The organism is Planomonospora corallina (assembly GCF_042650625.1).
GTDB classification, from domain to species: Bacteria; Actinomycetota; Actinomycetes; order Streptosporangiales; family Streptosporangiaceae; genus Planomonospora_B; species Planomonospora_B corallina.
The window spans coordinates 212,217-268,974 of the sequence record NZ_JBHSBM010000012.1 but is presented as its reverse complement, the minus strand read 5'-3'; the positions used below and the strand labels follow the sequence as shown (position 1 = coordinate 268,974).

The 56,758-nt window shown below is 73.1% G+C and carries 52 protein-coding genes and 1 tRNA gene (1 of these 53 running past the window's edge); 33 read left to right on the top strand and 20 right to left on the bottom strand.

Going from position 1 to position 56,758, the window contains the following annotated elements; genetic code table 11:
* The 10 genes from ACFOWE_RS09175 to ACFOWE_RS09130 form a co-directional block, all read left to right on the top strand.
* On the top strand, positions 1-296 hold the 3' portion of the coding sequence (locus ACFOWE_RS09175; protein WP_377286762.1) for a ribose-phosphate diphosphokinase. It extends 682 nt beyond the left edge of the window; 296 of the gene's 978 nt are visible here — the last part of the coding sequence; its start codon lies off the left edge, out of view; it ends in the stop codon at positions 294-296.
* A gap of 234 nt (positions 297-530) precedes the next feature.
* Positions 531-1,154, top strand: coding sequence for a 50S ribosomal protein L25/general stress protein Ctc (locus ACFOWE_RS09170; RefSeq protein WP_377286761.1), 624 nt, complete (start codon positions 531-533; stop codon positions 1,152-1,154).
* A gap of 53 nt (positions 1,155-1,207) precedes the next feature.
* Positions 1,208-1,822, top strand: coding sequence for an aminoacyl-tRNA hydrolase (gene pth / locus ACFOWE_RS09165; RefSeq protein WP_377286760.1), 615 nt, complete (start codon positions 1,208-1,210; stop codon positions 1,820-1,822).
* A 236-nt stretch (positions 1,823-2,058) separates the two neighbouring features.
* The gene (locus tag ACFOWE_RS09160; RefSeq protein ID WP_449301205.1) at positions 2,059-3,504 is read left to right on the top strand and encodes a sugar transferase; all 1,446 of its coding nucleotides are present in this window, start codon (positions 2,059-2,061) and stop codon (positions 3,502-3,504) included.
* Complete coding sequence (locus tag ACFOWE_RS09155) at positions 3,504-4,268, top strand: 3'(2'),5'-bisphosphate nucleotidase CysQ (protein ID WP_377286759.1); 765 nt, start codon at positions 3,504-3,506, stop codon at positions 4,266-4,268. Before ACFOWE_RS09160 ends, ACFOWE_RS09155 begins: the two co-directional genes overlap by 1 nt.
* Before the next feature lie 34 nt (positions 4,269-4,302).
* Positions 4,303-5,217: a sulfate adenylyltransferase subunit CysD gene (gene cysD / locus ACFOWE_RS09150; protein WP_377286758.1), complete on the top strand. Its 915-nt coding sequence runs from the start codon at positions 4,303-4,305 to the stop codon at positions 5,215-5,217.
* Positions 5,218-5,314: 97 nt separating this feature from the next.
* Positions 5,315-6,577, top strand: a complete 1,263-nt coding sequence (gene cysN, locus ACFOWE_RS09145) for a sulfate adenylyltransferase subunit CysN (protein WP_377286757.1) — start codon at positions 5,315-5,317, stop codon at positions 6,575-6,577.
* 114 nt (positions 6,578-6,691) lie between these two features.
* A complete protein-coding gene (locus ACFOWE_RS09140) occupies positions 6,692-7,654 on the top strand; it encodes a sulfotransferase (RefSeq protein ID WP_377286756.1) in 963 nt (320 codons plus the stop codon).
* Complete coding sequence (locus ACFOWE_RS09135; RefSeq protein WP_377286755.1) at positions 7,651-8,589, top strand: glycosyltransferase family 2 protein; 939 nt, start codon at positions 7,651-7,653, stop codon at positions 8,587-8,589. Before ACFOWE_RS09140 ends, ACFOWE_RS09135 begins: the two co-directional genes overlap by 4 nt.
* Positions 8,590-8,639: 50 nt before the next feature.
* Positions 8,640-9,497 (top strand): WecB/TagA/CpsF family glycosyltransferase, encoded by an 858-nt coding sequence (locus tag ACFOWE_RS09130; RefSeq protein WP_377286754.1) that lies wholly within the window; start codon positions 8,640-8,642, stop codon positions 9,495-9,497.
* Positions 9,498-9,659: 162 nt separating this feature from the next.
* On the opposite strand, the gene ACFOWE_RS09125 is transcribed toward ACFOWE_RS09130, so the two are convergent.
* The 6 genes from ACFOWE_RS09125 to ACFOWE_RS09100 are packed head-to-tail and all read right to left on the bottom strand — an operon-like array spanning position 9,660 to position 16,610.
* Entirely contained in the window at positions 9,660-10,562 is a 903-nt protein-coding gene (locus ACFOWE_RS09125) for a sulfotransferase (protein ID WP_377286753.1), read from the bottom strand.
* Positions 10,559-12,154 (bottom strand): lipopolysaccharide biosynthesis protein, encoded by a 1,596-nt coding sequence (locus ACFOWE_RS09120; protein ID WP_377286752.1) that lies wholly within the window; start codon positions 12,152-12,154, stop codon positions 10,559-10,561. Before ACFOWE_RS09120 ends, ACFOWE_RS09125 begins: the two co-directional genes overlap by 4 nt.
* Positions 12,142-13,044 (bottom strand): sulfotransferase family protein, encoded by a 903-nt coding sequence (locus tag ACFOWE_RS09115; RefSeq protein ID WP_377286751.1) that lies wholly within the window; start codon positions 13,042-13,044, stop codon positions 12,142-12,144. Before ACFOWE_RS09115 ends, ACFOWE_RS09120 begins: the two co-directional genes overlap by 13 nt.
* On the bottom strand, positions 13,041-13,985 hold the full coding sequence (locus ACFOWE_RS09110; protein ID WP_377286750.1) for a hypothetical protein: 945 nt from the start codon (positions 13,983-13,985) through the stop codon (positions 13,041-13,043). The genes ACFOWE_RS09115 and ACFOWE_RS09110 overlap by 4 nt, the downstream gene beginning before the upstream one ends.
* 13 nt (positions 13,986-13,998) lie before the next feature.
* Positions 13,999-15,342: an O-antigen ligase family protein gene (locus ACFOWE_RS09105; RefSeq protein WP_377286749.1), complete on the bottom strand. Its 1,344-nt coding sequence runs from the start codon at positions 15,340-15,342 to the stop codon at positions 13,999-14,001.
* On the bottom strand, positions 15,339-16,610 hold the full coding sequence (locus ACFOWE_RS09100) for a YveK family protein (RefSeq protein ID WP_377286748.1): 1,272 nt from the start codon (positions 16,608-16,610) through the stop codon (positions 15,339-15,341). The genes ACFOWE_RS09105 and ACFOWE_RS09100 overlap by 4 nt, the downstream gene beginning before the upstream one ends.
* 327 nt (positions 16,611-16,937) lie before the next feature.
* Here ACFOWE_RS09100 and ACFOWE_RS09095 point away from each other — a divergent pair, with 327 nt between their 5' ends.
* Positions 16,938-18,014 carry a glycoside hydrolase family 26 protein gene (locus ACFOWE_RS09095; protein WP_377286747.1) on the top strand — a complete coding sequence of 359 codons (1,077 nt, stop codon included), beginning with the start codon at positions 16,938-16,940 and terminating at the stop codon, positions 18,012-18,014.
* Here ACFOWE_RS09095 and ACFOWE_RS09090 read toward each other — a convergent pair.
* From ACFOWE_RS09090 to ACFOWE_RS09080, 3 genes are all read right to left on the bottom strand, one after another.
* A complete protein-coding gene (locus tag ACFOWE_RS09090) occupies positions 17,898-18,851 on the bottom strand; it encodes a sulfite exporter TauE/SafE family protein (protein WP_377286746.1) in 954 nt (317 codons plus the stop codon). The genes ACFOWE_RS09095 and ACFOWE_RS09090 overlap by 117 nt on opposite strands.
* 60 nt (positions 18,852-18,911) lie before the next feature.
* Complete coding sequence (gene cysC, locus ACFOWE_RS09085; protein WP_377286745.1) at positions 18,912-20,162, bottom strand: adenylyl-sulfate kinase; 1,251 nt, start codon at positions 20,160-20,162, stop codon at positions 18,912-18,914.
* Between the two features lie 78 nt (positions 20,163-20,240).
* Positions 20,241-20,957: a class I SAM-dependent methyltransferase gene (locus tag ACFOWE_RS09080; RefSeq protein WP_377286744.1), complete on the bottom strand. Its 717-nt coding sequence runs from the start codon at positions 20,955-20,957 to the stop codon at positions 20,241-20,243.
* Between the two features lie 155 nt (positions 20,958-21,112).
* Here ACFOWE_RS09080 and mfd point away from each other — a divergent pair, with 155 nt between their 5' ends.
* From mfd to ACFOWE_RS09010, 14 genes are all read left to right on the top strand, one after another.
* On the top strand, positions 21,113-24,685 hold the full coding sequence (gene mfd, locus ACFOWE_RS09075; RefSeq protein WP_377286743.1) for a transcription-repair coupling factor: 3,573 nt from the start codon (positions 21,113-21,115) through the stop codon (positions 24,683-24,685).
* A gap of 28 nt (positions 24,686-24,713) precedes the next feature.
* Positions 24,714-25,310 carry a SurA N-terminal domain-containing protein gene (locus ACFOWE_RS09070; protein ID WP_377286742.1) on the top strand — a complete coding sequence of 199 codons (597 nt, stop codon included), beginning with the start codon at positions 24,714-24,716 and terminating at the stop codon, positions 25,308-25,310.
* Positions 25,311-25,323: 13 nt separating this feature from the next.
* Positions 25,324-26,274 carry a MazG family protein gene (locus ACFOWE_RS09065; RefSeq protein WP_377286741.1) on the top strand — a complete coding sequence of 317 codons (951 nt, stop codon included), beginning with the start codon at positions 25,324-25,326 and terminating at the stop codon, positions 26,272-26,274.
* Between the two features lie 132 nt (positions 26,275-26,406).
* Complete coding sequence (gene eno / locus ACFOWE_RS09060; RefSeq protein WP_377286740.1) at positions 26,407-27,684, top strand: phosphopyruvate hydratase; 1,278 nt, start codon at positions 26,407-26,409, stop codon at positions 27,682-27,684.
* A 164-nt stretch (positions 27,685-27,848) separates the two neighbouring features.
* The gene (locus tag ACFOWE_RS09055) at positions 27,849-28,295 is read left to right on the top strand and encodes an FtsB family cell division protein (RefSeq protein ID WP_377286739.1); all 447 of its coding nucleotides are present in this window, start codon (positions 27,849-27,851) and stop codon (positions 28,293-28,295) included.
* A 199-nt stretch (positions 28,296-28,494) separates the two neighbouring features.
* Entirely contained in the window at positions 28,495-29,040 is a 546-nt protein-coding gene (locus ACFOWE_RS09050) for a DUF501 domain-containing protein (RefSeq protein ID WP_377286738.1), read from the top strand.
* On the top strand, positions 29,037-29,996 hold the full coding sequence (locus ACFOWE_RS09045; RefSeq protein WP_377286737.1) for a Ppx/GppA phosphatase family protein: 960 nt from the start codon (positions 29,037-29,039) through the stop codon (positions 29,994-29,996). Before ACFOWE_RS09050 ends, ACFOWE_RS09045 begins: the two co-directional genes overlap by 4 nt.
* Before the next feature lie 168 nt (positions 29,997-30,164).
* On the top strand, positions 30,165-31,355 hold the full coding sequence (locus tag ACFOWE_RS09040; protein ID WP_377286736.1) for a hypothetical protein: 1,191 nt from the start codon (positions 30,165-30,167) through the stop codon (positions 31,353-31,355).
* A 168-nt stretch (positions 31,356-31,523) separates the two neighbouring features.
* Positions 31,524-32,321, top strand: coding sequence for a uracil-DNA glycosylase (locus ACFOWE_RS09035; protein WP_377286735.1), 798 nt, complete (start codon positions 31,524-31,526; stop codon positions 32,319-32,321).
* Positions 32,322-32,490: 169 nt separating this feature from the next.
* A complete protein-coding gene (locus ACFOWE_RS09030) occupies positions 32,491-33,807 on the top strand; it encodes an NAD(P)/FAD-dependent oxidoreductase (protein ID WP_377286734.1) in 1,317 nt (438 codons plus the stop codon).
* A gap of 198 nt (positions 33,808-34,005) precedes the next feature.
* A tRNA-Leu gene (locus ACFOWE_RS09025) sits at positions 34,006-34,078 on the top strand.
* A gap of 197 nt (positions 34,079-34,275) precedes the next feature.
* A complete protein-coding gene (locus tag ACFOWE_RS09020; RefSeq protein ID WP_377286732.1) occupies positions 34,276-35,067 on the top strand; it encodes a Bax inhibitor-1/YccA family protein in 792 nt (263 codons plus the stop codon).
* Between the two features lie 182 nt (positions 35,068-35,249).
* Complete coding sequence (locus ACFOWE_RS09015) at positions 35,250-35,486, top strand: DUF4287 domain-containing protein (RefSeq protein WP_377286731.1); 237 nt, start codon at positions 35,250-35,252, stop codon at positions 35,484-35,486.
* 73 nt (positions 35,487-35,559) lie between these two features.
* A complete protein-coding gene (locus ACFOWE_RS09010) occupies positions 35,560-35,970 on the top strand; it encodes a PPOX class F420-dependent oxidoreductase (protein ID WP_377286730.1) in 411 nt (136 codons plus the stop codon).
* Between the two features lie 30 nt (positions 35,971-36,000).
* Here the strand turns inward: ACFOWE_RS09010 and ACFOWE_RS09005 are convergent, their stop codons facing one another.
* The 3 genes from ACFOWE_RS09005 to ACFOWE_RS08995 all read right to left on the bottom strand — a co-directional run bounded on the left by ACFOWE_RS09005 (position 36,001) and on the right by ACFOWE_RS08995 (position 39,842).
* Positions 36,001-37,221: an acetyl-CoA C-acetyltransferase gene (locus ACFOWE_RS09005; protein WP_377286729.1), complete on the bottom strand. Its 1,221-nt coding sequence runs from the start codon at positions 37,219-37,221 to the stop codon at positions 36,001-36,003.
* Between the two features lie 244 nt (positions 37,222-37,465).
* Complete coding sequence (locus ACFOWE_RS09000; protein WP_377286727.1) at positions 37,466-38,782, bottom strand: outer membrane protein assembly factor BamB family protein; 1,317 nt, start codon at positions 38,780-38,782, stop codon at positions 37,466-37,468.
* An 85-nt stretch (positions 38,783-38,867) separates the two neighbouring features.
* Entirely contained in the window at positions 38,868-39,842 is a 975-nt protein-coding gene (locus tag ACFOWE_RS08995; RefSeq protein ID WP_377286726.1) for an SGNH/GDSL hydrolase family protein, read from the bottom strand.
* Positions 39,843-40,109: 267 nt separating this feature from the next.
* On the opposite strand from ACFOWE_RS08995, the gene ACFOWE_RS08990 reads away from it, so the two are divergent.
* On the top strand, positions 40,110-41,477 hold the full coding sequence (locus ACFOWE_RS08990; protein WP_377286725.1) for a cystathionine beta-synthase: 1,368 nt from the start codon (positions 40,110-40,112) through the stop codon (positions 41,475-41,477).
* On the opposite strand, the gene ACFOWE_RS08985 is transcribed toward ACFOWE_RS08990, so the two are convergent.
* Positions 41,470-42,615 carry a sensor histidine kinase gene (locus tag ACFOWE_RS08985; protein ID WP_377286723.1) on the bottom strand — a complete coding sequence of 382 codons (1,146 nt, stop codon included), beginning with the start codon at positions 42,613-42,615 and terminating at the stop codon, positions 41,470-41,472. The genes ACFOWE_RS08990 and ACFOWE_RS08985 overlap by 8 nt on opposite strands.
* 138 nt (positions 42,616-42,753) lie before the next feature.
* On the opposite strand from ACFOWE_RS08985, the gene ACFOWE_RS08980 reads away from it, so the two are divergent.
* Together ACFOWE_RS08980 and ACFOWE_RS08975 are read left to right on the top strand one after the other, a co-directional pair.
* On the top strand, positions 42,754-43,053 hold the full coding sequence (locus ACFOWE_RS08980; RefSeq protein WP_377286722.1) for a hypothetical protein: 300 nt from the start codon (positions 42,754-42,756) through the stop codon (positions 43,051-43,053).
* 49 nt (positions 43,054-43,102) lie between these two features.
* Positions 43,103-44,242, top strand: a complete 1,140-nt coding sequence (locus tag ACFOWE_RS08975; protein WP_377286721.1) for a cystathionine gamma-synthase — start codon at positions 43,103-43,105, stop codon at positions 44,240-44,242.
* A 76-nt stretch (positions 44,243-44,318) separates the two neighbouring features.
* Here the strand turns inward: ACFOWE_RS08975 and ACFOWE_RS08970 are convergent, their stop codons facing one another.
* Both ACFOWE_RS08970 and ACFOWE_RS08965 read right to left on the bottom strand, forming a co-directional pair.
* Positions 44,319-44,741, bottom strand: a complete 423-nt coding sequence (locus ACFOWE_RS08970; protein ID WP_377286720.1) for a hypothetical protein — start codon at positions 44,739-44,741, stop codon at positions 44,319-44,321.
* 10 nt (positions 44,742-44,751) lie between these two features.
* Entirely contained in the window at positions 44,752-45,306 is a 555-nt protein-coding gene (locus tag ACFOWE_RS08965) for a hypothetical protein (protein ID WP_377286719.1), read from the bottom strand.
* 156 nt (positions 45,307-45,462) lie between these two features.
* On the opposite strand from ACFOWE_RS08965, the gene ACFOWE_RS08960 reads away from it, so the two are divergent.
* Positions 45,463-45,885, top strand: coding sequence for a DUF6292 family protein (locus ACFOWE_RS08960; RefSeq protein ID WP_377286718.1), 423 nt, complete (start codon positions 45,463-45,465; stop codon positions 45,883-45,885).
* 42 nt (positions 45,886-45,927) lie between these two features.
* On the opposite strand, the gene ACFOWE_RS08955 is transcribed toward ACFOWE_RS08960, so the two are convergent.
* The gene (locus ACFOWE_RS08955) at positions 45,928-47,913 is read right to left on the bottom strand and encodes a vWA domain-containing protein (protein WP_377286717.1); all 1,986 of its coding nucleotides are present in this window, start codon (positions 47,911-47,913) and stop codon (positions 45,928-45,930) included.
* Between the two features lie 17 nt (positions 47,914-47,930).
* Complete coding sequence (locus ACFOWE_RS08950) at positions 47,931-49,328, bottom strand: sigma 54-interacting transcriptional regulator (protein WP_377286716.1); 1,398 nt, start codon at positions 49,326-49,328, stop codon at positions 47,931-47,933.
* Between the two features lie 198 nt (positions 49,329-49,526).
* Between ACFOWE_RS08950 and ACFOWE_RS08945 the strand changes: the two genes are divergently transcribed.
* Complete coding sequence (locus tag ACFOWE_RS08945; protein ID WP_377286715.1) at positions 49,527-50,699, top strand: FIST signal transduction protein; 1,173 nt, start codon at positions 49,527-49,529, stop codon at positions 50,697-50,699.
* A gap of 126 nt (positions 50,700-50,825) precedes the next feature.
* On the top strand, positions 50,826-51,851 hold the full coding sequence (locus tag ACFOWE_RS08940; RefSeq protein ID WP_377286713.1) for an ROK family protein: 1,026 nt from the start codon (positions 50,826-50,828) through the stop codon (positions 51,849-51,851).
* Positions 51,852-51,975: 124 nt separating this feature from the next.
* On the opposite strand, the gene ACFOWE_RS08935 is transcribed toward ACFOWE_RS08940, so the two are convergent.
* The gene (locus tag ACFOWE_RS08935; protein ID WP_377286711.1) at positions 51,976-52,866 is read right to left on the bottom strand and encodes a LysR family transcriptional regulator; all 891 of its coding nucleotides are present in this window, start codon (positions 52,864-52,866) and stop codon (positions 51,976-51,978) included.
* A gap of 70 nt (positions 52,867-52,936) precedes the next feature.
* Between ACFOWE_RS08935 and ACFOWE_RS08930 the strand changes: the two genes are divergently transcribed.
* Both ACFOWE_RS08930 and ACFOWE_RS08925 read left to right on the top strand, forming a co-directional pair.
* Positions 52,937-53,842 carry an NAD-dependent epimerase/dehydratase family protein gene (locus tag ACFOWE_RS08930; protein ID WP_377286709.1) on the top strand — a complete coding sequence of 302 codons (906 nt, stop codon included), beginning with the start codon at positions 52,937-52,939 and terminating at the stop codon, positions 53,840-53,842.
* A 1-nt stretch (position 53,843) separates the two neighbouring features.
* The gene (locus tag ACFOWE_RS08925; RefSeq protein WP_377286708.1) at positions 53,844-54,728 is read left to right on the top strand and encodes an aldo/keto reductase; all 885 of its coding nucleotides are present in this window, start codon (positions 53,844-53,846) and stop codon (positions 54,726-54,728) included.
* A 39-nt stretch (positions 54,729-54,767) separates the two neighbouring features.
* On the opposite strand, the gene ACFOWE_RS08920 is transcribed toward ACFOWE_RS08925, so the two are convergent.
* Complete coding sequence (locus ACFOWE_RS08920) at positions 54,768-55,943, bottom strand: ABC transporter permease (protein WP_377286706.1); 1,176 nt, start codon at positions 55,941-55,943, stop codon at positions 54,768-54,770.
* Position 55,944: 1 nt separating this feature from the next.
* Entirely contained in the window at positions 55,945-56,607 is a 663-nt protein-coding gene (locus ACFOWE_RS08915) for an ABC transporter ATP-binding protein (protein ID WP_377286705.1), read from the bottom strand.
* Positions 56,608-56,758 lie beyond the last annotated feature (151 nt).

Below are 56,758 nucleotides of genomic sequence, written 5' to 3'. Positions count from 1 at the left end.
TCGACGACATGATCGACACCGCGGGCACGATCTGCAAGGCCGCCGACGCGCTCTACGAGCAGGGCGCCACCGACGTGGTGGTGGCCGCGACCCACGCGGTCTTCTCCGACCCGGCGGTGGACCGGCTGAAGAACTCCCGTATCTCCGAGGTGATCGTCACGAACACGCTGCCGATCCCGGAGGAGAAGAGGTTCGACAACCTGACGGTCCTGTCGATCGCGCCGCTGATCGCGCGGGCGATCACCGAGGTGTTCAGCGACGGCTCGGTGACGAGCATGTTCGAGGGCGACAGCTAGGCCGTTCCACCCGGGAGGGGGCCGCCGTACGGCGCCGCGCCGCTGCGGCGCGGTGCCCGTGGCGGGGCCGTGCGGGGGCGGGGTCCTGCGTGGTGCCGTGGCGGGGCCGTGCGGGGACGGAGTCCTGCGCGGAGCCGGTAGGCTGCTTGGGTTGCGTGCGCTCGTAACGCCTTCCGCTAGGGCGGGTGAGGGGGAGCGCGCTTTTTCCGTCATCGAGATCCCTAGGAGATCGCCGTGTCCGAAGTAGTCATCCAGGCCGAGCCGCGCACCGCTCTCGGCAAGGGCGCCGCCCGCAAGATCCGCCGCGAGCACAAGGTGCCCGTCGTCCTCTACGGGCACGGCACGGAGCCGCAGCACCTGACGCTGCCGGGCCACGAGCTGCTGCTGGCCCTGCGCACGCCGAACGTGCTGATCCGTCTCGAGGGCGCGGTCAACGAGCTGGCGCTGCCGAAGGGCGTGCAGCGGGACCCGATCAAGGGCTTCCTGGAGCACGTCGACCTGCTGCTGGTCAAGCGCGGCGAGAAGGTCACCGTGGACATCCCGGTCACCGTCACCGGTGAGGTCGCCGACGGCATCCTGGACCAGCAGCTGGTCTCGGTCTCCGTCGAGGCCGAGGCGACCCACATCCCCGAGGGCGTCGAGGTGAGCGTCGAGGGCCTGGAGATCGGTGCGCAGATCACCGCCGGTGAGCTGAAGCTGCCCAAGGGCACCACGCTGGTCGCCGACCCGGAGTCCCTGGTCCTGGTCGTCTCCGCCGCGCAGGCCGAGCCGGCCGCGGAGGAGGGCGAGGCCGCCGAGGGTGAGGCGGCCGCCGAGGGCGAGACCGCCGAGGCCGCCGAGGCCGAGTCCGCCGAGTAGTTCTCTGCTACACCTGTCAGGGCAGTCCGGGACCGGGCTGCCCTGACGCGCATATGGAAGGGGTGCCGGCCGTGGACCGCTGGCTGGTGGTCGGTCTGGGGAATCCCGGGCCGGAGTATGCCGGGAACCGGCACAACGCGGGCTTCATGGTGCTGGACGAGCTGGCCGCGCGGGCGGGGGGGCGTTTCAAGGCGCACCGGTCGCGGGCGGAGGTGCTGGAGGGCCGGGTGGCGGGGGTCTCCGCGGTCCTGGCCAAGCCGCTGTCGTTCATGAACCTGTCGGGCGGGCCGGTGAAGGCGCTGGCGGACTTCTACAAGGTGGATCCGGCGCGGGTGGTGGTGGTCCATGACGAGCTGGACGTCCCGTACGGCGCGCTCCGGGCGAAGCTGGGCGGGGGCGACAACGGCCACAACGGGCTGAAGTCGATCACCAGGTCCCTGGGGACGCCCGACTACCTGCGGGTGCGGTTCGGCATCGGCCGGCCGCCGGGCCGGATGGACGTCGCCTCGTACGTGCTGCGGGACTTCGCCACCGCGGAGCGGAAGGAGCTGGCGTTCCTGGTGGACCGGGCGGCCGACGTGGTGGAGTCGCTGGTGCGGGCGGGGCTGGAGGCGACGCAGAACGCCTTCCACCCGCTTGATCTGAAGCTCTCGGGCCCGCCGCGCTGACCGTCCGCGCGGTCCCGGGGGCCGTCCGGGCCGGCGGTGGGCCCTGCCGGGGCGTCCCGGGGCCGTCCGGGCGCGTGGCCGTGGCCCTTGTGCGGTCCGGGCCCTCCGGGGCGCGTGGCCGTGGCCCGTGCGGCGCGGCGGGGTAAGCGTTCTCTCAATTCAACCCTCCGTTCTTTCTGCCCGTCGATACCATTCCATGACTGTCGGTATACGAATGGTTACGCGGAGGGGTGTGCGTGCGTGACGTGACCGCTCTCCAGGTGGTGTCGGGGTCCGTGCCGGCGGCTCGTTCCCGGGAGCCGGGATGGGTGCGCGGTCACCGGGCGCGGGCCGTCGTCGCCGACTTCGGGTGCGCGTCCCTGTCGGGGGCCGTGGCGTTCTTCGTCCGGTTCGGTGAGGTCACGCCGTACGTGGTGCCGTACGTGGTGCTGAGCGCGGCGCTGCCGCTGGTGTGGGTCTGCGCGGTGGCGCTGAACCGGGCGTACGAGGCGCGGTTGATCGGGCTGGGGCCGGAGGAGTTCCAGCGGGTGCTGCAGTGCGGGTTCATGGTGACCGCGGCGCTGGCGGTGGGCGCGTACGCGACCAAGACGGATGTCGCGCGGGGTTACGTGGTGCTGGCGGTCCCGCTCTGCACGGTGCTGACGCTGCTGGCCCGGTACGGCCTGCGCCGGTCCCTGCATCTGAGGCGGGCGCGGGGCGGGTGCATGCGGCGGGTGGTCGCGGTGGGGCACCGGGCGGGGGTGGCCGAGCTGGTGGAGCGGCTGCGCCGGGAGCGCTACCACGGCATGGAGGTCGTGGGGGCGTGCGTGCCGCGCGGCGGCGGGGCCGAGGTGGCGGGGGTCCCGGTCCTGGGCGGGCTGTGCGATGTGCCGCTGGTGGTGGGCCGCGCCGAGGCGGACACGGTGGCGGTGCTGGCCTGCCCGGAGATGGACGGGGCGGCGCTGCGCCGGCTGGCCTGGCGGCTGGAGAGGACGCGCACGGACCTGGTGGTCGCCCCGGCGCTGATGGACGTGGCGGGGCCGCGGACGTCGATCCGGCCGGTGGCGGGCCTGCCGCTGCTGCACGTGGACCATCCGGAGCTGGTGGGGGTGCGCCGGGTGCTGAAGAGCCTCTCCGACCGGGTGGGGGCGGGTCTGCTGCTGGTGGTGCTGCTGCCGCTGCTGCTGGCGCTGGCGCTGGCCGTGCGGATGTCGGGGCCGGGGCCGGTGCTGTTCCGGCAGACGCGGGTGGGCCGGGGCGGCGCGGAGTTCACGATCTACAAGTTCCGGACGATGGTGAGCGACGCGGAGCGGCGGAAGATCGCGCTGGTGAGCGATGACGGCGGGGTGCTGTTCAAGATCCGGCATGATCCGCGGGTGACGCCGCTGGGAGCGTGGCTGCGCCGGCACTCGCTGGACGAGCTGCCGCAGCTGATCAATGTGGTGCGGGGGGACATGTCGCTGGTGGGTCCCCGGCCTCCGCTTCCGGAGGAGGTGGCCAGGTATGGTGACGACGTCCGGCGCCGGTTGGTGGTGCGGCCGGGGATGACCGGCCTGTGGCAGGTGAGCGGGCGGTCGGACCTGAGCTGGGAGGAATCGGTCAGACTGGACCTACGTTACGTGGAGAACTGGTCCCTCATGCTGGACCTGCAGATCCTCTGGAAAACTTGGTCGGCTGTCGCGCGAGGGGCTGGAGCGTACTGATGACGATTCGCGACGATCATGTCCTGGCCGGAGACCTGGCGGCGGAGGCCGGCGAGCGGCTGCTGGTGCTCCGCAAGGAGGAGGGCTTCGGCGACCCGGCGGCGCTGCGGGCGAAGGGCGACGCGGGTTCGCACCGGTTCCTGATGGGGGCGCTGGAGCGGTTGCGCCCGAGTGACAGTGTGCTGTCGGAGGAGGCGACCCAGCAGGAGCGGCTGGCCTCCCGCCGGTCGACGGCCGACCGGGTCTGGATCGTGGATCCGCTGGACGGCACCCGCGAGTTCGCGGAGGAGGGCCGGGCGGACTGGGCGGTGCACGTGGCGCTCTGGGAGCGGGGCGCGCTGGTGGCGGGTGCGGTGGCGCTGCCGGCCCAGGGGCGGACGCTCTCCACGGCGGAGCCGCCGGTGCTGCCGGGGCCGCGGGAGGGCAGGCCGCGGATCGCGGTGAGCCGGACCCGGCCGCCGGAGTTCGTGCAGCGGCTCGCCTATCTCGTCGGCGCGGACCTGGTGCCGATCGGTTCGGCGGGCGCGAAGATCTGCGCGGTGCTCACCGGCGAGGTGGAGGCGTACGTGCACGCCGGCGGGCAGTACGAGTGGGATTCGGCGGCGCCGGTGGCGGTCGCGCTGGCCGCGGGGGCGCATGCGAGCCGGATCGACGGCTCCGAGCTGACCTACAACCAGGACGACCCCTCGCTACCGGATATTCTGGTATCCCTACCAGGACTGGCGCCAACGCTGCTCGCCGGAATCCGGGATCTGCACCGTTAAGGGCATGCCCCCAAATCCCCGATGGGAGAGTCAGATGCTTCAGCGCGACTACACCACGTCGCAGCTTGATGTCCTCGAGGCGGAGGCCATCCACATCATGCGTGAGGTGGCGGCGGAGTTCGAGCGCCCGTGTCTGCTCTTCTCCGGAGGCAAGGACTCCATCGTCATGCTCCGCATCGCGGAGAAGGCGTTCTGGCCGGCGCCGATCCCGTTCCCGCTGATGCACGTGGACACCGGCCACAACTTCCCGGAGGTCATCGAGTTCCGCGACCGGCGGGTGGCGGAGCTGGGCGTGCGCCTGGTCGTGGCCTCGGTCCAGGACGCCATCGACGCGGGCCGGGTGGTCGAGGAGACCGGCCGCCGGGCGTCCCGGAACCGGCTGCAGACCGTCCCGCTGCTGGACGCGATCGAGGAGAACGAGTTCGACGCGGTGTTCGGCGGGGCCCGCCGGGACGAGGAGAAGGCCCGCGCCAAGGAGCGGGTGTTCTCCTTCCGCGACGAGTTCGGGCAGTGGGACCCGAAGAACCAGCGGCCCGAGCTGTGGAACCTCTACAACTCCAAGATCCGCAAGGGCGAGCACATCCGGGTCTTCCCGCTGTCCAACTGGACCGAGCTCGACATCTGGGACTACATCCGGCGTGAGGGCATCGAGATCCCGTCGATCTACTTCGCGCACCGGCGCAAGGTGTTCGAGCGCGACGGCATGCTGCTGGCCGACAGCGAGTTCGTCACCCGTGACGAGAACGAGCCGCTGATGGAGATGACGGTGCGTTACCGCACGGTCGGTGACGCCAGCTGCACCGGCGCCGTCGAGTCGACCGCCGCGACCGTCGAGGAGATCATCGCGGAGATCGCCGCGACCCGGATCACCGAGCGGGGCGCCACCCGCGCCGACGACCGGGCCTCCGAGGCCGCGATGGAGGACCGCAAGCGGGAGGGCTACTTCTGATGGCCCCGCGCTCCTCGCAGTCTTCCGTCTCCCGCGCCCGCCCGGCGCGCTCCTCCGTTTCCCGCGCCCGCCGTACGACCCCTGGAGAGCAGCTGTAATGGACATCCTTCGTTTCGCCACGGCGGGAAGCGTCGACGACGGGAAGTCGACGCTGATCGGCCGCCTGCTCTTCGACTCCAAGGCGATCTTCGAGGACCAGCTGGAGGCGGTCGAGCGGACCTCCCGGGACCGCGGCACCGAGTACACCGACCTGTCGCTGCTCACCGACGGCCTGCGGGCCGAGCGGGAGCAGGGCATCACGATCGACGTGGCCTACCGCTACTTCGCCACGCCGCGGCGGAAGTTCATCATCGCCGACACCCCGGGGCACATCCAGTACACCCGGAACATGGTGACCGGCGCCTCCACGGCGGACCTGGCGATCGTGCTGATCGACGCGCGCAAGGGCGTGCTGGAGCAGTCGCGCCGGCACGCGTTCCTGACCACGCTGCTGCGGGTGCCGCACCTGGTGCTGGCCGTGAACAAGATGGACCTGGTCGACTACTCCGAGGAGCGGTTCGAGGAGATCCGCGAGGAGTTCACCGCGTTCGCCTCGAAGCTGAACGCGCCCGACCTGACGTTCATCCCGATCTCGGCGCTGCACGGCGACAACGTGGTCTCCCGGTCGGAGAACATGCCGTGGTACAACGGCTCGTCGCTCCTGCACCACCTGGAGAACGTGCACATCGCCTCCGACCGGAACCTGGTCGACGTGCGCTTCCCCGTGCAGTACGTCATCCGCCCGCAGAGGGCGACCGACCCGGCCTTCCACGACTACCGCGGGTACGCGGGGCAGGTGGCCGGCGGCGTGCTCAAGCCCGGCGACGAGGTCATGCACCTGCCGTCCGGGCTGACCACGCGCATCGCGTCCATCGACACGTTCGACGGGCCGGTGGAGGAGGCGTTCGCGCCGATGTCGGTCACCTTGAGGCTGGAGGACGACATCGACATCTCGCGCGGCGACATGATCTGCCGTCCGAACAACCAGCCGCACGCCGCGCAGGAGGTGGAGGCGATGGTCTGCTGGATGGCCGACGCCACCAAGCTGGCTCCGCGCGCCAAGCTGACCATCAAGCACACCACCCGGACGGCCCGCGCGCTGGTGCGGGACCTGCACTACCGGCTGGACGTCAACACCCTGCACCGTGACGAGACGGCCACCGCGCTCGGCCTGAACGAGATCGGCCGGGTCTCGCTCCGCATCACCCAGCCGCTGTTCGTGGACGAGTACGCGCGCAACCGCCTCACCGGCGGGTTCATCCTGGTGGACGAGGCCACGAACAACACCGTCGGCGCGGGCATGATCGTGGAGGCGCGGTAGCCCGCGGGGCGTGATCTTCCGTAGGTAGATTGTTTGACCTTTCACTGACTGCGAAGTTACTCTCCGCGATATTGTCGGCACGTTCCGTATCCATAACGGTGAGGATTCGTGCCTGTGTCTGATCGTCCGTCGCCCACCCGGGTGGTGTTCCTGGGTGGGCTGGGCCGCAGCGGGACCACGCTGCTGGAGCGCCTGCTCGGTGAGCTTCCCGGCTGCGCCGCGCTCGGCGAGGTGGTCCACCTCTGGACGAGGGGCGTGCTGGCGGACGAGGCATGCGGTTGCGGCGAGCCGTTCCACTCCTGCCCGTTCTGGGGGAAGGTCGGCGAGCGCGCGTTCGGCGGCTGGTCCGCGGAGCGGGCGGAGCGGGTGCTGGCGCTGCGGGCGCGGGTGGATCGCACCCGGCGGATCCCCGCACTGACGAGGCTGCTGGCCGAGGAGCGGGCGGGCGCCGGGGCGTGGCGCTCACCGGCGGTGACGGAGGAGCTGGGCGAGTACGTCACGGCGTACCGGCGGCTCTACGAGGCGGCGGCGGAGGTCGCCGACAGCCCGGTCGTCGTCGACTCCAGCAAACACGCCTCCCTGGCCTTCTGCCTGGCCGCGGCCGGTGTCGACGTGCACGTCGTGCATGTCGTGCGCGATCCTCGCGCGGTCGCGCACTCCTGGCGGCGCAGGGTGACCCGCCCCGAGAACGGCACCGCCATGACCAACTGGTCGCCGGCCCGGACCTCGCTGCACTGGCTGGCGCAGAACCTCGGCCTGGAGCTCCTGGCCCGCGAGGGCGTGCCCGTCACCCGGGTCCGCTACGAGGACCTGCTGGCCGCGCCCGCCCGGACGCTGCGCCGGCTGGCCGCCGTGCTCGGCGTCCAGCCGAGTCTGGACTTCCTGGGCGACGGCGAGGTCAGCCTCTCGGTGGCGCACACCGCCTCGGGCAACCCCATGCGTTTCACGGTCGGCCGTATCGGCCTGTCCCGGGACGACGGCTGGCGCGCCGGCGCCGCGTCCCGGCAGTGGAGCCTGGTCACCGCACTGACCTGGCCCCTCATGATCAGATACGACTATCCCTGGAGGCTCTCGTGAGTCCATCGGTGGGCGTGGTCATCCCCACGCGAGGACACCGGCCCGGCCAGCTGCGCGCGGCCACGTGCGCCGCCCTCGCGCAGGACTACCCGGGCTCCGTCGAGATCGTCATCGTCGCGGACGGGGCCGATCCGTCGCAGGTGGCGGGCCAGGTGGCCGACCTCCCCGCCGGGCGGGCCACGGAGGTCCGCGGGCAGGAGCCCCCGCGCGGGGTCCGGGTGCTGCCCAACCGGCTCACCCCCGGCCTGCCGGGTGCGCGCAACACCGGGATCGCCGCCCTCGGCACGGACCTGGTGGCGTTCTGCGACGACGACGACCAGTGGCTGCCGGGCAAGGTCGCCGCGCAGGTCGCGGCGCTGGAGGCGGAGCCTGGGGCGGAGTTCTCCAGCTGCTCCATCGAGGTGGAGTACGGCTCCCGCCGCGTCCCGCGCCTGGCCGGGACCCACCGGGTGACGCGCCAGCAGCTCGTCCGCTCACGCATGGTGATGGTGCACTCCTCGACGTTCCTGTTCCGGCGCGGCACGCTCTGGGTGGACGAGAGCGCGCCCGCCGGTCAGAACGAGGACTGGGACCTGGCGCTGCGCGCGGCCGCCCGCCGCGCGATCGTGCACGTCGACCGTCCCTACGTGCGGGTGAGGTGGGGCGGGTCGGCGTACGCGACCCGCTGGGCCGACCGCATAGCCGGGCTGGAGTGGATGCTCGCCCGGCACCCTGATCTGGCCGTGGACCCGCGCGGCGCGGCGCGGATCTACGGCCAGCTCGCCTTCCACCACGCGGCCCTGGGCCGCCGGCGGGAGGCGGGACGCTGGGCCTGGCGGGCCTTCACCGCCAGGCACGGCGAACCCCGTGCGCCGATCGCGCTCGCCGTGGCGACGGGGCTGGTGTCCGCGCAGGCCGTGCTGAGCCGCCTGCACCACCGTGGACACGGCATCTGATGCGGGCCTCGGCAGGGCGGACCCCGGTGGTCGCCGACGGATGTCTCGCGATGGCGGCGGGGCCCATGGGATCGGCGGGCCCGGCCGGGCCCGCGCGGCCGGGCCCGAGGCAGCGCCCCCGGCCGGACAAGGCCACCCGCAGGAGGCTGCGCCGCCGGGTGCGGGTGGCGGGCGTCGCGCTCGACCGGATGACCGAGAGCGAGGTGGTCGACCACGTGGTGGCCGCGTTGAAGCGGGGCGAGGGCGGTCACATCGTCACCCCGAACGTGGACATCAGCCGGGCCGTCGCCCGTGACGACACGCTGCGCCGGCTGGTGGAGAGCGCCGACCTCGTGGTGGCCGACGGCATGCCGCTGGTGTGGGCGGCGCGGCTGCTCGGCACCCCGGTCCCCGGCAGGATCACCGGCGCGGACCTGATCTGGTCCCTGTCGGAGGCGGCGGCCTTCTACCGCTACCCGATCTACCTGCTGGGCGGGCCGCCGGGCGCGGCGGAGCAGGCGGCGGTCCGGCTGGTGGACCGCTACCCGGGACTGACCGTCGCCGGGGTGGACGCGCCGCCGTACGGGTTCGAGGACAGCGCCGACGAGTACGGCCGGGTCCGGGAGGCGGTCATGGCCGCCGGCCCGCGACTGGTCTTCGTCGGGCTGGGCTTTCCCAAGCAGGACCGGCTCATCGCGGAGCTCCGGGAGGACATGCCGGGCACCTGGTTCGTCGGCTGCGGCTCGGCGATCTCCTTCGCGGCGGGCGCGGTGCGCCGGGCCCCGGAGTGGATGCAGCGCTCCGGCCTGGAGTGGCTGTTCCGGCTGCTGTGCGAGCCGGGGCGGCTGGCCCGCCGCTATCTGGCCGACGACCTGCCCTTCGCACTCAGGATGCTCAGCCTCTCTCTGCTCAAGAGGCTGTTCTCCTGACCGGGGCGTGTCCGGCCCCTCCTCCCGCCCGCCGGGGGGCCGGACACGCCTCCACCTCCTCGTATGTCCCGCGCGGGCGGGCCCCGGGCAGGCGTGGCCGGGAGCGGCCGCCTCTCCGGAGCGGCCGCCGGAGGGAACGGGCGTGACCGGCGGAAGGCGCGGTCAGGAGTAGGCGAGCTCCATGACCCTGCGGGTCTCCTCCGCGCTGAGGCGTCCCCTCGCCTCCGCCACGGCCCGGCGGGAGTCCATCGGCCGGTAGGCCGTACGGGACAGGCCGTGCCAGGAGAAACCCGCGCCGGATGAGCCGGAGGCCGTGCAGGCCCGGCGGACGCGCCGCTCGGCCCGCGCCGACCAGGTCAGGTCCGCCCAGTCGTACAGGCGCCGGAAGCCCGCCACCGGGTCCGCGGCCAGTTCCTCGTAGCGGACCAGCAGGATCCGCGGGTGGCGGTCCGCGAGGTCGGCGGCGACGGCCGCGGCGGTCCGCCAGAGCGCGACGTTCACGGCGAGCGGGTCCCGCGAGCCCTGCAGCGGGCGCAGCTCCGCCACCCGGGGGTGGTCGCGGACCAGCAGGGGCTGGTCCAGCAGTTCGCCGACGTCCACGGTCCAGCCGAGCCGCTGCCAGCTGCCGGCGAACGCCACCGGGTCGCGGACCAGGATGATCACCCGGCAGTCCAGCCGTTCGGCGAACCAGCCGGCGGACAGCAGCGCGAACGGGTCGTCGAGCAGTGCGCGGCGGCCGGTCAGCCGCCCGTAGGTGAAGGCGGTGCCGTACCTGACCATGCGGGCCAGGTCGTACGGCGCGCGGTTGCGGCGCAGCTCGGCGGTGAACCGGTAGCGGAGCGCGACGGTGTCACGGAAGGCCCGCAGCCATGTCCCGTCGTCGTCGGCGCAGATGTACTGGAAGCGGTGGGTGACGTCGGCGTCGAGCACGCCGGGGGAGCGGCCGGGCCGGGGCAGCGGGTTGAGCGGCTCGTTGACGTAGACGAGCTCGCCGCCGGCGGTGAGCATCCGGCCCGTCCAGCTCGTCCCGCTCCGGGGCAGTCCGGTCACCAGTACGGGGGTCATCCGTCACCTCCGGGTCGGGGAAGACGGGGGCGCAGCCCGCAGGCGGCGAGGGTGCCGCGGCCGAACGGGTGCAGGCCGAGGCGGTGGAGCCGCCAGAGCGGCAGCGCGTTCTTCACGAGCACTCCCGCGGCCCAGCCGAGGGCGGCGCCGAACGCGCCGTGGGCGGGGACCAGCAGCACGTCGAGCAGGACGGTCACCGCGGTGGCGCAGGCCAGGTTCACCAGGCCCGCCCGGGCGTGCCCGGCGGCGGTCAGCACCACGTCGGCCAGGCCGCAGGCGGTGGCGAGCGCCATCGTCACGGCCAGCACGAGGGCGACCGGCACGCCGGAGGCGTAGTCGCCGGTCCCGTCGCTCCCGCCGCCGAACAGGCCGAGCAGCCAGGGGGCCAGCGCGGCGTAGCCGATCCAGAGCGGCCAGGTCAGCAGGACCAGCCAGCAGGTGGTGCCCTGGTAGAGCGCGCGGGCCTCGGACAGGTCGCCCGCGGCCAGCGCGCGGACCAGCCGGGGCTGCACGGCCCGGGCCAGTCCCTGGCCGGCGAGCTGGCCCAGGACCTTGAACCGGGTCGCGGCGGTGTAGACGGCGGCCTCGGCGGGACCGGCGAGCACCGCCACGATCACGACGTCGAGCCGCTGGAACACCGCCTGGAGCGCCGCGGCCGCGGACCTGGGCCAGGTGTGGCGCCACAATTCGCCCATGGCCGGGCCGGGGCGCATGCGCCGCAGCGTCGTCCTCGGCTCGCGGACCGCCGGACCGGGCCGGGGACGGCACCGCGGCCCGGGCGGGCCGGAGGCGCGGGGCAGCCGCCGCCGGAGCCAGAGCCAGGCCACCGGCGGCACCGGCAGGAACGGCAGCGCCCAGGCCGCCGCGAGCAGGGCGGGGTCGGCGGGCAGCGGCGTCAGCAGGACCAGGGCGACCGCGAGCAACTGGCCCACGGGCCGGACGATCCCGTCCAGCAGCACGGTGGGGCGCATGGACCCGGCCCCGCGGGTGGCGGAGACCAGGATGTCGGCGCAGACGACCACGGGCAGTGCCACGGCCAGGACCCGCACCGTGCCGGCCGGTCCCACCGCCCCCGCGACGGCCTCCGCGCAGGCGCAGACGGCGACCGCGACGACGGCCGAGAGCACGGAGGTGGGCAGGAGCGCCGCCCGCAGGTGGTCCCGGGCCCGGCCGAGGCCGTCCGGTCCGGAGCGCGCCAGGACGTGGACGAGCCCGCCCCCGGCGTCCATCCGCAGGATCCCGGCGGTCATCAGGCAGAGCGCGGTCGCCGCGAAGAACGCGCCGGCCGTCTCCTGCCCGGCGTGGCGGCCGACCAGCAGGACCAGGAGGAACTGCGCGGCGGCCCCGGTCGCGGCCCCGGCCAGTCCGGCCAGTCCGTCCCCCGCGACCCCGCCGGGCCGCGGCAGCCGGGACCACGCCGCGGGCCGGGTCCCGCGGGCGGCCCGCCGGATCCCGGCGGGGTCCGGGAGGCCCGCACGGACCTGCCGGGCCGCGGGGGCAGGGGCGGGGGCGGGTGTCTCCTCCGGGGGTGCGGGCCGCGGGGGTGCGGGGGTGGGTGTCTCCTCCGGAGGCGTGCGCCTCAGGAGCGCCACGACGGCTCCGCGCCGAGCCAGGAGGCCAGCAGGGCGTCGGAGTGCTCGAAGCGGGCGCTCAGCTCACGGCGGAGCGAGGACGGCATCGGCGCGGGGCGGGGGCGGGCGTTGTGCCGCTCGAACACCGCCTCGCCCAGCTGCGGCAGGCCGAGGAAGTCCAGTACCCGGTCGTAGACGTCCCGCGGCCGGGTGAAGAACTCCCCGCTGTCCAGCACGAGGATCCGGTCCCGGCCGACCAGCGCCTCCAGCCGGGCGAGCTGCTCGGCGTAGCGTCCCCGCGCCAGGTAGGCGTGGTGGCGGTGGGAGTGGTGGACCGCGTGCGGCGAGGCGGTCAGCGCCTCCTGGGCCCCGGCCAGCCGTTCCTCCTCCAGCTCCACGGCCCGGGCGAAGTCGGGCTCGGTCTCGAAGCCCCGGGCCAGCTCGTGGGCGTGCGCGGAGAAGGCGCGCTCGACCGGGTCGCGGACCAGCACGACGAGTTTCACGCCGGGCAGGTCCGCGGCGATCCGGGAGGCGGCCAGCGGGTGGAACAGGTAGTAGGGCGAGGACTCGAAGGCCTGGGGGCGCCTGCCGTACCGGCGGGCCAGGCGCGAGGCCGTGGCCCGCAGCGGGAAGTGCGCCCGGTACCAGGGCAGGCCGCGGTCGTAGGCCACGTCGAAGTAGTGCACGCCCTTGTGCAGGACGGGTTTGAGCACGAGCGGGTGCGAGGCGAGCGTCCGGTAGAGCGAGGTCGTCCCGGAGCGTTGCGCCCCGGTGATCAGGAAGGACGGCAGGATCCGGCCGCCGGAGGTGATGCGGCCCGTGGTCCGCGACACGGCGTGCACCGAGCGCTTCAGCGTGGTCAGCGTGGTCCGGTTGGCCGGGGCGGCCGGGATGCCGGTCGGAGCGCTCACGTCAGGGCCTCCTGGGAGTCGACGACGGGGGTGAGCCAGGTGCCGGGCGGGCCGAGCGGTTCGCAGCCGTCGGCGGCGTGCCGGTCGGCCAGCGTGATCAGGTAGCGGACCGCGGTCAGCCGCGCCTGGTGGGCCGCCAGGCCGAACGGGGCCAGCAGCGGCAGCGCCTGGGCGACGCACGCGTGGGCGGCGGTCCGGGGTTTCATGCGGCGCAGGGCCCCCTGGAAGAAGTGGTGGAGGGCGTCGAAGCCGGGCGGCACCCCGGTGGCGAACCGCTCCCAGTCCCACACCAGCAGCCGTCCGTCCGGGCCGCGGGCGATGTTCCACGGGGAGAAGTCGCCGTGCCAGGCGAACCGCTCCCCGCCGGCCTGCTCCCCGCCGGCGTGTTCCCCGACGGCGCCGCCCGCGCCGAGCTCGCTGATCTCGCGGATCGCGGCGGTGCGCAGCTCCTCGCCGGGGGCGCCGCGCCGTACCGGGAGGGGGGCCAGGGCCAGGACCGCCAGGCCGCGCCAGGAGCCGTGGTGGAGCACGGTGGGAGCGGCGACGGTCTTCAGCGGCACCCCGGCGAGCATGTCGAGCGTGCGGGCCTCGTGGGCGACGAGCTCCCGGGCCCGGGGGGTGTCGCCGATCTTGACGAAGGCGACCGGCCCGGCGGCGTCGTGGGCCTCCAGGACCGGTTTGCGGTTGGCCCGCCGGGCGGGGCGGACGTGCAGGGTCACCCGGACAGGGGTGCCGAGCACCTCGCTGAGGTAGGTCTCGACGGTGTCCGGCCCGGCGGGGAGCATGACCTTCCGGCCGGGGTGCCACCAGGCGCGCGGGGCGAGCCTGCGGGGCAGCCAGGGGTGGGGCAGCAGGCTGTACGGCCGGGCCCGGCCGGAGCCGGGGAAGAGCAGATCCACGGTCTGCCGGAGATAGCGCAGCCGGATCTCGGTGTCGTTCATGCGGCCCCCCGTGTCATGTCCATGCGGCCCCCGTGCGGTGTTCACGCGGCTCCCCCGAGCCGTGTCCTGCGGTTCGCCGTGCCATGGCGTTCCTCCACAGCAGTGCGAACGAGATCAGATAGAGGCTGAGCGGTGTGACCAGCCCGTCGTAGACGAACATGTAGAGCAGGGTGAGGATCATCACCAGGACGCCGGCCATGCCGATCGGCGAGCGGTCGCTCCAGTGCCGCCGGACGGCTCCGGCGAAGAACGCGACGTAGAGCGCGGCCCCGACGAACCCCTGCGTGATCATCAGGTGCCAGAGCTGTCCGTCGCTGCCCAGCGGGGGATGGCCGCAGGTGGTGCACCAGTCGCTCTTGCCGGTGGTGATGGTCCGGTAGTTCCCCCGGGCGCTGCGGTTGTTGCCGTAGCCGATGAAGGGCGAGGTCGTGGCGGCGGTGATGGTGGACGAGACGGTGAAGGCGCGGATGTCGTTGCTGTGCGGGTTGTCCAGCCGCTGGGCGACCAGCGGCTGGAGCGGGCTCAGCAGGAAGGCCAGTGCTCCGGCGGCGACGGCCGAGCAGACGACCAGGCGGCGCCGGGCGTTCGCCCGCAGGACGAGGTAGGCGACCGCGATGCCCAGGCCGATCCAGAGGCCGCGGTTGAGCGAGTAGACGACGGGGACCGAGGCGAGCGCGAGCACCGGGACCACGGACCAGCGCCGGCGCGGCCCGCCGCAGGCCCACCAGCCGACCACGAACCAGACGAGCAGCACCGAGAAGTTGCTCCCCCAGGCGTTGGCCCACTCGAAGGGGGCCTCGGGACGCGGGGAGGCGTGGCCGAGGACCTTCTGCATCTGGGCGGCGGTGGGGTGGATGAGGTTCTGCACGAAGGAGTTGCCGCTGATCCATCCGGGCAGGAGCCGCTCCACCGGCGAGGTGAACTGCACGTGCGGGGCGAGCACGCCCAGCAGGCCGCCCGCGACGGTCGTCAGGAACAGCACGCCGAGCATGCGGACCAGGGCGAGCTGCGGGAGCTCCCGCTCGGTGAGGTTGCCCAGGTAGAGGACCATGACGGTCAGGGAGACGTAGAGGGCCAGGCGCATCAGATAGCCGATCACCCGGCCCGCGCCGAACTCGCCGTAGGTGTCGGGGGGCATCTCGCCGAGCATGAGCGCGCTGACCAGGTAGCCGGCGAGCAGCAGCAGCCAGAGTCCGAACCCGGCCGGGACCTTGACCGGCCGGCGCCGCCACAGGACGACCGCCATCGCCGGGGCGAGCACGATCACCGACAGCCCGCCGAAGCCCAGCGCCCACCAGACGGGGTAGCCGACGAGGAGCGCGGCGATGGGCCAGCTCGCCGGGGACGGGAGCCTCACGGCGGGAACACCCGCTTGCCGTTCGCCGGGATCCGGGTGAGCGGGGCGGTCTCCGGCGCGTCGTCCGCCGGGGGCTCAGGGTGCGGGGGGACCGGGGTGGTCCGGGCGCCGCCCGCGGAGGGCTCGCGGAGGGCGGGGTACGGCGTGCCGGTCGTCGGCGTCCTGCCGGCGGTGGGGACCGGCGCGCCGTCTGCGCGGCCCGCCGGAGGCCGGGCGCCGTTCCTGCTCCCCCCGCCGGAGGGTTTTCCCGGCGGGCCGCCGGCGCCGTCCCAGGCGGTGGTGAGCGCGCCGAGCACGGGGACGCCGTCACCGCGCAGCAGCCGCACGGCCCGCGCCACGTCCTGGGAGGACGTCCCGGGCAGGGGGACCAGCAGCACCGCGGCCCCCGCGCCCGCCAGGTCGGTGACCTGACGGCCGGTGAGGACGTCGACGCCGGTCAGGCGGGGCAGGTCGCGGGCGTCGCGGAGCCGGGTGTCGAGCCGGTCGCGGAGCCAGGCGAGACCGACCCCCGCGAGCAGGCCGGCCATGAAGCCGCTGCCGAGGTACAGGGGCGGGATGGGGGCGCTGGGCTCGTCGGGGGCGGTCGCCTCGCTGATCACCGAGCCGGGGGTGATCGCGATGGTCTTGTGGGCGTCGTATTTGACGGTGAGGTTGTAGATCTGGCGGCTGAGCACGCTCCGCTTCTGCAGCGCGATGGTGTGCTCGGCGCCGCCCCGCTCCATCCCGGGCAGCTCGGCCAGCACCTTGGCGAGGCTCCCGTTGAGCTGCCTGATCTTGTCCAGGAAGGTCTCCAGCTGGACGGCCAGGGCCTTCTCGGCGGCCTCGCGGCGGTGGGCGAGGTATGCCTGGGCGTACGCGCTGGCCCCGGCGGCGGCGCTGTTGGGGTCGGCCGCGCCGTAGGAGATCTGCAGGACCGAGGTGTTGGGGGGCACGGAGACGTCGACGGGGCCGGGGGTGCTCTTGAGCGCCTCCCGGGCCTTCCTGGCGACCACGGCGGACTGGGCGATCTGCGCCTCGGTGTCGAGGTTGAGCGCCTCGCGCTGCCGGCTGGTCACCTGATTGGTCTGTTCCTGGATGCCGGTCGGGGTCACCAGGACGTAGGCGGAGGCGGTGTAGGACGGCGGGGTGGCCCACAGCAGGGCGCCGCCGCCCCCGGTCCCGGCGACGAGGCAGAGCAGGAGGATCAGCCAGCGGCGGCGGAACAGCGACGCGTAGTCCGCCAGGTCTCCGCCGGCGTGGTGGACGGGGGGGTCCGGCGACAGGGTCATGCGCTTGGGGGTCCCTCTCGGGCTGGGCCTCTCGGGGGGAGGCCGACGCTGGGAACCCTCAGGACTATAGGCCGGAATGCTATTTTCCTGACCGCATACCCAAGATTTTCTTCGGGAATCAGGTGCCAATCACGCCAAGATAACGGTGGTTCATCCGATATTTCCTCGGTGCTGTCCCGGGGAGGCGGCATGGTCCGGCAAAGTCTGTGACGTCGCACGTCTGAGCGGTGGGATGGTTGACACGCGGAAGGTAAAGAAATGCGCGACCGGATCGTCTGTGAGGGACCGTTGTATCGGATAAAAGCCGATTTGAGGCGAACTTTGAGGATGCCCGTGATCGCCGGCGCCGGTACGGCTCTCGTCCTCGGACTGGGCGCGTGCGGTCAGGCCGAGGGGGTCGCCTGGGAGGCCACGAGGCAGAGCGCGATCCGCACCGGCGGGCTGCTGGGCTTCGAGACCTCCCCGCCGTCGGGCTGCGAGGCCAGCGCCAAGCTCATCCCCTCCTGCGGAGCCTGGTGGGGGGTGGCGCCGGAGGTGTTCACCGGCCGGCCGCCCGACCGGGCGCTGGCGCGGGCCGAGAGGCGCATGGGGCGCAGGGCCGGCGTCGTGCACGTCTACCACCGCGAGGACGAGCTGTTCCCCACCCCGCAGGAGCTGGCCCTGGCCCGCGACCCCGCCGGGCGCCGCCTGCTGCTGGTCAACTGGAAGCCCTCCTTCGAGCACACCTGGGCGCAGATCGCCGCCGGGGCCCTGGACCAGCGGATCGACCGGCTGGCCGCGTACATCCGCACGACCTTCCCCGAGCGCTTCTTCCTGACCGTGCACCACGAGCCGGAGAACGACGTGCGCGCGGACCCGGCCTCGGGGATGACCGCCCGCGACTACGCGGCGATGTTCCGCCACGTGGTGGAGCGGCTGCGGGAGCGGGGGGTGCGCAACGCGGTCACCGTCATGACCTACATGGGCGCCCCGAACTGGGCCTCCAAGCCCTGGTTCGAGGAGCTCTACCCGGGCGACGACGTGGTCGACTGGGTCGCGATGGACCCGTACGTCGACAAGAAGGTGCAGACCTTCGACGGGCTGATCAACAAGACCCGCAGGGAGTTCCCCGACTGGCCGGGGTTCTACCGCTGGATGCAGTGGCGCTTCCCGGGCAAGCCCATCATGGTCGCCGAGTGGGGCGTGTTCGAGCGCCCGGAGCAGCCGTGGTTCAAGTCGGCGTTCTACTCCTCGGTCCGCCAGGAGCTGCGGCGCTACCCGCAGATCAAGGCGCTGGTCTACTTCGACTCACCTGCCGCCCCGCGAGGGGACACCCGCTTCGACACCACTCCCGGCGGGCGCCGCGCCTTCCGGGAGCTCGCCCGCGACCCCTACCTGCGCGCCACCGCGGTTCCGCAGAAGTGACCAGCCGGCCGCCCCGGCGGCCGTCGCGCCGCCCAGGATCCACAGGGTGGCGGTGTTGCCCACGCCGAGGAGCTTGAGCGCCGAGGCCAGCAGCACCACGGCGAGCAGCGCCCGGATGACGCCGCCGGGGGCGCGGGAGGAGATCCGCGCGCCGACGTAGACGCCGGGGACCGAGCCGAGCAGCAGCGAGGCGGTGAGGTCGAGCTGGAAGTCGCCGAAGAGCAGGTGGCCGAGGGCGGCGGAGGCGACGAGCGGGACGGCCTGGACCAGGTCGGTGCCGACGAGCTGGTTGGCCCGCAGGGCCGGGTAGAGCGCGAGCAGCGCCACGATGATCAGGGAGCCGGAGCCCACGGAGGAGATGCCGACCACGACGCCTCCGACCATACCGACCAGTAAGGTCGGGATGGGGCGCACGTCGATCTCTTCGACGCCGGCCGAGGCGGGCCCCTCGTGCCGGGTGATCCAGGCCTTGGCGACCAGGCCCGCGACGGCCAGCAGCAGCGCGACGCCCAGGGCGTACTTGACCACCTGCTGGACCTGTTCGCCGTCGCCGAGGGCGCGGGCGACGAGCACCCCGCTGAAGGCGGCCGGCACCGAGCCGGCGCAGAGCCAGCCGACCAGCCGCAGGTTCACGGTGCCCCGGCGCAGGTGCACGACCCCGCCGACCGGCTTCATCACGGCCGAGGCGACCAGGTCGCTGGAGACCGCCGCGAGCGGCGGCACGTTGAAGAAGAGCATCATCATGGGCGTCATGAGCGCGCCGCCGCCCATGCCGGTCAGGCCGACGACGATCGCGACGAAGAAGGACCCCGCGACGAGGGGGAGGTCGATGCTCATCGGGCGTTCAGCGCTCCTCGTCCGCCGCGCGGGCGGTTCGCTTCCGGTCGGACGTCGGTCTCACCGCACCCAGCCCCCCGCCACGAGCGGGTCGAGCACGGCCGCCACGGCCTGCTCCACGGAGAGCCCGGTGGTGTCGATCACCAGGTCGGCGTCGTCGGGCTCCTCGTAGGGGGAGGAGATACCCGTGAACTCGCCGATCAGCCCCGCCCGGGCCTTGGCGTACAGGCCCTTGCGGTCGCGGCGCTCGCACTCGGCCAGCGGGGTGGCCACGTGCACGAGCAGGAAGTCGGCGCCGACGGCCTCGACCATGTCCCGGACCTCGGCGCGGGTGGCCGCGAACGGCGCGATGGGGGCGCAGATCGCCAGCCCGCCGTGCCGGGCCGCCTCGGCGGCGACGAAGCCGATCCGGCGGATGTTGAGGTCGCGGTCGGCGCGGGAGAAGCCCAGCCCCGCCGAGAGCAGGTGGCGGACCACGTCGCCGTCGAGGTAGGTCACCGTGCGGCTGCCGCGCTCCAGGAGCGCGTCCCGCAGGCCCCGGGCGACGGTGGACTTGCCCGAGCCGGACAGGCCGGTGAAGAAGACCACCAGCCCGCGCCGGTGCGGCGGGCCGGGGATCACGACGGGCTCCGGGCCGGCCAGGTGCTCGGTGGCGCCGTAGGCCTCGGCCACCCGCTCGCGCAGCTCCAGGTCGACGGCGTGGTCGGAGCGCGGGGCGAGCGGCACGACGACGACCGTCGCGTCCCCGGCGTCCCCGGCGGCTCCGGCGGCGAGCCGGTCGCGCGCCTTCAGCGCCGCCCGGACCACCGCGGGCCCGGCCTCGCCGAAGGCCAGGGGGAGGAGCAGGACGGTCGCCTCCAGCTCGGCGGCGGTCGCCTCGATCTCGGCCAGGTCGTCGAGGGGGCCGCGCATGGTGACGGCGAGGACCGGCCGGCCGGCCAGCTCCTTGCGGACGTCGGCCGGGGCGCGGCGGAGCCGGGCGAACGGCCCGTGCTCGGGCGTGCCCAGCGCCTCCACCGGCCCGGCCGCCAGGCCGCCGGAGTGCTCGGTGACCGTCAGGACGGCCAGCGGGGCGCCCTCGGGGTCGTGGAGCGTGATCCGGTCGCCGGGCGCGGCCGGGTGGTCGCCGGGAAGGGCCAGCGTGACCGGGGCAGGCCACGGCGTGCCGTCGGAGAGCGTGCCGTGCTCGGCGACCGCGTGCGCGTCGGCCGGGCCCATGAAACCCGTCAGCGGGTGGTAGGCGCCGGCCAGCAGCAGCTCCAGGTCGGCCAGCTCACGGGCGTCGGGGGTCCACTCGAAGGGCGCCGTCATCTGCTCCACATTCCCGATCGACTTAGTCGGATATGGTCACTGTAGCCACTCCGGTTCTCCCACATCAACCGGCCCGGCTCAGAGCAGACGCGTGAAATAGTCCTCCGGCTTTCGGATGATCATGGTGATCTCGTCGTGCGAGGCGGGGATCCGGCCCCGGGAGACGGCCTCGATCACCGTGCACGCGGCGCGGACCAGCGGCCGGTCCGCGGCCGGTCCGCTGGTGCCCAGGAACTCGTCGGTGACCACCAGCCCGCGGGTCAGGCAGTAGGCGTGGATGCCCGCCCGCGAGATGGCCGGGCCGTACACCTTGGGCAGCGGCTCCGGCGCGTCCTCCCCGGCGATCCTGTGCCAGAGCAGCCGCCGGAGCGGCCACGGGGTCAGCCGGGCGCACGTGCCGTAGGCCGAGTCGCGGTCGCGCACGCGCAGCAGGAGCAGCCCGTTCAGGCGGAGCCCGGCGACCAGCCGGTCCAGCACCAGCTCGGGATGCTCCAGGCGCTCCAGCAGGAACGGGGCGTAGACCACGTCGAAGGAGCGGGGCGGCACCGGCACCGCGCGCAGGTCCCCCAGCGCCCACGAGGTGAGGTCCCCCCGGCTCTCGACGCTCGCGCGCGCCGCCGGGTGGTCCTCGTCGATCCCGACGACCCGGCTCTCCATCTCCAGGTGGAGCGGGTCCGGCCAGCCGCATCCGGCGATCAGGACGTCGAGGCGGCGCCCGCGCCGCTCGGTCCACTGCTCCTGGATCCGGCGCTCGATGAGGTCGCCTCGCGTGGCGACCGATCGCATTCCTCTCATATCGCGCAGAGTAATCAACTATGCGCGATTCGTCACGCACCGACCGTTCGTTCCCGCGTGCCGGCCCGGGCCAAGTAGCCTTGACCCCACAGCCCCCGTGTCGAACCCGGCCGGGGGCCGCATCTGTTGCCGTCGTGGGGCTGTGGGCGATTCCGGTGAGTCTTTCAGGACTTCTTGACCTTGTCGTGGCCGAGCCTGCGCTGGCCTCCGCACTGGACGACGCGCGGCTGGGCGTCGGCTCCGGAGCCTCGCTGGTGGGGCCGCCCGCGCTGCGGCCCTTCGCGGTGGCGGCGCTGGCGTGCCGCGGCGCCGCCCGTGACGCCGGGTCCGCCGGGGACGCGACCGGGACGCGGACCGTGCTCGCGGTGACCGCGACCGAGCGCGAGGCCGAGGACCTGGCCGCCGCCGTCTCCAGCCTCCTGGACGAGCACGCGGTCGCCGTCTTCCCCGCCTGGGAGACCCTCCCGCACGAGCGCCTCTCGCCGCGCAGCGACACCGTCGGCAAGCGCCTGGCCGTACTGCGCCGGCTGGCCCACCCCGTGCCGGGCGACCCCGCCGCGGGCCCGCTCAGCGTCGTCGTCGCCCCCGTCCGGGCGGTGCTCCAGCCGATCGTGCGCGGCCTCGGCGACCTGGAGCCGGTACGGCTGCGCGCCGGCGACGAGGCCGACCTCGACGGCGTCGTGCACGCCCTGGTGTCCGCCGGCTACCACCGGGTGGACATGGTGGAGAAGCGCGGCGAGGTGGCGGTCCGGGGCGGTCTGCTGGACGTCTTCCCGCCGACCGAGGAGCACCCGCTCCGCCTGGAGTTCTGGGGCGACGCGGTCGAGGAGGTCCGCTGGTTCAAGGTGGCCGACCAGCGCTCGCTGGAGGTCGCCGAGGGCGGGCTGTTCGCCCCGCCCTGCCGGGAGCTGCTGCTGTCGGACGAGGTCAGGGCCCGGGCCGCGGAACTGGCCGCCGAGCACCCCGAGCTGGCCGAGGTCCTCTCCCAGCTCGCCGAGGGAGTCCCGGTCGAGGGCATGGAGGCGTTCGCGCCCGTGCTGGCCGGGGAGATGGACCTGCTCGTCGACCACCTGCCCGCGCGGGCGGCGGTCCTCGTCTGCGACCCCGAGCGCATCCGCAGCCGCGCCGACGAGCTGGTGCGCACCAGCCAGGAGTTCCTGGAGGCCTCCTGGATCACCGCCGCGGCCGGCGGGCAGGCCCCGATCGATCTGGGGGCGGCGGCCTTCCGCACGCTGGAGGAGGTCCGCGAGCACGCCGGCAAGCTCGGGCAGCCGTGGTGGTCGATCGCGCCCTTCGGCGGCGGAGACGACGAGCTCGACGAGCACCGGGACGGCGCGCTGGTCCTCGACGCCCGGGAGGCGGAGGCCTACCGGGGCGACACCCAGCGGGCGCTGGCCGACATCAAGGGCTGGCTGGAGGCCGGCCGGACCGTCGTGCTGGTCAGCGAGGGCCACGGACCGGCCGAGCGCATGGTCGAGCTGCTCAAGGGCGTGGACCTGCCCGCCCGCCTGGTGCCCGGCATCGACCGGACCCCCGACCCGCGCGTCGTGCACGTCACCACGGGCCTGCTCGAGCACGGCTTCGTCAGCCCCTCGCTGGCCGTGCTGACCCACCTCGACCTGGTGGGCCAGAAGGCCTCCACCAAGGACATGCGGCGCCTGCCCAGCCGCCGCCGCAACATGGTGGACCCGCTCCAGCTCAAGGTCGGCGACCACGTGGTGCACGAGCAGCACGGCGTGGGCCGCTACGTCGAGATGGTGCAGCGGACCGTGCAGGGCGCGACCCGCGAGTACCTCGTCATCGAGTACGCCAAGGGCGACCGCCTCTACGTGCCGACCGACCAGCTCGACGAGGTCACCCGCTACGTCGGCGGCGAGGCGCCCACGCTCAACCGGATGGGCGGCGCCGACTGGGCCAAGGCCAAGACCCGGGCGAAGAAGGCGGTCAAGGAGATCGCCGGGGAGCTCATCCGGCTCTACAGCGCGCGGATGGCCTCGCCGGGGCACGCCTTCGGGCCGGACACGCCCTGGCAGCGGGAGATGGAGGACGCCTTCCCCTACGCCGAGACCGGCGACCAGCTCGAGGCGATCGAGGAGGTCAAGCGCGACATGGAGCGCCCGGTCCCGATGGACCGGCTGATCTGCGGCGACGTCGGCTACGGCAAGACCGAGATCGCGGTGCGGGCGGCGTTCAAGGCCGTGCAGGACGGCAAGCAGGTCGCGGTGCTGGTCCCGACCACGCTCCTGGTCCAGCAGCACCTGTCCACCTTCGCCGAGCGCTTCTCCGGGTTCCCGCTGAACGTGCGGCCGATCTCCCGCTTCCAGACCGACGCCGAGGTCGCCGAGACGCTGCGCGGGCTGGCCGACGGCTCGGTGGACGTGGTGATCGGCACCCACCGGCTGCTCTCCCCGGAGATCAGGTTCAAGGGCCTCGGGCTGATCATCATCGACGAGGAGCAGCGCTTCGGCGTCGAGCACAAGGAGGCCATGAAGCGCATGCGCACGCAGGTCGACGTGCTGGCCATGTCCGCCACGCCGATCCCGCGCACGCTGGAGATGGGCCTGACCGGCATCCGCGAGATGTCGACGATCCTCACCCCGCCGGAGGAGCGCCACCCGATCCTCACCTTCGTCGGCCCCTACGACGAGAAGCAGATCGCCGCCGCGATCCGCCGCGAGCTGATGCGCGACGGCCAGGCCTTCTTCGTCCACAACCGGGTCGCGAGCATCAACAAGGTGGCGGCCCGCCTGCACGAGCTGGTCCCCGAGGCCCGCATCGCCGTCGCGCACGGCCAGATGAACGAGCAGCAGCTCGAGAAGATCATGGTGGGCTTCTGGGAGCGGGAGTTCGACGTGCTCGTCTCCACCACGATCGTCGAGTCCGGCCTCGACGTGCCCAACGCCAACACGCTGATCGTGGACCGGGCCGACAACTACGGCCTGTCCCAGCTGCACCAGCTCCGGGGCCGGGTCGGCCGGGGCCGCGAGCGCGGCTACGCCTACTTCCTCTACCCGCCGGAGAAGCCGCTCACCGAGACCGCCCACGAGCGGCTGGCCACCATCGCCCAGCACACCGAGATGGGCGCCGGCATGTACGTCGCGATGAAGGACCTGGAGATCCGCGGCGCCGGCAACATCCTCGGCGCCGAGCAGTCGGGCTTCATCGCGGGCGTCGGCTTCGACCTGTACGTGCGGATGATGAGCGAGGCCGTGCAGGAGCAGAAGGCCAAGCTGGACGGGGGCGAGGTCGAGGAGCGGCCGGAGGTCAAGGTCGAGCTGCCCGTCAACGCGCACATCCCGCACGACTACGTCACCTCCGAGCGGCTCCGCCTGGAGGCCTACAAGCGCGTCGCGGCCGTCTGCACCGACGACGACATCGCGGCGGTCCGCGACGAGCTCACCGACCGGTACGGCAGGCCGCCGGCGGAGGTGGAGAACCTCCTGGCCGTGGCGCGCTTCCGGATCCGCGCCCGCAAGGCCGGGCTCACCGACGTCACCCTGCAAGGGCAGCACATCCGCTTCGCCCCGGTGCAGCTGCGCGACTCCCAGCAGGTCAGGCTCCAGCGGCTCTACCCGAAGGCGCTGCTGAAGCAGGCGACCGGTACGTTGCTGGTGCCCGTGCCCAAGACCAAGCCGCTCGGCGGGCGGCCGCTGCACGACCTCGAGCTGCTGAAGTGGTGCGGTGATCTGGTCGAGGCGATGTTCCTCGAGAACGTGCCGGTAAAGTGAATCGGCGTTTCGTCGTGAAGGGATCGAAGTGAAGTCGACTCGAGTGCGCGTCATCCTGGCGGCCGTGGCCGCCGGTGTCACGCTGACCGCCTGCTCCCCGTCCCAGGTCGGGACCGCCGCCATCGTGGGCGGCGAGAGGATCAGCTCCAGCGAGCTGAACGCCGGCGTCAAGGAGTTCGAGGAGGCGCTCACCCGGACCGGGATGGGCGGTCAGATCCAGACCCCGGCCCCGCAGGCCGTGCTCGGGGGTCTGATCTCCATCGAGCAGATCAGCCAGCTCGGCGAGCGCAACGGCGTCACGGTCACCGAGACGGAGATCGACGACTTCCTCACCTCGGTCAGGACCGAGCTCGCCAAGCAGGGCCGGCAGCTCACCGACGAGCAGCTCGCGCTCAACAACGGCCTGCCCCCGTCGAAGCTGCGCGACCTGGTCCGCATCAGCATCATCCAGGACAAGATGATGAAGGGCTTCGGCGCCGGCGAGGACGAGGCGTCCCGGCAGGCCGCCTCCCAGAAGTTCGCCCAGGAGACGCAGACCATCAAGGTCGTGCAGAACCCCCGCTACGCCGCTGCGGACCCGCAGGACGACAAGGCCGCCCGCTTCGGCGTGCTCCGGGCCTCCTGACCCGGCCGCCGGCATGGCGCTGATCGTCGTCACCACCTCGCCCCGGGTCGCCCCGGGCCTGCTCGGCCACCGCGCCTGGCAGGTCCTGGCGGCCGGCCCGGTGCGCACCGCCTCGCCGGACCACCCGCACCTGCCGTTCCTGGCCGAGGCCGGGATCGCGGTCGAGGTCGCCGAGCCGGACCCGGCCGCCCTGGTCCGCGAGGCCCGGGAGCGGGACGTGGTCTGGCTGGAGGCCGACGAGGCGCTGATGCGCGCGGTCGGCCACGCGGCGATCGCCCTCGGCGACCCGCCGGTGATCGAGGTCGTGCCCGGCTCGTACGACCTTCCGGGCGCCCGCCTGCTCGACCTCGTCGCGGTGATGGACCGCCTGCGCACCCGTTGCCCGTGGGACGCGGAGCAGACCCACGAGTCGCTGGCGCCGTACCTCCTCGAGGAGGCCTACGAGGTGCTGGAGACCATCGAGGAGGGCGACCGCGGCGCGCTCCGCGAGGAGCTGGGCGACCTGCTCCTCCAGGTGGCCTTCCACGCGCGCGTCGCGCAGGACCGCCCCGCGGAGGAGGGCGGGTTCGACGTCGACGACGTGGCGGCGGGCATCGTGGACAAGCTGGTCCGCCGGCACCCGCACGTGTTCGCCTCCGTCGAGGTGGACGGCGCCGAGCAGGTCAGCGACAACTGGGAGGCCATCAAGGCGGCCGAGCGGGCGGCCAAGAGCGGCGGCGACGCGGGCTCCGCCGTCGACGGCGTGCCGATGGGCCAGCCGGCGCTCTCCCTGGCCGCCCAGCTCCTGCGCCGCGCCGCCCGGGTGGGCGCTCCCACCGTCCTGCCGGAGGACGTGCCCGCCGACGGCCTCGGCGCCCGCCTGTTCGAGCTGGTACGGCAGGCGCACGCCGAGGGGCTCGACCCCGAGGCCGAGCTGCGGGCGGTGGCCCGCGCCTACCGTGATCACATCCGCGCCCGGGCCTGACGGGCGGGACCGGGGGAGGATTCGGAGGGCGGGACACGCCGGGGACGCGGCCACGACGGGGCGGTAGCCGTACCGGGAAGTAAGGGTCGATAGGCTTTTTCCGTAACTGTCTTGAGACCTTAGGAGCGCTTCGTGGCTTCCATCGAGGGCGTGCACGCCCGCGAGATCCTTGACTCCCGGGGTAACCCGACGGTCGAGGTCGACATCCTGCTCGACGACGGCAGCGAGGGCCGGGCCGCGGTGCCGAGCGGGGCCTCCACCGGCCAGTTCGAGGCCGTCGAGCTCCGCGACGGCGAGGGCCGCTACGGCGGCAAGGGCGTGGAGAAGGCCGTCCTCGGGGTGACCGACGAGATCGCCGACGAGATCCTCGGCTTCGACGCCGCCGAGCAGCGGAGCATCGACCAGGTCATGATCGACCTGGACGGCACGCCGAACAAGGGGCGGCTGGGCGCCAACGCGATCCTCGGCGTCTCGCTCGCCGTGGCCAAGGCCGCGGCCGAGAGCGCCGAACTCCCGCTCTTCCGCTATCTCGGCGGCCCGAACGCGCACGTGCTCCCGGTGCCGATGATGAACATCCTCAACGGCGGCGCGCACGCCGACACCAACGTGGACATCCAGGAGTTCATGATCGCGCCGATCGGGGCGGAGACGTTCCGCGAGGCGGTACGCATGGGCACCGAGGTCTACCACGCGCTCAAGTCCGTGCTGAAGGAGAAGGGCTACGCCACCGGCCTGGGCGACGAGGGCGGCTTCGCGCCGAACCTGCCGTCCAACCGCGACGCCCTCGACCTGATCCTCGTCGCGATCGAGAAGGCCGGCTACACGCCGGGCCAGGACGTGGCGCTCGCCCTCGACGTGGCCGCCTCCGAGTTCCACAACGAGGGCGTCTACACGATCGACGGCAAGGGCCTGTCCTCCACGGAGCTGATCTCCTTCTACGAGGACCTGGTCGCGAACTACCCGCTGGTCTCCATCGAGGACCCGCTGGACGAGAGCGACTGGGAGGGCTGGAACGCCATCACCCGCGCCCTCGGCGACAAGGTCCAGCTCGTCGGCGACGACCTGTTCGTGACCAACCCCGAGCGGCTGGCCCGCGGCATCGCCGAGGGCACCGCCAACGCGCTGCTGGTCAAGGTCAACCAGATCGGCACCCTGACCGAGACCCTCGACGCGGTGGACCTGGCCCACCGCAACGGCTACCGCTGCATGATGAGCCACCGCTCCGGCGAGACCGAGGACACCACGATCGCCGACCTCGCCGTGGCCACCAACTGCGGCCAGATCAAGACCGGCGCCCCGGCCCGCTCCGACCGCGTGGCCAAGTACAACCAGCTGCTCCGCATCGAGGAGCTCCTCGACGACGCCGCCCGTTACGCGGGCCGCGCCGCGTTCCCGCGCTTCACGCGGTAGCTTTCGCTGCGTAGGGTTCGCGTCCGCCGGTCCCGGCGGGCGCGGGCCGTACGGCGGAGCCGCGGCGCGCAGTGCCGCCGTCGGCGCGGCGAGGCGCCCGCCGCGTCCCCGTGCGGATCCGCGAGGCGGAGCGCCGTGATGAGCAGGCGAGGCGGAGCATCGTGATGAGCAGAGTGAAGCGGCCGCAGCTGACGGGACGGGCCGCGGTGCTCGCGGTCGTGGTCTGCGCGATCGCGATGAGCCTCGCCTACCCCGTCAGGGAGTACATCGCGCAGCGCCGCAACATCGCCCAGCTCGAGCAGGAGAAGGCCCGGGAGCTGGCCGCGATCAAGGCGCTGGAGGACCGGCGCAGGCAGCTGCAGGATCCCGGTTACATCAAGCGGCAGGCCCGGGAGCGGTTGTTCTACTGCGAACCCGGCCAGAAGTGCTACGTCGTCATGGACGACCGGCCCGGCGGCGGCGCGGAGACGGCCGCGCCGAAGAAGGCCGCCGTGCCGCCGTGGTACCAGACCCTCTGGGAGTCGGTCGAGGCCGCCGACACCGGGAAGGGCCGCAGGGCGAGAACCGGTGAGGAGGCCGGCGCGTCGCGCTCGCCGGGCTCCGCGGGCTGAGGTGCTCGCCGCGGTGACCGGCGCCCCCTCGCTGTGCCGATGGCGACACTGCGTGTCGCGGCGAGGGGGCTGGTAACCGCTGTCTTCCCTCGTCGCGTGCTCGCTCCGCTGCGCGCGCTCCTCAGTCCAGACACCGGCGCCCCCTCGCGGGCAGTGGAGTCGATAGCCTGGGAGCCGTTCTCTGTGGGGGTGTTTCCTGATGGTTGACGACCGCGACGTGGCGGCGGTGGAACAGCAGCTCGGCCGGGCGCCGAGAGGACTGCGGGCGGTGGCGCACCGCTGCCCGTGCGGGCTGCCCGACGTGGTGGAGACCGCTCCGCGGCTGCCGGACGGCTCGCCCTTCCCGACGCTGTTCTATCTGACGTGCCCCAGGGCCAACTCCGCCATCGGCACCTTGGAGAGCACGGGGACGATGAAGGAGATGCGCGCCCGGCTCGCCGAGGACCCGGAGCTGGCTTCGGCCTACCGGGCCGCGCACGAGGACTACGTCGCGCGCCGCGACAAGGCGGCCGCCGAGGAAGGACTGGAGCCGCTGCCGCGGGGCATGCAGAGCAGCGGCGGGATGCCGGACCGGGTCAAGTGCCTGCACGCGCTGGTCGCCCACGAGCTCGCGGCGCCGGGGAGCAATCCCTTCGGTCGCGAGGCGCTCGACGCGCTCGGCGAGTGGTGGGCGGACGGACCGTGCTGCCAGGTGGAGGGGTTCGGCGAGCCCGGCACGACCGTTTCCGAGGAGGACTCACAGTGACCCGCGTCGCCGCGATCGACTGCGGCACCAACTCCGTCCGCCTGCTGGTCGCGGACGTCCACGCCGACTCGCTCCACGAGGTGGAGCGGCGGATGGAGATCGTCCGGCTCGGCCAGGGCGTGGACGAGACGGGCAGGCTCGCCCCGGAGGCGCTGGAGCGCACCTTCGCCGCGATGCGCGCCTACGCCGCCCTGATCGAGGGCCACGGGGCCGCCGCGGTCCGGGTGGTGGCCACCAGCGCGACCCGGGACGCCGCCAACCGGCAGGACTTCGCCGACGGCGTGCGGGAGATCTTCGGGGTCGATCCCGAGGTGGTCACCGGCGCGGAGGAGGCCGAGCTGTCGTTCACCGGGGCCACCGGGGACATGGTCACCCTCTCGCCGGAGACCGGGCTGCCCACGCCCTCGGGCACCCGCCCGCCGTACCTCGTGGTCGACATCGGCGGGGGCTCCACCGAGTTCGTGGTCGGCGCGACGCACGCGGAGGCGGCGCTCTCGGTCGACATCGGCTGCGTACGGCTGACCGAGCGGCACCTGCGCGGTGCGGGCGACCCGCCTCCGGCCGAGGCCGTCGAGGCGATGACCGCGGACATCGACGACGCGCTCGACCGGGTCGCGGAGGAGGTGCCGGTGGAGCGGGCGCTGACCATGGTCGGCCTGGCCGGCTCGGTGACCACGGTCGCCGGAATAGCCCTCGAGCTGGACGAATACGATTCGAACAGAATCCACCACGCGCGAATTCCGGCAAATCGGGCGCACGAAATATCGCACCGTTTGCTTAATATGTCCCATTCTGAACGGGCGGCCATCCCGGTCATGCATCCCGGTCGCGTCGACGTCATCGCGGCCGGTGCGCTCATCCTGGACCGGATCATGCAGCGGTACGGCTTCGCCGAGGTCGTCGTCAGTGAGTGTGACATCCTCGACGGCATCGCCTGGTCGATCAGCAAATCTTGACAACATCCGGACGAAATCTGATTCGTTATCAATTGAGTGATCCATCCGTTTTATGGTTAGGTAAAGAAGCTTTAGCGAGGCTTTGCCGTGGGGCCCGGCACAGCTTGTTGCCGGGGCGGCAACCGTCTCCGAGCGCAACCGCTTCCTAACGAAACGGAGCATCCCCTCATGAAGTCCGGTCTAGCGAGCAAGCTGGCCGCCGTCGGAGCCGGTGCGGCCATGCTGGCGACGATGACGGCGGGACTGCTGGCCACGCCCGCAGCGGCGGCCACCGGTCCTGACCACAAGCACAAGGCGAAGCCCGCCGTCTTCGCGGGCAAGCCCAAGGTCTCCCTCTCGGACTACGACGGAGAGTGCCCGGTCAAGGTCACCTTCTCCGGCACGATCAAGGTGAAGGCGACCGCGGGCAAGACCAAGGTCGCCTACCGCTGGGTGCGCGGCAACGGGTCCAAGAGCGCGGTCAAGACCTTCACCGTGGGCAAGGGCGTCAAGCACGTCACGGTGAAGGAGACGCACAAGATCGGCAACGACACCAAGGGCTGGGAGGCCCTGGAGGTCCTGTCGCCGCGTAAGGCCGTCTCGGAGAAGGCCCACTTCAAGGTCTCCTGTGACGACGACCGCAAGCACGTCTACAAGGACGCCTACACCATCCACAGCACGCGCCGCGTCCAGACCAAGGTCTGGGTGGACGAGGGCAACTGCAAGGCGCTCCTGGTCGGCCGCATCAGCACCTACGGCCACCGCTGGGTGCACTACCGCTGGGTCGTCAACGGCCGCGTCGTCGACTACGGCAAGGTGCACGTGGACGGTTCCACCACGGTCCGTCACCTGATCCGCACCCACGACGACCTGCGTGGCTGGGCGAAGCTGGAGGTCGTGGGCCGCTACGGCAGCTCCGACACGGCCGGGTTCAAGATCTGGTGCAAGGACTGGCACCGGCCGCACAAGCCGGGTCACCCGCACAAGCCCGACCACCAGGTGAAGGCCGACGTCACGCACGTGGGCGCGACCCAGGTCGCCCGCGGGTGCCCGAACGGCGTCGTGAAGGCCTCCGGCACCATCCACTCCGACGGCCCGGGCAAGGTCAGCTACACCTGGGTCGTCAACGGCAAGGTCGCCGGCGGCGGTGACGTGGTGTTCGGTCACGGGGGCGGCAGCAAGAGCGTCCACGGTGAGTGGTCCTCCTACGCCACCAAGGGCGGCACGGTCGTCCTGAAGATCGACGGCGACTCGGCCGCGGACCACTACGCCTCGGTCTGCTCCTCCGTGCAGGACAAGACGGAGGACAAGGCGGCCGACAAGCCGGCTCCCGCCTCCCCCGAGGCTCCCGCCTCCAGCGGGGCCCCGGCAGGCGCCTGAGGCCCTTGGACGACACTCCGGCTGAGGGAGACCTGAGCCGGGGAGGACGGTGAACGAGGCGGTGCCCGCTCCGTGCGGGCACCGCCTTCGTCGTTTCCGCGTGCCGCGGAGCCGGGGGCGAGCCCGCCGGAGGGGCGGGAGACGGCGGGCGGTGGCACGATCGGAGGCATGAGCTTCGTTCCCCCGGGGACCGGCTGGCCGGACGACCCCGCCCGGCCGGACACGCCCGTCGCGCACGACCCCGCCGAGGTGGGAGACCTCGCCGCCACCAGCGGCACCCTCGCCGAGCTGACCGCCCGGCAGTCGGTCTGCCGCGCCTGCCCGCGCCTGGTGGAGTGGCGCGAGGAGGTCGCGGAGGTCAGGCGGCGGGCCTTCGCCGCCCAGACCTACTGGGGCAGGCCCGTCGCGGGCTGGGGAGAGGAGAAACCAGAGGTCCTGATCGTGGGACTGGCCCCGGCCGCGCACGGCGGCAACCGGACCGGCCGGATCTTCACCGGTGACCGGAGCGGCGACTGGCTGTTCGCCTCGCTGCACCGGACCGGGCTGGCCGCGCGGGAGACCAGCGTGCACGCGGGGGACGGGCAGCGGCTCATCGGGGCGCGCATGGCGGCCGCGGTGCGGTGCGCGCCGCCAGGGAACAAGCCCACGCCGCAGGAGCGGGCCGCGTGCTTCCCCTGGCTGGCCCGGGAGGTCGGGCTCGCCGCGGAGAGCCTGCGGGTGCTGGTCGCCCTGGGCGGCTTCGCCTGGCAGGCCGTCTGGCCCGCGCTGCGGGAGGCGGGGTACGCCCTGCCGCGGCCCAGGCCCGCCTTCGGGCACGGCGTCGAGGTCGAGATCTCCCGGGGCGGAAGTTCGGCGCATCTTCTGGGCTGCTATCACCCCAGTCAGCAGAACACCTTCACCGGCCGGGTGACCGCCGAGATGCTCGACCAGGTCTTCACCAGGGCCAACACGTTGCGTGGTCTGTGAGGTCCATCACAAAAGGGAACAAATACCGAATTTTCATCGGTAATGATGGTCAAATCGTTCGTTTTACGTAAATTTGGGTGAAGTTGCCAAGGGGGTCCCTGGCGCTCGCGGAAGGGCGGACGTATGCTTGTGAAAGCTTTCACAAAGCCCCCGACCTAAGGATGCCGAAGTGAACACCAGCTCCAAGCACATCGTGGTCGTCGGTGGTGGCTATGTCGGCCTCTACACCGTGCTGCGGCTGCAGCGCACGCTCCGCCGGGAGCTGCGTGAGGGCAGTGTGCGCATCACCGTCCTGACCCCCGAGTCGCACATGACCTACCAGCCGTTCCTCCCGGAGGCCGCGGCCGGCAACCTCTCCCCCCGCCACGTAGTGGTCCCGCTCCGGCGGGTCCTGCGCAGGGCGACGATCCTGAACGGTAAGGTCACCAAGGTCGACCACGCTTCCCGGAAGGTGTCCTTCGAGCCGAACGTCGGCACCCCCTACGAGATCGGCTACGACATCGTCGTCATGGCCGCGGGCTCGGTCTCCCGCACGCTGCCCGTCCCCGGGCTGGCGGACGCCGCGATCGGCTTCAAGACGGTCGGCGAGGCGATCGCCCTGCGCAACCGGGTGCTCGGCCTGCTCGACCGGGCCGAGACCAACGACGACGAGGCCCTGCGCCGCCGGGCGCTGACGTTCGTCGTCGTCGGGGGAGGCTTCGCGGGCATCGAGGCGCTGGCCGAGCTGGAGGACATGGCGCTCGACGCGGTCCGCTACTACCACAACGTCAAGCGCGAGGACATGCGCTGGGTCCTGGTGGAGGCCACCGACCGGATCCTGCCGGAGGTCGGCCCGGAGATGGGCCGGTGGACCGCCGAGCAGCTCCGCGAGCGCGGCATCGAGGTCAAGATGAACACCCGCCTGGAGTCCTGCGAGGGCGGCCACGTCAAGCTCTCCGACGGCGACGAGTTCGAGGCGGCCACCATCGTCTGGACCGCCGGCGTGAAACCCAGCCCGGTGGTGAACGCGGGCGACCTGCCGCTGGACGAGCGCGGCCGGATCAAGACGACCACGCGGCTGACCGTGGCGGGGACCAAGGGCGCGTTCGCCGCGGGCGACGTGGCCGGGGTGCCCGACATGACCAACCCGGGCCAGTACTGCGCGCCCAACGCCCAGCACGCGGTCCGCCAGGCCAAGGTGCTCGCCGACAACATCACCCGCCACCTGCGCGGCGAGGAACTGGTCGACTACCGGCACAAGTACGTCGGCTCGGTCGCCGGTCTGGGCCTCCACAAGGGCGTCGCCAACGTCTACGGCGTCAAGCTCCGCGGGCTGCCCGCCTGGTTCATGCACCGCACCTACCACCTGTCGCGGGTGCCGACCGTCAACCGCAAGGTCCGGGTGATGGCGGACTGGACCCTGGCGCTGTTCTTCAAGCGCGAGACCGTCTCGCTCGGCGAGATCGAGGCGCCGCGCGAGGAGTTCAAGGCCGCCGCGACGGCCTGAGAGGCCGAGGGCGCACGTGGTCTCCCGTGCCGGTCACGCGCGGGAGGCCGCCGTGCCGGCCGGTCCGCCCTTCCGCAGGCTCACACGGCCCGGTCCCGATCGCCCCGGGGCCGGGCCGTGTGCGGACCGGTGCGGGAAACGGTGCGACAGATGGGGTGAACGGTTACGTCCGGGTGGTCCGTTACGTATGATTGCGGCGCCCCCGTAGCCCAATGGCAGAGGCACACCCCTTAAAAGGGTCGGGATGCGGGTTCGAATCCCGCCGGGGGCACTGCGCCGTCCGCATCCGCGGTGCCGCCGGACCCCGCGAAGAGTGCAGGGAGGGGCGGGAACTTCCCGGAGGCGCTGGTCGTTGAAGAGGACGGCGGTAGCCGTACCGTCACGCGTGCATGATGATATGAGCACGATACGGCTGTGTGACGACCGATCGAATACGCTGATCGCGTAGGTCGCAGCGTGGAGGCAGCGATGGAGAGCAAGAACCCCGTATTCAAGCGGCAGCCCCAGGGCCGGCAGGCCTGGGGCGGGCCGACCCCGACCCCTGAGCAGCTTCAGGGCATGTACGACGCCCCGGCGTACGCGCAGCACGCCCCGCCCGCCTACCGGGCGATGACGATCGACGACGTGGTCGTGCGGGGCTTCATGACCCTCGGCACGCTGGTCGTCTCGGCCGCCGCGGCCTGGGCGCTCAACCTCGGCTGGGGCGCGGCGATGGCCGGCATGCTCGTCGGCCTGGTCCTGGCGCTGATCGTCTCGTTCAAGCAGAGCACCAACCCGGTGCTGATCCTCGGCTACGCGGTCGGCTACGGCGTCGCCGTCGGCGTGCTCAGCCACCTGATGCAGGAGATCTACCCGGGCATCGTCATCCAGGCGGTCCTCGGCACGGCCATGGCCTTCGGCGGCATGCTGACGGTCTACGCGCTGCGCATCGTCCGGGTGACGCCGAAGTTCACCAAGTTCGTCGTGGCCGCGGCCCTGGGCCTGATGGGCGCGCTGCTGGTCAACTGGATCGCGAGCTTCTTCATCGACGGCGGCTTCGGTCTCCGCCAGGCCGGCCCGGTCGGCTACCTGGTCAGCGTCGCGGCGATCCTGCTGGGCTGCTTCTTCCTGCTCCTCGACTTCAACCAGGTCGAGGAGGGCGTGCGGGCCGGTGTCCCGGCGAAGTACTCCTGGCTGATGGCCTTCGGCCTGACGATGACCCTGGTCTGGCTCTACCTGGAGATCCTGCGCCTGCTGAGCTACTTCTACAGCAGCGACTGATCCTCGCACCGTAAAAAACGGTTAAACCCCGCCGGAAATGATCCGGCGGGGTTTTTTCATGACAAAACGGGCATATTGTGTGTAAAACGCAGTCGGAGGTCGACGGCGTGCAAGAGAAGACTCCCCCAGGTCTTGTAATCACGGGTGTCGTGAGGCACTGTCAAGCAAAGGAGGCCTTACCCGTGGAGGAATCCATGCCGCTGAACCACTCGATGGACACGCATCACAAACTGATCGCCAGAGTCCCGGACATCACGGGGCGCGCGCTCCCCGAGTGGTTCAAAGCTCTCGACAACGGCCCGTCCTTCCTTCGCTGCGACGAGCGCGCCAACTGGCTCGCCGCCGAGCACGGGATGACTCACGGCTACGCCGCCGCCATCGTGCACGAGCACGAGCGGCACCGCCGCCACCACCTGTAAACCATCGGTCCCCGCCCGAGGACTCCGCCGCCGACGGTGGTGGAGTCCTCCCATGTGCGGGGATGATGGGTGCATGGATCTTGACAAGGCGCGCGAGTTCATCCGGGACAACCACCGGGCCGTCATGCTGACCAGGCACGCCGACGGCCGGCCACAGATGTCCCCGGTCACCGTGGGACTCGACGTCCGGGGGCGCCCCGTGATCAGCACGCGGGAGACCGCGGCGAAGGTCCGCAACCTCCGCAGGGACCCCCGGGTCGCGCTCTGCGTGATGACGGACGCCTTCTACGGCGAGTGGATCCAGATCGAGGGCACGGCCGAGATCGTCTCGCTGCCGGAGGCGATGGACCTCCTCGTGGCCTACTACCGGGACCTCTCCGGTGAGCACCCCGACTGGGACGACTACCGGGCGGCCATGGAGAGGGACCGGCGGGTGATCGTGAGGATCGACCTCACCCGCGCCGGTCCCGACGTCCACGGCTGACCGCCCCCGCACGGGAGACGGGCGCGGAACCTAGCTGAGACGCTCCAGGACCATGGCCATGCCCTGGCCGCCGCCCACGCACATGGTCTCCAGGCCGATGGACTTGTCGTGGAAGCGGAGGCTGTTGATGAGCGTGGAGGTGATCCGGGCGCCGGTCATGCCGAACGGGTGGCCCACCGCGATGGCGCCGCCGTTCACGTTGAGCCGGTCGATGTCGATGCCCAGTTCCTTGTAGGAGGGGATGACCTGGGCGGCGAAGGCCTCGTTGATCTCCACGAGGTCCACGTCGTCGATGGACATGCCCGCCCGGGCCAGGGCCTGCCTGCTGGCCTCGATCGGGCCCAGGCCCATGATCTCGGGGGACAGGCCGCTCACGCCGGTGGAGACGACCCGGGCGAGCGGGGTGATGCCCAGTTCCGCGGCCTTGGTGTCGCTCATCACGATCACGGCGGCGGCGCCGTCGTTCAGCGGGCAGCAGTTGCCCGCGGTGACGGTGCCGTCGGGACGGAAGACCGGCTTGAGTCCCGAAACCGCCTCGTAGGTGGTGCCGGGGCGCGGGCCGTCGTCCTTGCTGACCACGGTGCCGTCGGGGAGGGTCACCGGGGTGATGTCCTTCTCCCAGAAGCCGTTGGCCAGGGCCTTCTCGGCGAGGTTCTGGGAGCGCACGCCGAACTCGTCCTGCTCCTGGCGCGAGACGCCCTTGAGCGCGGCCACGTTCTCCGCGGTCTGGCCCATCGCGATGTAGATGTCGGGCAGCAGGCCGTCCTCGCGGGGGTCGCGCCAGACCGGGGCGCCGCCCTCGGAGGACTTGACCGTGCGGGCCGTGGCCTCGTCGAACGCCGGGTTCTGCGTGCCGGTCACCCCGTCGGCGCTGCCCTTGACGAGGCGGGAGACGCACTCCACGCCCGCCGAGATGAAGATGTCGCCCTCGCCCGCCTTGATCGCGTGCATGGCCATCCGGGTGGTCTGCAGAGAGGACGAGCAGTAGCGGTTGACGGTGGTGCCGGGCACGCCGTCCAGTCCGAGCAGAGTGGAGACCACCTTGGCGATGTTGTACCCCTGCTCGCCGCCGGGCTGGCCGCAGCCCAGCATCAGGTCGTCGACGGTGTTCGGGTCGAGCTGGGGGACCTTGTCCAGCGCGGCCTTGATGATCTGCGCGGTCAGGTCGTCGGGACGGATGTCCTTGAGCGAACCCTTGAAGGCGCGTCCGATGGGCGAGCGCGCGGTTGCGACGATGACTGCCTCGGGCATGTGGCTCTCCTGTGCTCAGGCGACGCTGCGCGTCGCGGCTCGGGGCCGGCGCGTCCTTCCCCGGAGCGCCCCTCGCGCTCCGGGAGGCCGGACGCGGGCCCCTCGCCGTCTACTAATCGCTCCTTGAGCGGAGGTTACCGCGCGGTAGTCCGGAGGCCATTACCCGGGGTGGCAAGAAACAGAACTTTGTTACGGAATGCCAAGCGGGCCCGCCGTCCGGAGGGACCCGGGCACAGCCATCCGGTTAGCCGTACATGCCGGGGGCGGTGGCGGTGGCGTCCTGTACGGCGTGCAGGCCGCCCTTCTCGTCCCGCCAGACCCGCCAGCCGTTCTGGCTGCCGGTGAACCATCCGGGAGGGGCGCCGGCGTCGGCCGTCCGCTTCCCGGTGGCCAGGTCGAACTCGCACAGCGAGGCCACCGAGTAGAACCCGGGGCTCTGCCCCTTCAGCGCCAGGGGCTTGGGGTCGGTCACGCAGAAGGACCAGCCGCGCTCCTCGTCGATCTCGGCCGGCCGGCCGGTGGCCAGGTCGAAGGCGGTCCCCCGCTTGTCGTGCCGGAGGAAGCCGATCTTGTCCATCCGCGGCGGGAAGGCCAGCCACCAGCCCGCACCCGGGACGTCGGTGGCGGGGATCTGGCCGAGGACCCGGCCGCTCTCCGGGTCCAGCCGGGCGAATCCGCCGTACTGGCCCTGCTGGTCGACCGGGCGGACCACCGGGGCGAACCCCGGGTTGCCGCTGGGGTAGACGCGCACGACCGAGGGGCGGATCCAGTTGATGGAACCGTCGGAGAGCTTCACGGAGAAGAGCCCGAAGGCGGAGACCTTCTTGGTCCGGGGGTTGGTGTAGGGGGCGACGTAGCCGACGAGGTTCTCGGCCGTCGCGCCGAACGACCAGCCGCCGGACATGTTGACGCCCGAGCCGAGCGCCTGCTCGACGGGCTGCTGCCAGACGACCTTCCCGGTGCGCAGGTCGTAGGCCTCCAGGAGGGGGTTGCGGGCCAGGCGCAGGAAGACCACCCGGGAGGCGTTGGACCACTCGACCTCGGCGATGCCGGGCAGCCGCCACAGCACCCTCCCGGTGGCCGGGTCGAGCACGACGACCCGGGCCGTGGCGAGGGCGGTGTTCTCCGCCACGCACACGAACATCCCGCACTTCTGCGGTCCGAAGGTCGAGTGGGCCGGGCGGCTCCACTTCGTGGTGCCGGTCCGCGCGTCCCGGCCGACGATCATCGCCTTCCATCGCCGCCTCGTGGACGGGTCGACGGTGACGGCGACGGTCTGGTTCTTCCCGGTCTCGATGATCGCCGGTGCGGGGACGCCCATCCCGGGCAGCCGGCCGGCCATGGTCGCGGGGGCGGCCCAGAGCTGCTTGCCCGAGTCGAGGTCGAGGGCCACCGTCTCCAGCGTCCCGTCGCCCTTCAGCGACGTCGTCGTGGCCACGCCGCCGGCGATGGCGGTGCGGCTGACCGCGTTCACCGCGGTGTTGTGCCAGGTGGGATAGGACGGAGCGGCCGCTTCGCTGCCGGAGCAGCCGGCCAGGGCCAGGGCTCCGGCGAGGACCATGGCTGATTTCGCGTGAGGCCGGATCACGGACATCCACTCCAAAGGGGGCGAGGCGTGACGGCATCGCTGCGGAGGGTGACCGTGCTCAGGCGTCGTCGGGCAGCGCCCCGGGCCGCCGGCGGAGCAGTGTCACCCACCGCCCGTGGGGACCCGTGGCTCGGCCGGCGACGCGGGTCGCGGACACCTCGGCGCCGGGCTCCTCCGCGGCCTTAGCCGCCGCAAGGTAAACCGACTGACCGCGCACGGGCTGCGGCTCGGGCCACAGCTCCAACGCAGTGCAAACAGACGGTAGCACCGCGTAAGCGACTTGGGCGTAGCCTCGGCGAGATGGATGGTAACGGTCGGGTCCGAACATTTCGTGGGGGTTTGTCTCGAATTCTTCTCCCAGGAGGTCGGCGAAGGCCACCGTCCGGCCACCCGCCTCGATGACCGCGACGGTCTGCGCGGCGGCGAGCTGGCGGCTCCAGCGCCGGGTCACCCAGCGCAGCGGCTGCGGGAGCGGCCGGACCGTGCCGAGGTCCGGGCAGGTGCCCACGACCACCTGGGCCCCCGCCTCGCGCAGCCGCCGCACGGCCTTCTGCAGATGCCGCACGGCCTGCGCCGGGAACGTCTGGGTGGTGATGTCGTTGGCGCCGATGAAGACGACCGCGACCTCCGGCCGGGCCTCGAGCGCCCTGTCCACCTGCTCGGCGAGGTCGACGGAGGCCGCCCCCGACACGCCCGCCACGGTGAGCCGCACCGGGCGCTCGGCGACCGCGGCCAGGCCGCACGCGATCAGCACGCCGGGGGTGTCGGCCGGGTCGGTCATGCCCAGGCCCACGGAGGTGGAGTCGCCCAGCATGGCCATCCGGACCGGCTCGCCGCCGAACGCGCCGTAGACGCCGTCCGAGGGCGGTCCCTCCATGCCGTGCGGGCGGCCGACGATCTTGCGGGCCAGCATGCCCTCGGCGAACAGGATCCCGTAGGTCGCCGCGCCGAGCAGGGTCAGCCCGCCTCCCCCCACGGCCGCGGCGGCCGCGATGCGCCGTGCGGCCCGTGCCGCTCCGGGTGTCCAGCTCACGCACCCTCCTCCTTCGGCCGCGTGAGCGGTGCCGCGGTGCCCACGGCTCGCTCGCTCACGCGCCCTCCCTACCCCGTCCGGCGGGACGCCCCCGGTCCCGCACGGCCGGCGGCGTCCGGTGACTCCGTCGTACCCGTCGTGACACGGTGCGTCGTGACGCGACGGTAGCGTTTGAGGGAGACCGACCGGGTCCCGGCCACCCCCTGGGATCTCGGTACCCGACAGAGCAAGCTGACAAAGCTTCGGCATTTCGAGGTGATCAACGCGATGCGCGTACATGACTCGCTTGTGGAGCTGATGGGCGACACCCCGCTCGTCAGGCTGCACAAGGTGACGGCGGGCCTGCCGGCCCAGGTGCTCGCCAAGGTCGAGTACTTCAACCCCGGCGGCTCGGTGAAGGACCGCATCGCGGTGCGCATGATCGACGCCGCCGAGAAATCGGGCGAGCTGCGGCCCGGCGGCACGATCGTGGAGCCGACCTCGGGCAACACCGGCGTCGGCCTGGCGATCGTGGCTCAGCAGCGCGGCTACAAGTGCCTGTTCGTGGTGCCGGACAAGGTCGCCCAGGACAAGATCGCGGTGCTGCGGGCCTACGGCGCGGAGGTCGTCGTCTGCCCGACCGCCGTCGCACCCGACCACCCCGACTCCTACTACTCGGTCTCCGACCGGCTGGCCCGGGACATCCCCGGCGCCTGGAAGCCCGACCAGTACTCCAACCCCAACAACCCCGACAGCCACTACCACTCCACCGGCCCGGAGATCTGGGAGCAGACCGAGGGACGGATCACCCACTTCGTCGCGGGCGTCGGCACGGGCGGCACCATCAGCGGCACCGGCCGCTACCTCAAGGAGGTCTCCGGCGGCCGGGTGAAGATCATCGGAGCCGACCCCGAGGGGTCCGTCTACTCCGGCGGCACCGGCCGGCCGTACCTGGTGGAGGGCGTGGGCGAGGACATCTGGCCCGCCACCTACGACACCACGATCTGCGACGAGATCATCGCGGTCTCCGACAAGGACTCCTTCGGCATGACCCGCCGCCTGGCCCGGGAGGAGGCCCTGCTGGTGGGCGGCTCCTGCGGCATGGCCGCCGTCGCGGCGCTGCGCGTGGCCGCCACGGCCGGGCCGGACGACGTGGTCGTGGTGCTGCTGCCCGACGGCGGCCGCGGCTACCTGTCGAAGATCTTCAACGACGAGTGGATGGCCGACTACGGCTTCCTCACCACCTCCTCCGAGGAGGGCCTGGTCAGGGACGTGCTGAGCCGCAAGGGCGGCAGCCTGCCGGAGTTCGTGCACACGCACCCGCACGAGTCGGTGGACACCGCCATCTCCATCATGCGGGAGTACGGCGTCTCGCAGCTCCCCGTGATGAAGGAGGAGCCCCCGGTCATGGCCGCCGAGGTGGTCGGCTCGATCGTGGAGCGCGACCTGCTGGACGCCCTCTACCGGGGACGGGTGCGCCCGCAGGATCCGCTGGCGGGCCACATGTCCCCGCCGCTCCCCATGATCGGCGCCGGCGAGCCGGTCTCCCATGCGGTCGACGCGCTGGAGAAGGCCGACGCCGCGGTGGTCCTCGACGACGGCAAGCCCGTCGGCCTGCTCACCCGCCAGGACCTGCTGGCCTTCCTGGTCAACTGACCGCGAACTCCACGAACACCTCCCAGGCCCCCTCGGGGGTGGGGCCGGCGTACAGGCGGCCGCCGAGCGCCTCGACGCGCTCGGCCATGCCGACCAGGCCGAAACCGCCGCCGAGGCGGGAGAGCTTGGAGTCGGAGGCCGAGCCGTAGTTGCGCACGCGGAGCCGTACGGCACCGTCCACGAGCCGCAGGTCGGCCTCCACCCAGCCGGTGCCGGGCGCGTGGCGGCGCACGTTGGTGAGCGACTCCTGGAGCACGCGGTGGAGGGTGGTCATCACCTCCGGCGGCAGGGTCTCGTCGGTGACGCCCTCGCCGATCTCGAACGCCACCTGGGGCCCGTGGGCCGAGAACCGCTCCACGAGCAGGCGCATGTCGGCCAGGCGGGTCCCGGGGGAGCGGGCGGCCTCGTCCGCCCGCAGCACGCCGACCAGGCGGCGCATCGAGGTCAGCGCGTCGGCCCCGGCGCCCGCGATCGCGTCGAGCGCGGGGGCCACCGCCTCCGGCTTGGCCTCGGCGACGACCTTGGCCGCCTGGGCCTGGACCACGATCCCGGTGATGTGGTGGGCGACCAGGTCGTGCAGCTCCCGGGCCAGCTCCAGGCGCTCGGCCCGCCGTACGGCGTGCACGGCCTCGCGGCGGCGCTCCATCTGGAAGCGGAGGTAGGCGCCGACGCCGGCGGCCGTGGACCAGGCGACGAAGAGCATGAAACCGACGACCAGGGAGCCCTCGGTCTCTCCCACCCGGCCGGCGGAGGCCTCCAGCACGAGCATCGACGTCACCGCGAAGAGCGCCGCGTTCCTGACCGGCTCGATCCAGCGCAGCGCGCCGATGGTGAGGATGAGCAGGGCCCCCGTCTCGGCGAAGCCGGGCGTGAGGTCGCAGCCCGGAACGGCCCCGGCGACGAAGGTGACCGCGAACGACAGCCCCATCAGGACAGCGAGAGGGCGGACGCGGTTCCTGCGCCGCCGCCACACGGCGTAGACCCCGTAGGCCCCGGCCAGGGGGACCAGGAACTGCGCCGGCTCCGAGAGGCTCACCGTCACCGCGACGTCCAGCAGGAGCAGCAGCCCCAGCCAGCAGAACATGGCGATCTCACTGAGCCGCCTGATCCAGTAAACGACGCGATGCGTGTCCCCCACGGCCGTTGAGCCTAATCCCCATGGCCGACCCGACATATCGGTCGTTCGGCTGAGACGTGCCCACGAGGACCGGCCCTTCAGCGGAGGCGCGGGCCCCGGCCCCGGACGGATGCTTGAAGCGTCGAAGGGGAGAGGGAAATGACCATCATCGGGATCGTGCTGCTGGCCGCAGGACTCGTCGTCGCGGTGACCCTGGTGCTCGCCGACCCGGTTCTGCTGTCCCGGATCAACGGGGAGCACGCCGAAGGGCTGAGCGGTCGTCACATCCAGGCGCCGCCGGTCACCGCCGGAGTGGCTCCGGCCACGGCGGAGGCGGTGCCGGTCACCGCCGGGACCGGACCGGTCGCGGGGGAGGAAGCGGCCGGCGGGGCGGCGCGCGTCGCGGCCATGGTGCCGCTCCAGCGCCGGCCGGGCGACCACGAGCCGCAGGCCGCGTAGGGAACGTCGCGGGCCGGGGGCGGTACGCGGGCGGAGTAGCGTGTGCCGTATGAGTGAAGGATTCGAGACCCTGGCCATCCACGCCGGTCAGGAGGCCGACCCCCAGACCGGGGCCGTCGTGCCGCCCATCTACGCGGTGTCCACCTACAAGCAGGACGGCGTGGGGGGACTGCGCTCCGGATACGAGTACAGCAGGTCGGCCAACCCGACCAGGACCGCGCTGGAGGAGGCCGTCGCCGCCGTCGAGGGCGGCGCCCGCGGTCTGGCCTTCGCCTCCGGGCTGGCGGCCGAGGACACCCTGCTCCGCGCGGTCTGCAAGCCCGGTGACCACGTCATCATCCCGAACGACGCCTACGGCGGCACCTACCGGCTCTTCGCCAAGGTCCACGAGGCATGGGGGCTGCACTACGACCCGGTGCCGCTCGGCGACCTGGCCGCGGTGGCGGCCGCCATCACGCAGAAGACCAGGATCATCTGGGTGGAGACGCCCACCAACCCGCTGCTGACCGTGGCCGACATCGCCGCCCTGGCCCAGCTCGCGCACGACTGCGGCGCGCTGCTCGTGGTGGACAACACCTTCGCCTCGCCGTACCTGCAGCAGCCGCTGGCGCTGGGCGCGGACGTCGTGGTGCACTCCACCACCAAGTACGTCGGCGGCCACTCCGACGTGGTCGGCGGCGCGCTCGTCGCCCGGGACGCCGAACTGGGCGAGCGGCTCGCCTACCACCAGAACGCGATGGGCGCGGTGGCCGGGCCGTTCGACGCGTGGCTGACGCTGCGCGGTCTCAAGACGCTCGCGGTGCGCATGGACCGCCACTGCGACAACGCCGAGCGGGTGGTGGACCTGCTGCTGGCGCACCCGCGGGTGACCTCGGTGCTCTACCCGGGCCTGCCCGAGCACCCCGGCCACGAGGTGGCGGCCAAGCAGATGAAGCGCTTCGGCGGCATGGTCTCCTTCCGGGTCGCCGGAGGGGAGGCCGAGGCGGTCGAGGTCTGCAACCGGGCCAAGCTGTTCACCCTCGGGGAGTCCCTGGGCGGGGTGGAGTCGCTCATCGAGCACCCCGGCCGGATGACCCACGCCTCCGCCGCGGGCTCGCCGCTGGAGGTCCCGGGTGACCTGGTCCGCCTCTCGGTCGGCATCGAGACGATCGACGACCTGCTGGCCGACCTCTCCCAGGCGCTCGGCTAGGCGCCGGCTCCCGGCCGGGCGGCGGCGCGCCGGTGGAGGCGCCGCCCGGCCGCTCCGGGCCGGTGACCGGTCCGGGTCACGGGTTGCCCCAGACCATCAGCACGAGGACGACCATCCAGAGCACGGTGATCAGCCCGGAGAGGGTGGCGATCCGGCCGGTCTGCACCTTGGCGTCGTCCTGCGGGTCCTCACTGGTCAGGGCCCGCAGGGCGGCGCGCTGGTCCCGCTCCACGACGGCCAGGAGCACGGCGGCGACGATGAAGAGCGTCATGGAGACCGTCAGGTACGGCCTGCCGAGGTACTCCAGGCCGACCAGCACGCCGAACAGGAAGACGCCGACGGAGGCGATGGCGTAGATGCGCGTCGTCTTGTGCAGGTAGCGCAGGACGTCGACGTTCCGGGCACGGATGAACCGGGGCGTGGACATGGTCACCGCGACGACCGGTCCCAGGGTGAAGATCGCGAAACCGATGTGCAGCCAGAGCAGCAGATCTGTCATACGCCCGACCTTAGCCTCCGGCGATCTCGTCCGGGCGCGGCTCCGGCGCCGGGCGCGACCTGGGCGTGGCGTCCTCGCGTGAGGGCTCGTCCTCGCGCGCAGGCCCCTCCTCGGGCGAAGAGGCGGTCTCGTGCGGGAGGCCGGTCCCGGCCGGCAGGCCTTCCCCGTGCGGAGGAGCGCCCTGGCGCGGGAGCCCGTCCCCGGGCGGGGGACCGTCCTCCCGCACGAGACCGGCCTCCCGCATGAGGTGGCGGTGGCAGAGCGGGCAGGCGTCCTGCGGGCGCCCGGCGCGGCACCTGTCGTGGTCCACCCGCACGCCGAGCAGCCGCCGGGTGCCCGCCGTCGCCGTCCCGGACGCGCGATCGGTGATCGAGGTGCGCCCGTCCTCGATGCGGACGCTGATCGCGACGACGGCGAGGACGGTGAGGACGACGGCGAGAAAGAGCCCGCAGACTACCGCGACCACGATCCACATGCGCTCCTCCGGGGAAGACGACCCCAGCCTTTCCCGGATGCCGCCGCGTTTCAAGTCGCCGGGCGCGTCCTTCCCGCTCCGGAGGGTCACGGCGAATCATCCTGTTTCGCCCTGAGCACACCGGAGCAGTGAGTAGGATCACTGTCCGGGTCCGTTCCCGAGCGAGGGGTCTCCGGTGTAGAAGCCGGGGCCGTGCCGGGCGGGCATGGACGAGATCGTGCATGAAGGCACAAAGGAGTGCCAGCTGTGGCTGTGAAACATGTCGAGCCGTACACCGAGGAATGGCGGCACCAGCCCGTCTTCTATCTGCGTCAGGTCGTGGAGGCGCTGGACGCGCAGGTCGAGACCTGGTGGGAGGGGCCGTGCGACCCCCGGGCCGGGACCATCCGCCTGATCGGCGGGGACGCGCTGGTGTGGGACGAGGAGAGCGGCTGGCGATGGGGCCGGTTCGTCTCCGGCGGCCCGGACCGCTGCACCACCCTGGCGGGTCACCGCTATCTCGGCGGCGGCCTGCTGCTCCGTCCCGGGCGGGTGCCCGACGCCGTCGCCGAGGCCCGCGCGGGAGTGGGCAACAGTACGGCCTGGCGTCCGTGCTACCGCTCCTACCGCCACTACCGCGACGGCTTCGACCTCGCCCTGGACCACTACGCCGCCCTCAGCGGCGCCTGATCCGGCCTCGGGTCCGCCTCCGGCGGCGGAGCGGTCCGCGGGTCAGCGCCGGCGGCGGGTGCGCAGGAAGTCGCTGACGACGTACTCGCCGAGCCGGTCGGCGCTGGGGGAGAAGACCCGGCCGCCGTTGCGGCGGGCGACCTCGTCCACGAACTCCTTCAGGCGCTCGTCCTCGGCGAGCATGAACACGTTGAGCGTGGCCCGGCGCCGCGTCATCTTGTCCACCTCGGCGAGCGTCAGCTCCAGCGTCTCGCGGGTGGGCGGCCACTCGAAGGCGTAGGTGCCGTTCCGGCGCAGGTGCGAGGTGGGCTCGCCGTCGGTGACGACGAGCACGACCGGCTCGAAGTCGGGGTGGCGGTCCAGGTGGCGGCCCGCGATCAGCAGGGCGTGGTGCAGGTTCGTGCCCTGGACCATGTCCCACTCCAGCCCGGCGAGCTCGTCCGGCTGCAGGATCCTGGCGTAGTTGGAGAAGCCGATGATCTGCACCGAGTCCTGGGGGAACTTGGCGGCGACCAGCGCCTGCAGGGCCAGCGCGGTCTGCTTGGCCGCCGCCCACGTGCCGCGCAGCGCCATCGAGTAGGACAGGTCCACCAGCAGGCACACCGCCGCCGCGGTGCGCCGCTCGGTCTCGGCCACCTCGAAGTCGTCCACCGAGAGGGTCACGGCGCCCGGCCGGCCCGCGCCGCGTCCTCCGGCGTGTCCCGCGGGGCGGATCCCGCCCCGCCGTACGCCGTTGACGACCGTGCGGACCACGTCGATGGGCTGCTCGTTGCCGAACCGCCAGGGGCGGGTGGAGCCGGTGAGCTCCCCGGCCGCGCCCGCGTCGGTCTGGTCGTGGTCGCCGCGGCGGCCGGAGTCGAGGGAGGCGAAGACACGGCGGAGCGCGGTCTCGCCGAGACGGCGGACGGCCTTGGGGGTGAGCTCCAGCCTGCCGCGCCGGCGCTGCAGGTAGCCCTGCCGCTCGAGCTCGCGCTCGATCCGCCGGAGCGCCTCCAGGTCGTCGACGGCCGAACGGCCGAGCGCACGCCGGACCGCCCCCTCGTCGATGTCGTCCAGCCGGGCGCCCGGATAGTCCTGGCGGAGCGAGGCCTCCAGCTGGGTCAGGTCGGCGAGCTCGTCCAGCGCGGTCACCGCGTCGGCCATGCCCATCGGGGTGTCACCGGTGAGCCGCTCGGGGGTGTTCCAGGCGAGGTCGGGGCGGCGGGACCGGAGGGACTCGCCCAGGCGGCGCATCTGCTCGGCCAGCCCGGCGTCCTCCAGCGCCTGGCTGACGAGGTTCGCCAGCTCCTCCCGCTGGGCGGGGGTGAGCGAGGCCAGCAGGCGCGCCGTCGCGGCGGCCCGGCGGGCGAGGGTGTCGACCAGTTCCTCCAGGTTCCGCGGCGACTCGGGGAACATGTCCCCGTACTCCGCCATGAACCGGTCGAAGTCCTCCTGGGTGTGCTCGCCGCGCGCGTCCCGGTCGAGCATGCCGTTCAGGTCGCCCATCATCCGGCGGACCCGCTCCAGCGCGGCCGGGTCCGGGTCGGCGAGCGCCTGCCGCATGCCGCGGAACTGGCTGTCGAGCACCTCCCGGCGGAGCAGGTCGCGCAGCTCGTCGAAGGTCCGCCGGGCCGCCGCCGACCGCCAGTCATAGGGGCTCAGCGACTGGATCGCACCCGCCGGGTCGTCCGGCACCCCGTCCAGCAGCGACTCGCGGAAGCGGGCGTCGTCGGAGGGGTCGGGGAACAGCTCCGCCCGCTCCTGCCCGATCGCCTTGTCCAGCAGCGCCCGGGCCCGCTCCAGCGTGCCGTCCAGCCGGCCGCGCTCGCGCAGCTCGCGGCGGCGGCGCCGTACCTCGCGGAGCAGGTCGTCCAGGCCGCGGCGGTCCTCCGCCCCGGGCAGGCCCTGCCGGAGCAGGTCGCGCAGGGCGTGGCCGGGGTTGGACCCGGACAGGATCGCGTCGCCCATCCGGTCGAGCGCGGCACGCACGTCGTACGGCGGGGCGAGCGGGTCGGGCCCGTCCCGGTACTCGCCGTAGCGGTAGCTCATCGCCTGTCCCCCTAGGTCTAGGTGCGGTAGACCGTGGCGCCGTCCACCTCGTCCTTGGACAGCCGGCGCAGCAGGTAGAGCCCCTCCAGGGTGAACTCCAGCGCCGCCGCGGCGTGCCCGGGCGACTCGTCGCCGATGCCCAGCCGGGACATGATCCTGGCCAGGCCGTCCACCGGGCCGATCCGGCGCAGCAGCTCGGCGGCGGGCACCAGCGGGCCGGACTCGACCTGGGCCCCCTCGGAGAAGCGGTTCAGCAGCGCGGACAGGTCCGCGCCGCCGAGCGTGCCGCGGAACGTCTCGGCGACGGCCCGGCGGAGCAGGTGCGCGAGGACCTCGGTCTCCCGGCCCTCCTCGCTGACCTCGAACTCCACCTTGCCCCGCAGGGTGTGCACGATGCCCGGCAGGTCGGCCACCCGGGCCACCGCGTGCTCCTCGCCGGTCAGCGCGGCCCGCCGCAGCGCGGAGGCGGCGGCGGTCTCGGCCGCGGCGATGGAGAAGCGGGCCGAGACCCCGGAGCGCGAGTCCACCGCGGTGGACTCGCGGACCAGCCTGGTGAAGCGGGCGATCACCTCGACCAGGTGGTCGGGGAGGTCGGCCCCCACGTGGTCGAGCGCGGCCTCCTGGCGGATGAGCTCCAGCTCGGTCTCGACCGCCAGCGGGTAGTGGGTGCGGATCTCGGCGCCGAAGCGGTCCTTCAGCGGGGTGATGATCCGGCCGCGGTTGGTGTAGTCCTCGGGGTTGGCGCTGGCGATCAGCAGGATGTCCAGCGGGAGACGCAGGCTGTATCCCCGAACCTGGATGTCGCGCTCCTCCAGCACGTTGAGCAGCGAGACCTGGATGCGCTCGGCCAGGTCGGGCAGCTCGTTGACGGAGAAGACGCCCCGGTTGCTCCGCGGGACCAGGCCGTAGTGCACGGTCTCCGGGTCGCCGAGCGTGCGCCCTTCGGCGATCTTGATGGGGTCGACGTCGCCGATGAGGTCGCCGACGGAGGTGTCGGGAGTGGCGAGCTTCTCGCCGTAGCGCTCGTCGCGGTGCCGCCAGGAGACCGGCAGCTCCTCGCCGGCGGACCCGGCCAGGCGGCGGCAGCGCACACAGGAGGGCGCGTAGGGGTGGTCGTTGATCTCGCAGCCCTCCACGACCGGGGTCCACTCGTCGAGCAGGCCGGTGACGGTGCGGATGAGCCGGGTCTTGCCCTGGCCGCGCTCGCCGAGCAGGACCAGGTCGTGTCCGGCGAGCAGGGCGCGCTCCAGCTGGGGCAGGACCGTGTCGTCGAATCCCACGATGCCGGGGAAGCGCGGCTGCCCGGACCGGAGGCGGGTCAGGAGGTTCTCGCGGATCTCGGCCTTCACCGTGCGGTGGACGTGGCCGCTCGCGCGCAGCTCGCGCAGCGTACGTGGCTCTGGAATGGCAGGCACGGGATCGAGACTACGTCTCCTGAGCCGAAACCGGCAGTCTCGTCACCGTCCGCGGCCTCGTCGCGTCCGGGCCTCATTGCCTGCCGCCTACGGGCGTGCCTGCCCTTTCAGTGGGGAGAATCGCACAAAGGAGGCCTCGGACGGTCCGGAAAGACTTCGGGCGCCGCAGGCTCCGGACAAGAGAGGGAGGCGAGACGAGTGGCTCTGCTGACAAGCCGCTTCGCCGACGGTCTCGCCGTGGGCTCCGATCTGGTCGCGGCGGCGGAGTCCGCGGTGAACCAGGCCCTGCGCGGGCTGGACAAGCCGCCGGACCTGGTCTGTTTCTTCGTCTGCGGTGACGACCCCGACGACGTCTCCCGTGCGGGCATGCGCGCGATGAGCATGGCCTCGGGCGCCGCGGTGATCGGCTGCAGCGCCACCGGGGTGATCGGTGGCGGGCAGGGGGTGGAGCTCACGCCGGCGGTGAGCGCCTGGGCCGCCACCCTCGACGGGGTCCGCCTGACGACCTTCGCCCTGGACAGCCTGCGCACCGAGGAGCAGTTCGTCGTCGTCGGCCTGCCCGAGCCCGCCCCCGACGACCAGGTGGCCATCCTGCTGGCCGACCCCTACAGCTTCCCGGCCGACGGCTTCGTCGAGCGCTCGGGGGAGGTGCTCGGGGGCCTCCCGCTGATCGGCGGCCTGGCCAACGCGCTGCAGGGCCGGGGCGCGGTGCGCCTGTTCGCCGACGGGAAGGTCTACACCGAGGGCGCCGTCGGCGTGCTCATCGGCGGCGCGCTCAACATCAGCACCGTGGTCAGCCAGGGGTGCCGGCCGATCGGCCCCTCCATGACCGTCACCGGGGTGGAGGACAACCTCCTGCTGGAGCTGGCCGGGCAGCCCGCCCTGGCCAGGCTGGAGGAGATCGTCAGCGCGCTGGACGAGGACGACCGCGAGCTGGTCGCCTCCGGGCTGCAGATCGGCATCGTCATCGACGAGTACGCCGAGCGGCACGAGCGGGGCGACTTCCTGATCCGGGGGGTGCTCGGCATCGATCCCGACCGGGAGGCCGTGGCCATCGGGGACATCGTGGAGATCGGCCGTACCGTCCGCTTCCAGGTGCGCGACGCGGCCACCGCCGACGAGGACCTCTACGAGCTGCTCGACTCGCACCGGGAGGAGTTCGGCCGGGTGGAGGGCGCGCTGCTGTTCGCCTGCAACGGCCGGGGCTCGGCCATGTTCGGCAGCGCCGACCACGACACGGCGGCGGTCAACGACATCCTGGGGCCCGGAGGGGTAGCGGGGTTCTTCGCGGCCGGCGAGATCGGGCCGGTGGGGGACCAGAACCACGTGCACGCCTTCACCGCCAGTCTGCTGGTCTTCTCCTCGCGCTAGCGTGGTCCTCCCCCCGCGCCGCCGGCGGTGCCCCCGCCGGCCGCGGCCCCGGGGCCCGGGCCCGGCACGCCGGCCTCCTCTCGGGCCTCCTCCCGCCGGCCGCCGCGCCGGCCGTATGATCGCGCAGTGTCCGATTCCGTGCTTGCCGTCGACATCGGCGGGACGAAGTTCGCCGCCGCGCTGGTCGGTCCGGACGGGGACGTCCGGACGGCCCGGAGGGTCGCGACGCCGCCCGGCGGCGACGCGCACACCCTGTGGAAGGCCCTCGACGGGCTGATCTCCTCCGTGGTGGGCGAGACCTCGCCCACCGGCGTGGGCATCGGCTGCGGCGGCCCGATGACCTGGCCCGACGGCGCCGTCTCACCGCTGAACATGCCGGGCTGGCGGGCCTTCCCGCTCCGGGAGCGGCTGGCCGCCCGCTTCCCCGGCGTCCCGGTCCGCATCCACAACGACGCCGTCTGCGTGGCCGCCGCCGAGCACTGGCGGGGCGCCGGCGCCGGCAGCGCCAACATGCTCGGCATGGTCGTGTCCACCGGGGTGGGCGGCGGGCTGATCCTCGGCGGGCGGCTGATCGACGGCGGCACCGGCAACGCCGGGCACATCGGGCACGTCGTGGTCGATCCGGACGGGCCCGCCTGCGGGTGCGGCGGGCGCGGCTGCCTGGAGGCCGTCGCCCGCGGGCCCGGCCTGGCGGCCTGGGCGGTGGAGCAGGGCTGGGTCCCCGGCAGGGCCTGCGGGACCGCCTCGGGAGCCCCGCACGGTACGGCGGAGCGCTCCGGCGGCGCCCGCGGGCGTGAGGCCGCGGCCTATGTGGAGGCCACGGCGGCCACCGGCAGGCAGCTGGCGCTCGACGCCGCCGCCGGGGACGGGATCGCCCTGGCGGCCATGCGCCGGGCCGGGAGGGCGGTGGGGCTCGCGGTCGCCTCCGCCGCGCACCTGTGCGACCTCGACGTCGTCACCATCGGCGGCGGCCTGTCCCAGGCGGGCCCGCTGCTGTTCGAACCGCTGGAGGAGGCGCTGCGGGCGCACGTCCGGCTGGAGTTCGCCCGCCGGGTCCGGGTCGTGCCCGCGGCCCTCGGCCAGGACGCCGGCCTCGTCGGCGCCGCCGCCCTGATCCTGGCCGCCGACCGCTACTGGTCGCCGGGGAGTTGAGCGGGGGCCGTACGCGGTCCCTCCGGCCCGGACCGCCCCGCCGGGTGCACTCCGCCGGACGCCCCGTCGGTCATGCCCCGCCGGGTGCGGGCCGCCGGTCACGCCCCGCCGGGCCCGGGCCGCGTCAGACCGGTGACACCGGTGACAGGGCCGCCACCAGCGCGTCGACGTGGGGCTGGGGGCGCCGCCGCACGGCGGTGACCGTCCCGACGTACCGGGTCGGCCGGGGCGGCCGGACGGGGACGTGCAGGGCGGACGGGTCCAGGCAGATCCGGGGGACGAGCGAGACGCCGACGCCCGCGGCGACCAGCGCCTGGGCGAAGAAGTAGTCGGTGGTGCTGCCGGAGACCCGCAGCTCGAAGCCGGCGCGGGCGGCGTGGCGGCGCAGGAACGCCTCGGTCTTCAGACATCCCAGCACCCACCGCTCGCCGGAGAGCTCGGCCAGGTCGACCGCGTCGCGGCCGGCGAGGCGGTGCCCGGGCGGCAGGACGACCGACATGACGTCCTCCAGCAGCGGCGTCCACACCAGGGCGGACCGGTCGGCGGGGCCGGTGGGGAGCGGCCCGTCGAAGTGGTAGGCGAGCGCCAGGTCGGCCTGCCCCCGCCGGACCATCGGCACGCTCTCCTCGGGCTCCCGCTCCACCACGTCGACCTCCACACCGGGCCACTCGGTGACGAACCGGGTCAGCGCCGCGGGCAGGAGGTGCCGGCCGCCGCTGGTGAACGTGGCGATCGTCAGCTTCGTACGGCCGGCCGCCAGCCGCCCGATCTGCTCCCGGGCGCGGTCGAGTTCGGCCAGGACGGCCTCGGCGGTCTCCACCAGCAGACGGCCCGGTTCGGTCAGCGTGACACCGCGGGTGCTGCGTTCCACCACCGTGGTTCCGACGGTGCGCTCCAGGGCGGCGATCTGCTGCGAGACGGCCGAGGGGGTGAACCGCAGCGCGGCCGCGGCCGCGCTGAAACTGCCGTGCCGGGCCACCTCGCGCAGCACCCGCAGGCGTTGAACGTCGATCATTAGCTCTCCTGGAAGCCGGTTAAGGAGAACACCACTTCTGCTGAAGACCATAGAGGGGCAACCTGGGCGTGTGAGAAACGTGTGCGTCATCGGGGGCAGCCGCTACTTCGGCAGGCATCTGGTCGAGTCGTTCCGCGCGGCCGGAGACCGCGTCACCGTCGTCAACCGGGGCACGACGGTCCCGCCGCGCGGGGTCGGTCACCTCGTCGCCGACCGCGACGACGAGGCCGCCCTCCGCGCGGCCCTGGGCGGGCGGACCTTCGACGTGGTGGTCGACCAGGTCTGCTACCGGCCGGAACAGGCCGCCGTCGCACGGCGCGTCTTCGCCGGCCGTACCGGGCGCTATGTCATGACCTCGACCATCGAGGTGTACGACCCGGCCACCTCGGACCTGCTGGCCGCCGCCGGGCCGGGCGGCGCCGGGGAGGGCTCCGTGGACCCCGCCGCCTGGCCCGTCCGGCGGCTCCCCGACGGGGACGAGGCCGCCGCCTACGCCGAGGGCAAACGGCAGGCCGAGGCGGTCTTCGCGCGGGAGCCCGCCTTCCCGTACGTCAGCGTGCGGAGCGCGCACGTGCTCGGCGGAGGCTCCCGGGACTTCACCGGACGGCTGGCGCACCACGTCAGGCGCATCGCGGCGGGCGAACCGGTCGTGATCCACGACGATCCGCGCCCGACCTCGTTCGTCGGCCACCGGGAGATCGCCGAGCTGCTGTACTGGGCGGCGGGCGCGGCGTTCACCGGGCCGGTCAACGCCTGCTCCCACGGCGAGCTGAGCGTCACCGGCCTGGGCGCGCTCATCGCGGAGCAGGTGGGCCGGGAACCGGTCTACCGGACGGCCGGCGGCGGGCCGGCCTCCCCGTTCTCCCTCGACCGGTACTACGCCATGGACAACGGCCGGGCCGCCCGGCTGGGGTTCGCCTTCTCCGCGGTGGCCGACTGGCTGCCGCGTGCCGTCACCGAAGCACTGGAGGCATGACATGCGGACCCGCCGGATCGGACAGGCCCGGGTCGGCGCGATCGGCCTGGGCGCCATGCCGCTGTCCATCGAGGGCCGCCCGGACGAGGCCCGGGCCGTCGCCACGATCCACGCCGCGCTCGACGCCGGGGTGACCCTCGTCGACACCGCCGACTCCTACCACTGGCACGCCGGGGAGGCGGGCCACAACGAGGAACTGATCGCGCGGGCGCTGCGCGCCCGCGGCTCCGCGGCCGCCGGAGTCCTGGTCGCCACCAAGGGCGGGCGCGGCCGCCCGGGTGACGGCTCGTGGACGGTGGACGGATCCCCCGGCCGTCTCAAGCGCGCCTGCGAGGACTCCCTCCGGCGGCTCGGCGTGGACGCGATCGGCCTGTACCAGCTGCACAAGCCGGACCCCGCGGTGCCGTGGGCGGAGTCGGTCGGGGCGCTGCGCGAGCTGCTCGACGCGGGGAGGATCCGGATGGCCGGGCTGTCGAACGTCACCGCGGAGCAGATCCGGCAGGCGCGTGAGATCCTCGGCGACCGGCTCGTCTCGGTGCAGAACCGCTTCTCGCCCGCGGTCCGCGACAGCACTCCGGAGCTGCGGCTCTGCGAGGAACTGGGCATCGCCTTCCTGCCGTGGAGCCCGCTGGGCGGCGTCTCCCGCAGCGCCCTGGACGGCCCCTCCCGGCTGGAGGCCGCCACCGCCTTCCACGCGGTGGCGGCCGAGCGCGGGGTGAGCCCCCAGCGGGTCGCGCTCGCCTGGCTGCTCTCCCTGTCACCGGTGGTCGTGCCGATCCCCGGCGCGAGCCGCCCGGAGACGATCCGCGACTCCGCCGCGGCGGCGGACCTCGTCCTCACCGCCGAGGAGCTGGCCCGCCTCGGAGCTCCGCTCCCTCCGGGCTGAGGGTGGAGCGGCCGCCCCGGCCGGCGCGCCGCCGTACGGCTAACGCAGTGCGTCGGCGGGTTCCATGCGGGAGGCCCGGAGGGAGGGGTGGAGCCCGGCGAGCAGGCCCACCGCGGCCCCGGCCAGGGGCGCGGCGAGGGCCGGCCGGACGTCGAGGACGGGTGTCCAGTCCCGCACGGCGGAGACGGCCACCACGATGACGATGCCGAGGCTGCTCCCGATCACACCGCCGACCAGCCCGATCAGGGTGGACTCCAGGAGGAACTGCGCGGCGATGTGGCGGCGTGCGGCGCCCAGGGCGCGGCGCAGGCCGATCTCGGCGACCCGCTCCATCACGGTGACGAGGGTCACGTTGGCGATGCCGACCGCGCCCACCACCAGGGAGACCAGGCCGAGGATCAGGAACAGGCCGTCGACGTCGTCCTGTACGGCGTCGCGGGCGCGCTTGGGCGTGGGCGGCGCGATCACCTGGAGTTCGGTGGCGTGGCCGGGGCTCAGTGCGAGGGGGGCCTGGCGGGCGATCAGGTCGGCGGCGCCGAGGGAGGTGTTCACCAGGACGCGGCTGACGTGCTCCAGGCCGAGCTCCGCGCCCGCGGTGGGCGGCACGATCACGGCCGTGGCCAGGGCCTGCTCGCGGCGGAGGCCGCCCAGCACGCCGATCACCGTGTAGGCGCGCCCCTCGACGAACACGGCCGGGGCGCTCTCCATCCGGGCGACGCCGAGCATCTGGGCGGCCTGCTCGCCGAGGACCGCCACGCGGTCGCCTCGCCGGACGTGGCCGGCGTCGAAGAAGCGGCCCCTGGTCATCCGGCCGAGCACGGCGCCGGGCAGCTCCGGGGTGGCGGCCACCACGGCCAGGGTCTGGCCGGTGACCCGGGTGGGGTCGACGATGGTGTTGGAGGTGACCCGGAGGTTGGAGCTCGCCTCGGTCTGGGCGACCGCCGAGGCCGAGACGACCCCGCGCAGCCGCAGCAGCTCGGCTGGGGAGTCCCAGCCGACGGCCGGGCCGAGCCTGGTGGGGACGTCCACGGTGATCGCCGTGGCGGTGAGCTCGTCGAACCGGCCGACGATCTGGTTCCCGGCGGTGGCGGCGATGCCCAGGGTGACGACGAGGGTGGTGATGCCCAGGACGGTGCCGAGCGTGGTCAGCGCCGAGCGCACGGGCCTGGCGAGCACGCCCGCGAGGGCCTCGGACCACAGGTCGCGGATGTCCACGTCACTCCTCGGTGAGCAGGCCGTCGCTGATGCGGACACGGCGGCCGGCGCGGGCGCTCACCGCGTCCTCGTGGGTGATGACCAGGAGGGTGAGCCCCTGGCCGTGCAGCGTGTCGAACAGGTCGAGCACCATCTCGGTGTTGCCGCTGTCGAGGTTGCCGGTGGGCTCGTCGCAGAGCAGCAGGGACGGCTCGCCCAGCAGCGCCCGGGCGATGGCCACCCGCTGGCGTTCACCGCCGGACAGGCGGCCGGGGAGGAAACCGGCGCGGTGCGCCATGCCCACCTTCTCCAGCATCGCCATCGCCCGCTCCCGCCGGCCCCGGCGGGGCGGCCCGCCGTACAGCTCGGCGAGCATGACGTTCTCGGAGACGGTGCGGTGCGGCAGCAGGTGGAAGGACTGGAAGACGAACCCGATCCGGCGGCCGCGCAGCCGGGTCCTCGCGCCGTCCCCGAGGGCGGTCGTCTCGATCCCGTCGAGGAGGTAGGAGCCGGAGCCGGGCCGGTCGAGCAGGCCCAGCGTGTTGAGCAGGGTCGACTTGCCGGATCCCGACGGGCCGACGACGGCCAGGTAGTCGCCCCGCTCGACGCGGAGGCGGACTCCGCGCAGCGCGTGCACGGGCGGGTCCGCCGGGAAGACCCGGCTCACGTCGTTCAGGAGGATCACCGGCCGGCCGCCTCCGGAGGGGCCGCGGTGGCCGGGTGCGGCTCCGGGCCCGGGGACGGGAGCGGACCCCGGAGCGGCGGAGGACGCCGTGGAGGGCGCGGTGGAGGGGCAGGTCTCAGGCACCGCCCACCACCACGCGGTCGCCCTCCTT

What these genes read in the sequence shown, in the direction of transcription:
- ACFOWE_RS09100 (WP_377286748.1), bottom strand. Translation starts at nt 16,610, where the DNA reads ATGACCCTGTCGCCGGACCCCCCCGTCCACCACGCCGGCGGAGACCTG.
- ACFOWE_RS08990 (WP_377286725.1), top strand. Translation starts at nt 40,110, where the DNA reads ATGCGCGTACATGACTCGCTTGTGGAGCTGATGGGCGACACCCCGCTC.
- pth (WP_377286760.1), top strand. Translation starts at nt 1,208, where the DNA reads ATGGAAGGGGTGCCGGCCGTGGACCGCTGGCTGGTGGTCGGTCTGGGG.
- ACFOWE_RS09035 (WP_377286735.1), top strand. Translation starts at nt 31,524, where the DNA reads ATGAGCTTCGTTCCCCCGGGGACCGGCTGGCCGGACGACCCCGCCCGG.
- ACFOWE_RS09020 (WP_377286732.1), top strand. Translation starts at nt 34,276, where the DNA reads ATGGAGAGCAAGAACCCCGTATTCAAGCGGCAGCCCCAGGGCCGGCAG.
- ACFOWE_RS09090 (WP_377286746.1), bottom strand. Translation starts at nt 18,851, where the DNA reads ATGAGCATCGACCTCCCCCTCGTCGCGGGGTCCTTCTTCGTCGCGATC.
- ACFOWE_RS09080 (WP_377286744.1), bottom strand. Translation starts at nt 20,957, where the DNA reads ATGAGAGGAATGCGATCGGTCGCCACGCGAGGCGACCTCATCGAGCGC.
- ACFOWE_RS08975 (WP_377286721.1), top strand. Translation starts at nt 43,103, where the DNA reads ATGAGTGAAGGATTCGAGACCCTGGCCATCCACGCCGGTCAGGAGGCC.
- ACFOWE_RS09040 (WP_377286736.1), top strand. Translation starts at nt 30,165, where the DNA reads ATGAAGTCCGGTCTAGCGAGCAAGCTGGCCGCCGTCGGAGCCGGTGCG.
- ACFOWE_RS08970 (WP_377286720.1), bottom strand. Translation starts at nt 44,741, where the DNA reads ATGACAGATCTGCTGCTCTGGCTGCACATCGGTTTCGCGATCTTCACC.
- cysC (WP_377286745.1), bottom strand. Translation starts at nt 20,162, where the DNA reads ATGACGGCGCCCTTCGAGTGGACCCCCGACGCCCGTGAGCTGGCCGAC.
- ACFOWE_RS09155 (WP_377286759.1), top strand. Translation starts at nt 3,504, where the DNA reads ATGACGATTCGCGACGATCATGTCCTGGCCGGAGACCTGGCGGCGGAG.
- ACFOWE_RS09000 (WP_377286727.1), bottom strand. Translation starts at nt 38,782, where the DNA reads ATGGTCCTCGCCGGAGCCCTGGCCCTGGCCGGCTGCTCCGGCAGCGAA.
- ACFOWE_RS09005 (WP_377286729.1), bottom strand. Translation starts at nt 37,221, where the DNA reads ATGCCCGAGGCAGTCATCGTCGCAACCGCGCGCTCGCCCATCGGACGC.
- ACFOWE_RS08925 (WP_377286708.1), top strand. Translation starts at nt 53,844, where the DNA reads ATGCGGACCCGCCGGATCGGACAGGCCCGGGTCGGCGCGATCGGCCTG.
- ACFOWE_RS08935 (WP_377286711.1), bottom strand. Translation starts at nt 52,866, where the DNA reads ATGATCGACGTTCAACGCCTGCGGGTGCTGCGCGAGGTGGCCCGGCAC.
- ACFOWE_RS09055 (WP_377286739.1), top strand. Translation starts at nt 27,849, where the DNA reads ATGAGCAGAGTGAAGCGGCCGCAGCTGACGGGACGGGCCGCGGTGCTC.
- cysN (WP_377286757.1), top strand. Translation starts at nt 5,315, where the DNA reads ATGGACATCCTTCGTTTCGCCACGGCGGGAAGCGTCGACGACGGGAAG.
- ACFOWE_RS09065 (WP_377286741.1), top strand. Translation starts at nt 25,324, where the DNA reads ATGGCGCTGATCGTCGTCACCACCTCGCCCCGGGTCGCCCCGGGCCTG.
- ACFOWE_RS09130 (WP_377286754.1), top strand. Translation starts at nt 8,640, where the DNA reads ATGGCGGCGGGGCCCATGGGATCGGCGGGCCCGGCCGGGCCCGCGCGG.
- ACFOWE_RS09095 (WP_377286747.1), top strand. Translation starts at nt 16,938, where the DNA reads ATGCCCGTGATCGCCGGCGCCGGTACGGCTCTCGTCCTCGGACTGGGC.
- ACFOWE_RS09010 (WP_377286730.1), top strand. Translation starts at nt 35,560, where the DNA reads ATGGATCTTGACAAGGCGCGCGAGTTCATCCGGGACAACCACCGGGCC.
- ACFOWE_RS09110 (WP_377286750.1), bottom strand. Translation starts at nt 13,985, where the DNA reads ATGAACGACACCGAGATCCGGCTGCGCTATCTCCGGCAGACCGTGGAT.
- ACFOWE_RS09125 (WP_377286753.1), bottom strand. Translation starts at nt 10,562, where the DNA reads ATGACCCCCGTACTGGTGACCGGACTGCCCCGGAGCGGGACGAGCTGG.
- ACFOWE_RS08955 (WP_377286717.1), bottom strand. Translation starts at nt 47,913, where the DNA reads ATGAGCTACCGCTACGGCGAGTACCGGGACGGGCCCGACCCGCTCGCC.
- cysD (WP_377286758.1), top strand. Translation starts at nt 4,303, where the DNA reads ATGCTTCAGCGCGACTACACCACGTCGCAGCTTGATGTCCTCGAGGCG.
- ACFOWE_RS09050 (WP_377286738.1), top strand. Translation starts at nt 28,495, where the DNA reads ATGGTTGACGACCGCGACGTGGCGGCGGTGGAACAGCAGCTCGGCCGG.
- ACFOWE_RS08980 (WP_377286722.1), top strand. Translation starts at nt 42,754, where the DNA reads ATGACCATCATCGGGATCGTGCTGCTGGCCGCAGGACTCGTCGTCGCG.